General features: G+C 52.6%; 53 protein-coding genes and 1 pseudogene (1 of these 54 cut by a window edge). 4 read left to right on the top strand and 50 right to left on the bottom strand.

Annotation, left to right across the window (positions count from 1 at the left end):
• The 4 genes from BQ7364_RS16020 to BQ7364_RS16005 all read right to left on the bottom strand — a co-directional run.
• Positions 1–7, bottom strand: the beginning of a protein-coding gene (locus tag BQ7364_RS16020) for an MFS transporter (protein ID WP_072685677.1). 1,223 nt of this gene lie to the left of the window's left edge; the window shows 7 of its 1,230 coding nt (coding positions 1–7); the start codon lies at positions 5–7; its stop codon lies off the left edge, out of view.
• 13 nt (positions 8–20) lie between these two features.
• Positions 21–1,244, bottom strand: coding sequence for an MFS transporter (locus BQ7364_RS16015; RefSeq protein ID WP_229100654.1), 1,224 nt, complete (start codon positions 1,242–1,244; stop codon positions 21–23).
• A 170-nt stretch (positions 1,245–1,414) separates the two neighbouring features.
• Complete coding sequence (nagA, locus tag BQ7364_RS16010; RefSeq protein WP_072685675.1) at positions 1,415–2,524, bottom strand: N-acetylglucosamine-6-phosphate deacetylase; 1,110 nt, start codon at positions 2,522–2,524, stop codon at positions 1,415–1,417.
• Positions 2,525–2,615: 91 nt separating this feature from the next.
• Entirely contained in the window at positions 2,616–3,533 is a 918-nt protein-coding gene (locus tag BQ7364_RS16005) for a transglutaminase domain-containing protein (RefSeq protein ID WP_072685674.1), read from the bottom strand.
• Between the two features lie 106 nt (positions 3,534–3,639).
• Here BQ7364_RS16005 and BQ7364_RS16000 point away from each other — a divergent pair, with 106 nt between their 5' ends.
• Positions 3,640–4,086 carry a hypothetical protein gene (locus BQ7364_RS16000; RefSeq protein WP_072685673.1) on the top strand — a complete coding sequence of 149 codons (447 nt, stop codon included), beginning with the start codon at positions 3,640–3,642 and terminating at the stop codon, positions 4,084–4,086.
• Between the two features lie 126 nt (positions 4,087–4,212).
• Here the strand turns inward: BQ7364_RS16000 and secA are convergent, their stop codons facing one another.
• The 14 genes from secA to BQ7364_RS15935 form a co-directional block, all read right to left on the bottom strand.
• On the bottom strand, positions 4,213–6,561 hold the full coding sequence (gene secA, locus BQ7364_RS15995; RefSeq protein WP_139248664.1) for a preprotein translocase subunit SecA: 2,349 nt from the start codon (positions 6,559–6,561) through the stop codon (positions 4,213–4,215).
• 26 nt (positions 6,562–6,587) lie between these two features.
• Complete coding sequence (locus tag BQ7364_RS15990; protein WP_072685672.1) at positions 6,588–6,941, bottom strand: hypothetical protein; 354 nt, start codon at positions 6,939–6,941, stop codon at positions 6,588–6,590.
• A gap of 138 nt (positions 6,942–7,079) precedes the next feature.
• Positions 7,080–7,823 (bottom strand): PHP domain-containing protein, encoded by a 744-nt coding sequence (locus BQ7364_RS15985; protein ID WP_072685671.1) that lies wholly within the window; start codon positions 7,821–7,823, stop codon positions 7,080–7,082.
• A gap of 146 nt (positions 7,824–7,969) precedes the next feature.
• A complete protein-coding gene (gene pulA, locus BQ7364_RS15980) occupies positions 7,970–10,099 on the bottom strand; it encodes a type I pullulanase (RefSeq protein WP_072685670.1) in 2,130 nt (709 codons plus the stop codon).
• Between the two features lie 159 nt (positions 10,100–10,258).
• Positions 10,259–12,667 carry a glycogen/starch/alpha-glucan phosphorylase gene (locus BQ7364_RS15975; protein ID WP_072685669.1) on the bottom strand — a complete coding sequence of 803 codons (2,409 nt, stop codon included), beginning with the start codon at positions 12,665–12,667 and terminating at the stop codon, positions 10,259–10,261.
• Positions 12,657–12,860, bottom strand: coding sequence for a hypothetical protein (locus BQ7364_RS15970; protein ID WP_072685668.1), 204 nt, complete (start codon positions 12,858–12,860; stop codon positions 12,657–12,659). Before BQ7364_RS15970 ends, BQ7364_RS15975 begins: the two co-directional genes overlap by 11 nt.
• 121 nt (positions 12,861–12,981) lie before the next feature.
• Positions 12,982–14,955, bottom strand: a complete 1,974-nt coding sequence (gene glgB / locus BQ7364_RS15965) for a 1,4-alpha-glucan branching protein GlgB (protein WP_072685667.1) — start codon at positions 14,953–14,955, stop codon at positions 12,982–12,984.
• On the bottom strand, positions 14,952–15,107 hold the full coding sequence (locus BQ7364_RS18080; RefSeq protein WP_159432830.1) for a hypothetical protein: 156 nt from the start codon (positions 15,105–15,107) through the stop codon (positions 14,952–14,954). The genes glgB and BQ7364_RS18080 overlap by 4 nt, the downstream gene beginning before the upstream one ends.
• Positions 15,108–15,290: 183 nt before the next feature.
• On the bottom strand, positions 15,291–15,794 hold the full coding sequence (locus BQ7364_RS15960) for a nucleotidyltransferase domain-containing protein (protein ID WP_072685666.1): 504 nt from the start codon (positions 15,792–15,794) through the stop codon (positions 15,291–15,293).
• Between the two features lie 14 nt (positions 15,795–15,808).
• Positions 15,809–16,351, bottom strand: a complete 543-nt coding sequence (locus tag BQ7364_RS15955; protein ID WP_072685665.1) for a GNAT family N-acetyltransferase — start codon at positions 16,349–16,351, stop codon at positions 15,809–15,811.
• A 99-nt stretch (positions 16,352–16,450) separates the two neighbouring features.
• A complete protein-coding gene (locus BQ7364_RS15950; RefSeq protein WP_006057580.1) occupies positions 16,451–16,660 on the bottom strand; it encodes a cold-shock protein in 210 nt (69 codons plus the stop codon).
• Positions 16,661–17,211: 551 nt separating this feature from the next.
• Positions 17,212–18,828, bottom strand: a complete 1,617-nt coding sequence (locus BQ7364_RS15945) for a CTP synthase (protein WP_072685664.1) — start codon at positions 18,826–18,828, stop codon at positions 17,212–17,214.
• A 13-nt stretch (positions 18,829–18,841) separates the two neighbouring features.
• The gene (locus tag BQ7364_RS15940) at positions 18,842–19,384 is read right to left on the bottom strand and encodes an ANTAR domain-containing protein (protein WP_083538665.1); all 543 of its coding nucleotides are present in this window, start codon (positions 19,382–19,384) and stop codon (positions 18,842–18,844) included.
• On the bottom strand, positions 19,359–19,553 hold the full coding sequence (locus BQ7364_RS15935; RefSeq protein WP_139248663.1) for a hypothetical protein: 195 nt from the start codon (positions 19,551–19,553) through the stop codon (positions 19,359–19,361). The genes BQ7364_RS15940 and BQ7364_RS15935 overlap by 26 nt, the downstream gene beginning before the upstream one ends.
• A 299-nt stretch (positions 19,554–19,852) precedes the next feature.
• Here BQ7364_RS15935 and BQ7364_RS15930 point away from each other — a divergent pair, with 299 nt between their 5' ends.
• The gene (locus BQ7364_RS15930; protein WP_072685661.1) at positions 19,853–20,554 is read left to right on the top strand and encodes a hypothetical protein; all 702 of its coding nucleotides are present in this window, start codon (positions 19,853–19,855) and stop codon (positions 20,552–20,554) included.
• A 31-nt stretch (positions 20,555–20,585) separates the two neighbouring features.
• Here the strand turns inward: BQ7364_RS15930 and BQ7364_RS15925 are convergent, their stop codons facing one another.
• The 13 genes from BQ7364_RS15925 to rpsF all read right to left on the bottom strand — a co-directional run bounded on the left by BQ7364_RS15925 (position 20,586) and on the right by rpsF (position 32,371).
• Positions 20,586–22,280 carry a phospho-sugar mutase gene (locus BQ7364_RS15925; protein WP_072685660.1) on the bottom strand — a complete coding sequence of 565 codons (1,695 nt, stop codon included), beginning with the start codon at positions 22,278–22,280 and terminating at the stop codon, positions 20,586–20,588.
• A gap of 98 nt (positions 22,281–22,378) precedes the next feature.
• Entirely contained in the window at positions 22,379–22,645 is a 267-nt protein-coding gene (locus BQ7364_RS15920; protein ID WP_006057571.1) for an HPr family phosphocarrier protein, read from the bottom strand.
• Between the two features lie 101 nt (positions 22,646–22,746).
• Positions 22,747–23,223: a 23S rRNA (pseudouridine(1915)-N(3))-methyltransferase RlmH gene (gene rlmH, locus BQ7364_RS15915; protein WP_072685659.1), complete on the bottom strand. Its 477-nt coding sequence runs from the start codon at positions 23,221–23,223 to the stop codon at positions 22,747–22,749.
• Positions 23,220–24,311: a S1C family serine protease gene (locus BQ7364_RS15910; RefSeq protein WP_072685658.1), complete on the bottom strand. Its 1,092-nt coding sequence runs from the start codon at positions 24,309–24,311 to the stop codon at positions 23,220–23,222. The genes rlmH and BQ7364_RS15910 overlap by 4 nt, the downstream gene beginning before the upstream one ends.
• The gene (locus tag BQ7364_RS15905; RefSeq protein WP_072685657.1) at positions 24,247–25,065 is read right to left on the bottom strand and encodes an MBL fold metallo-hydrolase; all 819 of its coding nucleotides are present in this window, start codon (positions 25,063–25,065) and stop codon (positions 24,247–24,249) included. The genes BQ7364_RS15910 and BQ7364_RS15905 overlap by 65 nt, the downstream gene beginning before the upstream one ends.
• Positions 25,059–26,567 carry a M23 family metallopeptidase gene (locus BQ7364_RS15900; protein ID WP_072685656.1) on the bottom strand — a complete coding sequence of 503 codons (1,509 nt, stop codon included), beginning with the start codon at positions 26,565–26,567 and terminating at the stop codon, positions 25,059–25,061. The genes BQ7364_RS15905 and BQ7364_RS15900 overlap by 7 nt, the downstream gene beginning before the upstream one ends.
• 22 nt (positions 26,568–26,589) lie before the next feature.
• The gene (gene dnaB, locus BQ7364_RS15895) at positions 26,590–27,921 is read right to left on the bottom strand and encodes a replicative DNA helicase (RefSeq protein WP_072685655.1); all 1,332 of its coding nucleotides are present in this window, start codon (positions 27,919–27,921) and stop codon (positions 26,590–26,592) included.
• Positions 27,922–27,927: 6 nt separating this feature from the next.
• On the bottom strand, positions 27,928–28,377 hold the full coding sequence (gene rplI, locus BQ7364_RS15890; RefSeq protein ID WP_072685654.1) for a 50S ribosomal protein L9: 450 nt from the start codon (positions 28,375–28,377) through the stop codon (positions 27,928–27,930).
• Positions 28,378–28,380: 3 nt separating this feature from the next.
• Positions 28,381–30,333 carry a GGDEF domain-containing protein gene (locus BQ7364_RS15885; protein WP_072685653.1) on the bottom strand — a complete coding sequence of 651 codons (1,953 nt, stop codon included), beginning with the start codon at positions 30,331–30,333 and terminating at the stop codon, positions 28,381–28,383.
• Positions 30,334–30,338: 5 nt separating this feature from the next.
• Positions 30,339–31,262 (bottom strand): DUF2232 domain-containing protein, encoded by a 924-nt coding sequence (locus tag BQ7364_RS15880; RefSeq protein ID WP_072685652.1) that lies wholly within the window; start codon positions 31,260–31,262, stop codon positions 30,339–30,341.
• Between the two features lie 62 nt (positions 31,263–31,324).
• Positions 31,325–31,555, bottom strand: coding sequence for a 30S ribosomal protein S18 (rpsR, locus tag BQ7364_RS15875; RefSeq protein ID WP_006057562.1), 231 nt, complete (start codon positions 31,553–31,555; stop codon positions 31,325–31,327).
• A gap of 17 nt (positions 31,556–31,572) precedes the next feature.
• Positions 31,573–32,052, bottom strand: coding sequence for a single-stranded DNA-binding protein (gene ssb / locus BQ7364_RS15870; RefSeq protein WP_072685651.1), 480 nt, complete (start codon positions 32,050–32,052; stop codon positions 31,573–31,575).
• Between the two features lie 28 nt (positions 32,053–32,080).
• Positions 32,081–32,371: a 30S ribosomal protein S6 gene (gene rpsF, locus BQ7364_RS15865; RefSeq protein WP_006057560.1), complete on the bottom strand. Its 291-nt coding sequence runs from the start codon at positions 32,369–32,371 to the stop codon at positions 32,081–32,083.
• Positions 32,372–32,627: 256 nt separating this feature from the next.
• Here rpsF and BQ7364_RS15860 point away from each other — a divergent pair, with 256 nt between their 5' ends.
• Positions 32,628–33,479: a hypothetical protein gene (locus BQ7364_RS15860; RefSeq protein WP_072685650.1), complete on the top strand. Its 852-nt coding sequence runs from the start codon at positions 32,628–32,630 to the stop codon at positions 33,477–33,479.
• 115 nt (positions 33,480–33,594) lie between these two features.
• Here the strand turns inward: BQ7364_RS15860 and BQ7364_RS15855 are convergent, their stop codons facing one another.
• The 10 genes from BQ7364_RS15855 to BQ7364_RS15810 all read right to left on the bottom strand — a co-directional run bounded on the left by BQ7364_RS15855 (position 33,595) and on the right by BQ7364_RS15810 (position 46,829).
• The gene (locus BQ7364_RS15855; protein WP_072685649.1) at positions 33,595–34,758 is read right to left on the bottom strand and encodes an aminotransferase class I/II-fold pyridoxal phosphate-dependent enzyme; all 1,164 of its coding nucleotides are present in this window, start codon (positions 34,756–34,758) and stop codon (positions 33,595–33,597) included.
• Positions 34,755–35,243, bottom strand: a complete 489-nt coding sequence (locus tag BQ7364_RS15850; RefSeq protein WP_072685648.1) for an Lrp/AsnC family transcriptional regulator — start codon at positions 35,241–35,243, stop codon at positions 34,755–34,757. Before BQ7364_RS15850 ends, BQ7364_RS15855 begins: the two co-directional genes overlap by 4 nt.
• Before the next feature lie 385 nt (positions 35,244–35,628).
• Positions 35,629–36,306, bottom strand: coding sequence for an ABC transporter ATP-binding protein (locus BQ7364_RS15845; protein WP_072685647.1), 678 nt, complete (start codon positions 36,304–36,306; stop codon positions 35,629–35,631).
• A gap of 14 nt (positions 36,307–36,320) precedes the next feature.
• Positions 36,321–37,892 carry an ABC transporter permease gene (locus BQ7364_RS15840; RefSeq protein WP_072685646.1) on the bottom strand — a complete coding sequence of 524 codons (1,572 nt, stop codon included), beginning with the start codon at positions 37,890–37,892 and terminating at the stop codon, positions 36,321–36,323.
• A gap of 137 nt (positions 37,893–38,029) precedes the next feature.
• Positions 38,030–38,707, bottom strand: a complete 678-nt coding sequence (locus BQ7364_RS15835; RefSeq protein WP_072685645.1) for an ABC transporter ATP-binding protein — start codon at positions 38,705–38,707, stop codon at positions 38,030–38,032.
• A 14-nt stretch (positions 38,708–38,721) separates the two neighbouring features.
• Positions 38,722–40,284 carry an ABC transporter permease gene (locus BQ7364_RS15830; RefSeq protein ID WP_234973200.1) on the bottom strand — a complete coding sequence of 521 codons (1,563 nt, stop codon included), beginning with the start codon at positions 40,282–40,284 and terminating at the stop codon, positions 38,722–38,724.
• A 131-nt stretch (positions 40,285–40,415) separates the two neighbouring features.
• Positions 40,416–41,996, bottom strand: a complete 1,581-nt coding sequence (locus BQ7364_RS15825) for a PASTA domain-containing protein (protein ID WP_072685643.1) — start codon at positions 41,994–41,996, stop codon at positions 40,416–40,418.
• Between the two features lie 228 nt (positions 41,997–42,224).
• Positions 42,225–43,100, bottom strand: coding sequence for an NAD(P)H-dependent oxidoreductase (locus tag BQ7364_RS15820; protein WP_072685642.1), 876 nt, complete (start codon positions 43,098–43,100; stop codon positions 42,225–42,227).
• A 242-nt stretch (positions 43,101–43,342) separates the two neighbouring features.
• On the bottom strand, positions 43,343–45,322 hold the full coding sequence (gene uvrB / locus BQ7364_RS15815) for an excinuclease ABC subunit UvrB (protein ID WP_072685641.1): 1,980 nt from the start codon (positions 45,320–45,322) through the stop codon (positions 43,343–43,345).
• Positions 45,312–46,829, bottom strand: a complete 1,518-nt coding sequence (locus BQ7364_RS15810) for a S41 family peptidase (protein WP_072685640.1) — start codon at positions 46,827–46,829, stop codon at positions 45,312–45,314. The genes uvrB and BQ7364_RS15810 overlap by 11 nt, the downstream gene beginning before the upstream one ends.
• Positions 46,830–47,094: 265 nt before the next feature.
• On the opposite strand from BQ7364_RS15810, the gene BQ7364_RS15805 reads away from it, so the two are divergent.
• Positions 47,095–47,994 (top strand): D-isomer specific 2-hydroxyacid dehydrogenase family protein, encoded by a 900-nt coding sequence (locus BQ7364_RS15805; RefSeq protein WP_072685639.1) that lies wholly within the window; start codon positions 47,095–47,097, stop codon positions 47,992–47,994.
• Between the two features lie 125 nt (positions 47,995–48,119).
• Here the strand turns inward: BQ7364_RS15805 and BQ7364_RS15800 are convergent, their stop codons facing one another.
• From BQ7364_RS15800 to BQ7364_RS15765, 9 genes and pseudogenes are all read right to left on the bottom strand, one after another.
• Positions 48,120–49,085 (bottom strand): ankyrin repeat domain-containing protein, encoded by a 966-nt coding sequence (locus BQ7364_RS15800; RefSeq protein WP_072685638.1) that lies wholly within the window; start codon positions 49,083–49,085, stop codon positions 48,120–48,122.
• Positions 49,078–50,574, bottom strand: coding sequence for an ankyrin repeat domain-containing protein (locus tag BQ7364_RS15795; RefSeq protein WP_072685637.1), 1,497 nt, complete (start codon positions 50,572–50,574; stop codon positions 49,078–49,080). The genes BQ7364_RS15800 and BQ7364_RS15795 overlap by 8 nt, the downstream gene beginning before the upstream one ends.
• A 3-nt stretch (positions 50,575–50,577) precedes the next feature.
• Positions 50,578–51,684, bottom strand: coding sequence for a DUF1266 domain-containing protein (locus tag BQ7364_RS15790; protein WP_072685636.1), 1,107 nt, complete (start codon positions 51,682–51,684; stop codon positions 50,578–50,580).
• Between the two features lie 891 nt (positions 51,685–52,575).
• Positions 52,576–53,937 carry a murein hydrolase activator EnvC family protein gene (locus BQ7364_RS15785; protein ID WP_072685635.1) on the bottom strand — a complete coding sequence of 454 codons (1,362 nt, stop codon included), beginning with the start codon at positions 53,935–53,937 and terminating at the stop codon, positions 52,576–52,578.
• The gene (locus tag BQ7364_RS18630) at positions 53,934–54,353 is read right to left on the bottom strand and encodes an FtsX-like permease family protein (protein WP_369802559.1); all 420 of its coding nucleotides are present in this window, start codon (positions 54,351–54,353) and stop codon (positions 53,934–53,936) included. Before BQ7364_RS18630 ends, BQ7364_RS15785 begins: the two co-directional genes overlap by 4 nt.
• 85 nt (positions 54,354–54,438) lie before the next feature.
• A pseudogene (locus tag BQ7364_RS18625) lies at positions 54,439–54,615 on the bottom strand (permease-like cell division protein FtsX); the annotation flags it as partial.
• Between the two features lie 217 nt (positions 54,616–54,832).
• Complete coding sequence (ftsE, locus tag BQ7364_RS15775) at positions 54,833–55,522, bottom strand: cell division ATP-binding protein FtsE (RefSeq protein ID WP_072685634.1); 690 nt, start codon at positions 55,520–55,522, stop codon at positions 54,833–54,835.
• A gap of 353 nt (positions 55,523–55,875) precedes the next feature.
• Positions 55,876–57,222, bottom strand: a complete 1,347-nt coding sequence (locus BQ7364_RS15770; RefSeq protein ID WP_072685633.1) for a murein hydrolase activator EnvC family protein — start codon at positions 57,220–57,222, stop codon at positions 55,876–55,878.
• Positions 57,219–57,671: FtsX-like permease family protein (locus BQ7364_RS15765; protein ID WP_139248684.1), on the bottom strand; the 453-nt coding region annotated here is incomplete at its 5' end. The genes BQ7364_RS15770 and BQ7364_RS15765, both read right to left, overlap by 4 nt.

The raw sequence follows: 57,671 nt of genomic DNA, 5'->3' as shown, positions 1-57,671 counted from the left end.
TACGCATGCTTTACCAACCCCTACTTTACAAGACCCAGCTGCTTCTGCCGGTCGCGTTCACGATGATAAACCGTCGCATAGAGCGTCAGAATGACCGGGAACAGCGAACACATCACAACCGCTGTCGGCAGATACAGCGTTTCCGGCAACAGGAGGGAACACAGCACGATCAGCACCATCCCCAGGCAGCGGCCGATCGACAGATAGGCTTCCTTGGCGATCACGCGGCCGACGATATTTTCCTGCGCAGCGTAGTCCTGGATCGCATTCATCATGATGATCGTATACGGATTGGCATACATCGGCGTGGCGATCGCGTTGACGACCCCGTAATAGATGGCTCCCGCCAGCGACGGCCAGAGCACCAGCACAATCGTGCTGGATGCGATTAACAGCGAACCGATCTGATAATAGCGCATCCGGTTGCTGCGGCGCATCGTCCGCGATACCCAGGCGTAGGCCAGAATTGTCAGCACTGCGAAGACCGCCAGCAGCTTGCCATAAGCGCTGCCGCTGCCGTTGGTCGCGTTATACACTAACAAACCGGCCAGCGTTAAGATCAGCGAATCACGCATCCCATAAAGAAACGTTGAGATCATGCAGTAACGCCACTGCGGATCGTCCAGCCGCATGCGCCGGAGCACGGAGAAGCTGTGGCTGGCGCTGCGGGCGCTGACGCGTGTGGAAAGCAGCGCGATCAGACCGTAGATCACTAAGACAATCTTGAAGATTTCGACATACCCCGCCGTATCTGTACCGGCCAGTTCAATAATAAAAGTCGAGATCAACGGCGCGATGATCGCCGACAGGTTGTTGAAAATGCCAATGTCGGAGATAAACAGCGAGCGGGTTTTCGCCGTTGAAACAATCTGGTTCAGGCTGTTGATGCTCAGCCAGTACAGTCCTTCGCCCATGCCGACTAACGCCGCCACGACGTACACCAGCTGCGGAATGCGTTCAAACGCATCGCTGGCGCCCAGCACAAACAACAGGCTGAACATGATGAGGATCAATCCGGCCGTCAGCGTCTGCGAGAAGCGGTGCTTCTGCGCCCACTTGCCGCCAATGGTAAAGAAGAACGGATACAGGCCGATGCGCACGATCGTGTAGATCGACATCACCACCAGCGATCCGGTATAAGCATACAGATAAACATTCATGAAGACCGCCGACATCGCGTTGGCGAGGTTGAAAAAACAGTTGATCAGGATTAACAGACGTTCGTTGGAGCTCAGCGCTTTCATAAAACAATCCCCCTGGAAAATGATTTCCTTTTTGGTCTTGAGTATCATAGCACAACCATTCACGTTGTCAATCCGGAAAATGAATAAAAAAACCGGAAATGAATCCTTTTAGGCAAGGCCGTCTTTTCCGGTTCTCTTTGAATTATCTTAGGCAGTGGGAAAACTGCTTATCAAGCCTGACGAACCCCCTTGCAGTACACTGCTTTTAGCTGAATGTTTTCATCGCAGACGACCAGATCCGCATCCTTTCCCGTCTCCAGTGAGCCTTTGCGCTCAGCGACCCCCAAATAGCGCGCAGGGTTGATCGTCGCCGCATGAATCGCCGTTACCAACGGCAGCCGGGCTTTGCGATGCAGGTTATCCACGCCCTGATTCACATATAAAGCAGAGCCGAATAAAGTCCCGTCCGGCAGCCGGAACGCGCCTTCCCGGCTGTACTGCTCCGCCGCCGGATCATCCTTGCATTCAGCGGAATCCGTGACCAGGATCAGTTTATCCGCGCCTTTCATCGTTCCGATCAGATGTGCCGTTTCAAAATGCACATGAATTCCGTCGCCGATCACCTCAGCGTAGAGTTCGTCCAGATTCAAGGCTGCGCCGAAAATTCCGGGATTGCGGTGATGGAAGGGGCGCATGCCGTTGCCGCAGTGTGTAATGCCGGTAGCTCCGGCGGCGACGGCGTCCTTGACCTGATCAAAGCTGGCGCCGCTGTGGCCGCAGGAAACGCGGATATGATGCGCTGCGGCCGTTTTAACAAACGCATAATCCTCGTCAAACTCAACAGCGCAGGTCACCGTCATGATATGTCCGCCGGCTAAATCCTGATAGTGAAGCAGAACCTCCGGATCGGGTTTAACGATCGTGCAAAGATCCTGCGCACCATGAAACTGATGCGAAATGAAATTGCCTTCCATATTGATGCCCAGGATTTCCGCCCCTTCCCCCGGGGCTTCGATCGCTTCTCTAAGAACCGGCAGGGCTTGTTCGTTCTGGCGCTGGCTCTGCGTCGCGGTGGTTGCGAGAAACGCGGTTACGCCTTCTTCCGGCATGTGCTTCTGCCAGCGGCGCATCGCTTCCAGCGTCGGTTTGCCCGCCTCGCAGCGGTTCCAGCCGTGCGTGTGAATATCAATGAATCCCGGAAGAATCCACAGATCCTGATAATCGTGATCCGGCTGTTTTTCCCCATAGGGCAAAACCGCTTGAATGAGTCCGTCGGCGATTTCCAGCTGAGCGGGCTGAAGACAATCATGAATCCAGACGTGAGTGCTTTGAATGATCATTTTGTACCTCCACTTTTTCTTTAGCTTCAGTATATCACCTCTTTCAGGCTTGTCCACTAAACCAAAAAAAGACACGGCGCAACCGTGCTTTTCACCGCAGACAATAATTGAAAAAGGCTTCGTATTCCGTCTGGGAAATCGTCGTCGGCGTGGCCGGGTCGAATTCGTATTTCCCCCGTTGTTTCAGCGTATCCGGCTCGATCAGAAAAAAGTCGTACATCACCCGGCCGGGCTGATCCGGCACCGGATCGTCAAACGTCGCGTCGAGGTAACGCATTTCCCCATCCAGACTGACCAGATTCCAGGCGTGATCCATCGTGTTGCTGAAAACACGGATGGAGCCGATCCCGGCAGCCTCCAGAAGCAGATCCATCGCTTCCATATAACCTGAACAGGTCGCCTTCCCCCGCTCAAAGACGCCGGAGGCGCGGAAAGCAAGACTCTGACGGCGTTCTTCTTCATTCAAGGCGACGGCTTCCTCGTCGTATTGGGTATGCAGCACCAGCCAGTCGTGGAGCACGCGGATCGTTTCCGTCTGATCCATTTCCGCACTCACGTTTTCTTCCACGATGCGGCGGGCCTGAACGCGGTTTCGCTGCAGCTGCTGTTCATCCTCCATCGTGACTGTGAAGATCGTGCGGCGCGTGCCATTCATCATCCGCCGCTGCGTGTACTGGGCTTCAAAGGTCGAAGGCGACAGCGCTAAGGCATAGATGAAAATTTTATCCAGATCCAGATCCTCATTCGCGACGATCGCGGCTTCCCGCTGGCCGCTGCGGACAAGATTGCCGATCAGCAGTCCTGCTTCCATCTCGCTGTCCACGGCATAACATCCTTCACGGACGTCGCAGCTGATCTTTTCAAATTCCTGATCAGGGCGATAAAGCGAATCGCTGAACGTCACTGTTTCCCGCTTGCCGCCCAGAACATCAGGCAGCGCAAGCGACTTTCCGGAACAGGCTGTCAACATAAAACACAAACCCAAAAGCCATTTCCATTTCTTTTTCATACCGCCTGTCCCCTTTCTCGTTTTCAGTATACCACGTCCCGCGGATTTCTTTCTTTCGTTTCCCTTTCAATTTTTGTATAATAAGAACGCAAAGGAGGCGCAACTCATGCTTCAAAGAACCATGTCCTTAAAAGAAATGATGGATTACCGCCCGGCCGCGGCGGATTTCGCCCAATGTCCCGAAGCGGTGACGGGTTTGATGCGGCTGTGCGTCGTCGCGCCGGATAAGGAAAAGGCGTATGATTTCCTGCGCCACATGATGAATCCGCCGTATCGGCAATTAGCGCTGCGCAGCTTCGACGATTGCCTAAACACTGTGCATTATGACTTCGATGGATCGCAGGCATCCAAGCCGACGTTTATCTTAATGGCGGAATACCGGGTGATCACGGACAAATCGTCGCTGCAGGCACTCATGGAAACGGTGATCGAAACCCGGACCGATGCGGAAACCGATGTGATCGCCGACTGCTTTATGAAAAGCGACGAGGGCGGCAGCTGCCTGCGGATTTATTCCCACGAAGGCCAGGTTCACGCGGCGATGCTGGGATGACCGCCTGGGTTAAAGCCGCAAAGTGATCGTCAGCTTAAGTCAAGACAACGTAAAAGAGAACGGATCGGAATTTCCAGATGGGAAACCGGCCGTTCTCTTTTTTATTTTTTGAAATGATTTCGAGAGTTAAGCTTCCGGATTGACCGGCGGCTGCGGCTCGCGCTTCTGAATGTGCAGCAGCGTCAGCACCACCTGATCGGTAATGTTGGCCATCATGTTTGTAAAGCGCTCAAAGCCTTCCTGACGGTAGGCGTCCTCGGGTTTGATCTGCGCGTAGGAACGCAGATAGATGCCCTCGCGCAGACGGTTCATCGAATCAACGTGGTCGTTCCACTGATGGTCGATCACGGAAAGCAGGATCATCTTTTCAAGCTGGGCGATCTGTTCGGGCGCTTCATCCTTTTTCAGCTGATGCTGACGATGGAATTCCTGCTTCAGGATGGCCTGAAGGGTCTTCTCGTCCTTCGCCTGATCGAGCTCCTTATCGATTTCGCTGAGCAGCCAGGTCTTGCTTGCTTCCTGCAGCACGGTTTCCCATTGCGCAGGATTGGCGCGTTTGGCGTTCACCAGGGACGCGGCCAGACTGGCGGCCGCCTGATCCATCAGGGAACCGACCAGTTCGCTTAAGTCGTCCTGCATGAGAATCTGATCGCGCTGGCCGAAGATAATCCGGCGTTGTTCCATCAGAACATCGTCATATTCCAGCACACGCTTCCGGGAATCGTAATGCAGATCCTCGGCGCGCTTCTGTATCAGATCGATTGTTTTGCGCAGCTTTTCCGCCGGCAGTTTATCCTCGCAGAACTTCGCAATGCTTTCCTTCTGCAAATCGGAAGCGTACTGAATGATGAAATCATCCTGCATCGACACATAGAAACGGGAAAAGCCCGGATCGCCCTGACGGCCCGCACGGCCGCGCAGCTGGTTGTCGATCCGCTTGGATTCATGCCGTTCCGTACCTAAGACGGCCAGTCCGCCCAGCTCGACGACGCCTTCGCCCAGCTTGATGTCGGTGCCGCGGCCGGCCATGTTCGTCGCGATCGTGACCGCGCCCTTCTGCCCGGCCCGGGCGATGATCTCGGCTTCCTGCGCATGGTTCTTCGCGTTCAGCACGGGATGCGGGATCTTTTTCTGCGTCAGCCGCCGGGAAAGGATTTCACTGATTTCCACCGAGGGGGTACCGACTAACACCGGCTGGCCCTGGGCATGCAGCTGGACGACTTCTTCCACGATCGCGTCGTATTTTTCGCCTTTGGTCTTATAGACCGCGTCCGGATAATCAATCCGGGCGATCGGCTTGTTTGTCGGCACAACGATTGTGCGCATATTGTAGATGCTTAAGAATTCCTGTTCCTCCGTCTTGGCCGTACCGGTCATCCCGGCCAGCTTGTCATACAGGCGGAAAAAATTCTGGTAGGTAATCGTCGCCAGCGTCTTGGTTTCCTGCTTGATCCCGACGCCTTCCTTGGCCTGGATCGCCTGATGCAGCCCATCCGAGAACTCACGGCCTTCCATTTTACGGCCGGTGAACTGATCGACGATGATCACTTCGCCGTCCTCGACGACATATTCGACATCGCGCATCATGACATAATTGGCTTTCAGCGCCTGCTGGATATAATGCACCAGATCGGCGTGGCTGTGATCGTAGAGATGGGCGACCTTGAAGAACCGCTCGGCGTGCACGATCCCTTTTTCCGTCAGATAAACCTGACGTTCCTGATGATCGACTTCAACCTCATCCTTGCGCAGCGCCTTGACGAACTGATCGGCCATCAGATATTGCTTGTCCAGCATTTCCCCGGCGCCGGAAATAATCAGCGGCGTGCGGGCTTCGTCAACCAGCACGGAGTCGACTTCATCGACCAGCGCAAAATGGAGTCCGCGCAGAACGCGGCTTTCCAGATTCATGACCATGTTGTCGCGCAGATAATCGAAGCCCAGCTCGGAGTTGGTCGTATAGGTGATGTCGCAGGCAAACGCCGCGCGCTTCTGCGCTGAAGTCAGAGTGCGGTCGTTGCAGCCGACGCTCAGCCCCAGAAACTGATAAATTTGTCCCATCCACTGGGCGTCGCGGTGAGCCAGATAGGGGTTGACGGTCACGACGTGCACGCCTTTGCCCTCCAGCGCGTTGAGGTAAACGGGCAGAATTGAGGTCAGCGTCTTCCCTTCGCCGGTTTTCATCTCCGCGATATCGCCCTGATGAAGCAGGACGCCGCCCATCAGCTGGACGGGATAGGGCCGCTCGCCGATCACCCGTTCAGCCGCTTCGCGCGCAGTGGCGAAGGCTTCCGGAAGCAGCTCGTCCAGGCTTTCGCCCTGGCTTAAGCGCTGGCGGAACTGGCTGGTTTTCGCCTGAAGCTCAGCGTCGCTTAAGGCTTTGTATTCCCCGCTCAGCGCTTCAATTTTCTTCGCCAGCTTCTCAGCTTTGGCTAACTGGCGGCCGTCGGGACTTAGTGATTGTAAAAGATTCATGATTTTCCTCCTGTTTGTTTCCTTTTTTAAATGATCCAAACAGGAAAGGGCGGGGCCAGCCGACCGACCGGCACGGCCAGAATCTTCGGTCTTGCCACCTGCGCTGCCCGCTCGATCACCGGCACGGCGTTCCACAAGCTGTCCGGCATCAAAGCCAAGACCGGCTGAACACCGCCGGTCGCTAACGGCGTCGAAGGCCCCGTGGTTTTCTTCTTATTCAGCGTTTCCGCGCTTTGCAGCTGCGCTTCCTTCTCACCGGCCGCCTCCGTCTGAATCGTCAGGGCCGGCTGCGGCAGCCGGGTCTGCGGGACAGCGAACATCCCCCAGGATAAAAGCAGGCAGAAGCTCAGCGACAGCCATCGTAAAAAAGCAGGGATCATCGGCTTCCGCCTCCTTTCGCTTTCCGCTTCAAATTGATATCCGTTTAATCATACACTGTTTCAGCAGCTTTGGCAATCACGCCGCAAAGTCAGTCTCATCCCACGAAACAGCGTTGTTTCACTGGATTCGCTTCCTGTTTAAAACGTCAGTTTGGGTGTCACTGTGATTCCCCAGTCCACTGCCAGCTGTTCCGCCTGACGCACCGCGCCGTCGACCAGATCGCGCGGATCATGAGCGTCCGAACTGATGATCGTCGTCAGTTTGTAGCGCTTGCTGAGCTGCCAGATCTTGGCGTTGGGATAGCCAACCGAGCGACGCAGGCCATTCGCGTTGATTTCTACCGCCACGTTCCGTTTTTCACATTCCGCAAAGATCCGATCCATGCACTCCAGCAGAAGCGGCGTCGGCTGCTCGTAATTCACCATAATCACATCGGGATGGGCAAGCAGCTGAAAAAATCCGGTGTTCAGTGCGGCGATCACATCTTCGGTATATTGCATCGTTTCCCGATCCCGGTCCTGCATCGCAAAATAATCATAGCGATGATCGGCGCTTTCATGCTGCCCCAGAATCCACAGCTTCACATTCTGATGATCGCGCAGCTGGGCAAACCGATTCATTTCTTCCGGGAAATATTCGCATTCCAACGCTTTGAAAAGAGAGATCTGATCGCCATAGCGGCCAATAACATCATCGGCTTCCGCCAGAAATGCCGGCATTTCGCCCCAGGTCATCCGCGGACCCATCGGCTCTTCGCTGGCCACATGCTCGCACACCGCCATTTCTTCCAGGCCGCAGCGCAGCCCCTCCTTCACATACTCTTCCAGCGTTCCCCGGCCATGCCGGCACCAGCGGGAATGGGAATGAACATTTGAAATCATCGTTATCCTCCTTACGAAGCCGCCGCTTCGCCTCTCTTTATGAAAATCTCAGCATCTTCGCTCTCCTTGTTTCTGATCCGTCTGGAAAGCAGTTTTGACCGGCTGATTGTCAAAAACGAAAAAGCGCGGCTGCCCGCGCCTTGAGATTATTTGACGACGACCACCATCGTGATCGGATTGACCGCCAGATTGCGGACCATGACCGGCGTCGTCAGCAGGCCGGCTTCATTGAAGATCTGTTGATAGTCTTCCTCCAGCTCGACATACTGGACGGCCGGCGAAGGGTTGAAGAACACCTTGATCGTCTGATAGCCGCCATAGGCTTCCACATCATTGAGCTGATACAGCAGCATCTGGCCTTCCGTCACTTCAAAATGAACATGGCTTTCAATTTCTTCGGCGCTGGCAAAGCGGAACGCACGGATCAGCTTGCGCAGCCGCAGACAGTCGCGGGTATATTCCACGACCTCCTCGTGCCGGTTCTTGCGTTCCCAATCGATCTGGTTCACGTTGTCCGGCGCATTGTAGGTATTGTGATAGCCGTATTTCGTCCGGCAGAATTCCTGACCGCTCTGCAAAAACGGCACGCCCTGGGCGACCAGCGTCACGGCGATCATCAGCTTCTGACGCTTGACGCGGATCTCCCGCACCTCATCCTTGCAGCAATCCTTCATCTTATCCCAGCTCGTCGCGTTGTCATGACATTCGACATAGTTGATGCTCTGGGAGGGCTGTTGGTAAATCTTATACATTTCCTTGTTCAGCGTATTGGCGCACAGGGCGGACGGCATATCGTGAGCCTGATATAAATTGCCCGTCGCATAGCCCTTGGCCTGCACGTCGAAATCGGAAGTCTTGCCCTTGACGACGTCGCGGAAATAATCGTTGAAATGCGCGACCTGCGGCATTTTCGCGTTGTTGCGCTGGCACGCCTTGAGATCGTCGTTGAGCGCCGTCGGCAGATCCCAGCCCTCGCCATAGACCATTAACTCCGGCTTCAGCTTGCGGCCGGCCGCCACGACAGCGTTCATCGTGTCGACGTCATGAATGCCCATCAAGTCAAAACGGAAGCCGTCGACGTCGTAAACCTCGATCCAGCGGCACACGATATCGACGATATACTTGCGCATCATCCGCATCAGAGAATCCGTATCGTTGCCGCAGAAGGAACCGTTGGACAGAAAGCCCGACGGCGTAGTGCGGAAATAGTAATAGGGCACGCACTGGCCGAATGCGGAGAACTGGATATCGTAGTGATGATTGAACACGACGTCCAGATTCACGCGCAGTCCGCGCGCATGCAGCGTCGCGACCAGCTGCTTCAGTTCGCGCACCCGGCAGCGCGGATCGTTGGGATCGCTGGCATAGCTGCCTTCCGGACAGCCGTACTGCAGCGGATCGTAGCCCCAGTTGTAAAACAGATCCGGATGTTCCTCGTCGACCGTCGCAAAATCAGCGACCGGCATCAGCTGCACGTGCGTCACGCCTAAGGAAGCCAGATAATCCAGTCCCGTCGGCTTGCCCTGCAGCGTCGTCCCCACCTCGCACAGCGAGCGGTACTGACTGTGGGTGCGGGTGCCGCATTGGGCCTGATGAGTAAAATCGCGCACACTCAATTCATAAATCACGGCGTCGGTATAGCTGGTAAAGGGCGGCAGTGCGGAATTGGGCATCTGCGCCATCCGTTTCCAGTTGACCAAACCGCTGCGAAGGCCGTTGGCAGTCGAAGAGAGGGCGTAGGGATCCGGACTGAGATGAAGCTCGCCGTTCACCTTGACCTGATACAGATAGGTTCCCCCATCCCAATCCCCCTCTACCGTCAAACGCCAGACACCTTTTTCCCCCCGCGTCATCGCGGCCAGCACCTGCTTACCGGCCAAACGCAGATCCAGCTGCACCTCGCAAGCCGTCGGCGCCCACAACGCGAACCGTGTCTGAGTTTCCTCACAGAACGCCCCCAGTTCACCCTCATACGCAAAATCCTGATCAAACCGGGCGGTCTGGACGATCCGGCGGTATTGCAGCACCGCGCGGTGTCCGTGTTCCTCCACAATTTCCAACGATTCGCCAATCTGGACTTCGGCCGGGCCGGTCAGCGTGTACCGCGTATAGCTCTCATGCGATTCCAGCTCCCGGATCTGACACGCCGTCGCTTCCCCCTGCGGCCGCTCCAGATAAAACCGGTCGCTTTTCCCGTTATAAAACCGTTGTGACAAATAGACTACAATTTTCCCATAATCGTCCAGAAAAGCTTCCATGCTTGTATTCTCTTTCATACGTTCCCTCTTTTCTGATGTCGTCTTTTTTACTTTTTCAAATCGCCTGTTCTTCTATTATAATGGACAAGACCGCTGCACAACAAGCATTTCCCTCCGACTTTTTTGCGAAAGCCAAAAGAAAATCCCGCGTTTTTAGAAAAACACGGGAAACTCTCTTTATTTATCGTCGATCCGGACCGGCTTGATGTGCCAGATTTCATCGGCGTACTGCTGGATCGTGCGGTCAGAACTGAAATAGCCTGACTTCGCAATGTTGATCAGGCAGGACTTCGCCCACTGACCACGGTCGCCATAGCGCCGCTGAATCTCTTCATGCGCTCTGACATAGCTGTCAAAATCCGCAAGAAGCAGATATTCGTCGTTCTTATACATCAGCTCGTCGAAGATCAGCTTAAACTCGTCATGATCCGCGGCCCAGGTGCCGTCGACCAGCGAATCAATCGCTTTCTTCAGCCGTTCGTCGCCGTTGTAATAATCCCAGGCGTTGTAGTTCTTCTTCAGTTCCGTCACCTGATCGACAGTTAAGCCGAAGATCACGTCGTTATCGCGGCCGACGCGTTCGTCGATCTCGACGTTGGCCCCGTCCAGCGTGCCCAGCGTGATCGCGCCGTTCATCATGAACTTCATGTTGCCGGTGCCGCTGGCTTCCTTGCCAGCCGTAGAAATCTGTTCGGACACATCCGCCGCGTTCATCAGCACTTCGGCGATGGATACGCTGTAATTCGGAATGAATACGACTTTTAACATCGAATTGACCGCCGGATCGTTGTTGATCACATCGCCCAGACTGTTGATCAGCTTGATGACCTTCTTGGCGAAATAATAGGCCGGAGCCGCCTTGGCCGCGAAGATGAACGTCGTCGGCGTGATCGTAAACGACGGGTCTTCCTTCATCCGCTGATAGAGGTAGATGATGTGCAGGGCATTGAGCAGCTGCCGTTTGTAAGCATGCAGACGCTTGGCCTGAACGTCAAAGATGGAATTCGGGTCGATCTCGACGCCGCAGCGGTCTTTGACCAGCTTCGCCAGGATTTCCTTGCGCTGGCGCTTGATGTCCAGAAACTGATTCTGAATCGCCGGATCGTCGACATACTCCATCAGCTTTTCAATTTCGTTGAGATCATACTCATAGCCCTCGCCGATCAGCTCGTCGAGCATTTTCCGCAGCTGCGGGTTGGAGTACAACAGCCAGCGGCGGTGCGTGATGCCGTTGGTCTTGTTATTGAACTTATCCGGATACAGCCGGACAAAGTCGTGGAACAGGTCGTTGATCAAAATGTCGGTGTGCAGCTGAGCGACGCCGTTGACGCTGTGCGAGCCGACGACCGCCAGGGACGCCATGTGAACCTGATCGTCTTTTAAAATCGCGACGCGATAGGCGATATCGCGTTCATACGGGAATTTCTCCGCGACTTCCTTCAAGAAGCGGCGGTTGATTTCCTCGATGATCATATAAATTCTTGGAAGCAGCCGCTGAACGAAAGCGATCGGCCATTTCTCCAGGGCTTCCGACAAGATCGTATGGTTGGTGTAGGCCATGACGGAGTTTGTGATCGCCCACGCATGATCCCAATCATAGTGATACTCGTCCATCAAAACGCGCATCAGTTCCGGAATCGCCAGTACCGGATGCGTATCGTTGAGCTGGATTGCGATCTTTTCGCCGAGGTTGTCAAGCGTCGGATAGACGCGCAGATGCGAGCGGATGATCGACTTCACACCGGCCGAAACAAAGAAATACTGCTGCTTCAGACGCAGGATCTTGCCATCGTCGGTCGAATCGTCCGGATAGACGTTCAGACAGATTTCCTGCAGCTCCTGTAAGTATAACCGGAAATCCTTATTGGTCGGGATGATGTCGGAGGCCTCCGCTGACCATAAGCGCAGCGTGTTGGTTTCCTTGGTGCCATGACCGACCACCGGCATATCATACGGCACGGCGCGGATGTGTTCCGCGTCGACATGATCGAAAATCAGTTCGCCGTTTTCATCCTTGCGCATTTCGACATGACCCCAGAACTTCACGTCGACCGCGCTCTTCGGTTTGCGGACTTCCCAGACGTTGCCCAGTTTCAGCCACTGATCCGGAACCTCCACCTGATAGCCGTTTTCAATCTTCTGGCGGAATAATCCGTATTGATAGCGGATGCAGTTGCCGTTGCCCGGCAGCTGCAGCGACGCCAGCGAGTCCAGAAAGCAGGCAGCCAGGCGGCCCAGACCGCCGTTGCCAAGACCCGCGTCGGATTCCAGGTCTTCCAGCTCGTTGATGTCGATGTCCAGATCCTGCAAGCCGTCGCGGACAAGTTCATAAATGCCTAAGTTCATTAAATTATTGGTTAAAAGCCGGCCGATCAAGAACTCCATCGAGAAGTAATACATCTGCTTAGCCTGATCCGCAGCGATCTTCTCTTTGGTTTCTTTCCAATGGATGCCCGCAAAATCACGAACCATCCCGCCCAGCACCATAAATCGTTCTGTCGGATGGGACTGTTCGACAGATCGTCCGTAATTTTCCTCGATCCGTTTGGTGAATTCTTCTACGAATTCCTGTTTGTTATTGAACATAAAATTCCTCCCGCGTGTATTTTACCAGTTTTTCCCTAAAACGCAATCGCTTCCTGTTAATAAAAGCGGTTACTTCCTCATTTTTACCTGAATCAGCGTTACTATTCGTTTTTTTCCTTAATCCTGATTCTGGTTTATTCAAATCTTTTCTCAAATTTATATGGCTGCTCCCCGGCTTTAACCCTGTCTTCATGCCGCTGACGATTCCCTCTTTCCGGCAAAGGGAAGCAAAAATAAATGACCATTTTTCAACAAAATCGCCCCTGCAGCGAATTCCCCAATACGTGTGTGCTGCAGGGGCGATGCGTCGTTCCCTATTCGGCTTTCTTTCGGACGGTTGTTTTCTTCTTTTTCGGCGCCGTTTTACCAGCGTCCGCCGGCGTCGATTTTTCCATCTCCGTTTCCGGCTTTGCCGCTTCGCTCCTCTCCGCTTTCTTCGCGGCTTTTTTCTTCGCGCTTTTCTTACAGATTAACAGGATGCCCGCAAACGGCGCGACGCGGATATCCAGCGATTGTTCAAAGTGATGCGCCGGTACGGTTTCCGTCGCCACCGGCTTGAAGTTGCACATATTGCAGCCTTCGTAGATATCCTTTTCGGTATTGATCAGCTCGCTGTAAGTGCCGGCCTGCGGTACGCCGATTCGGAAATGCTCATAGGAAGCCGGCGTCATGTTGAGGACGACGACCATGATATTCTGTTCATCTTCCCGATAATAGCTGTATACGCTCTGATCGCCGTTATCCGCGTCGATCCAGCGGAAATACTGGTAATCATAATCATAGCGGCTCAGCGCCCGGTGATGGGAATAGATCCGGCTGATATCCTGGAAATACCGCGCAAACGCCGCATGGCGGGAATACCCCAGCAGAAACCAATCCATCTCGCGGGCTTCGTCCCATTCGCGGAACATGCCGATCTCATTGCCCATGAAGTTCAGCTTCTTGCCCGGATGAGTGAACTGATAGAGATAGAGGTTTTTGGCCTGCGCGAATTTCTGATCGTAGCTGCCCCACATCTTGTCGACGATCGTATGCTTGCCATGGACGACCTCGTCGTGGCTTAACGGCAGGATAAACCGTTCGGAATAGAAGTAGGCCATTGAGAAGGTCAGCTCGTTGTGATGGTATTTACGGTAGATCGGATCGCGGCCGTAATATTTGAGGGTATCGTTCATCCAGCCCAGATCCCACTTATAATCAAAACCCAGCCCCAGCTCGAGCGTCGATTTGGTAACCTTCGGATAATCCGAGGAATCCTCCGCGATCAACATGACCTCCGGATATTTCTTCGACAAATAATAGTTCTGCCGGCGGATAAACGCAAGCGCGCCTTCGTTGGTGCCGCGGTTCTTGTTTCCGCCCCAGTAAATGATGTTGCTGACGGCGTCGATGCGGATGCCGTCGATGTGATACAGATCGCACCAGAACGACGCGGACGACATCAAGAAACTGCGGACTTCCTCTTTCCACAGGTCGAAATTCATCGTTCCCCATTCGCTGTGCGCATCGTTGACATTCGGATATTCATACAGCGCTTCGCCGTCGAAGTAACGCAGTCCATGACTGTCCTTGACAAAATGCACCGGAACCATGTCGAGGATGACGCCGATGTGCTGGCGGTGGCATTCGTTGATGAATTCCATTAAATCCTTACATTGCCCATAGCGGGAAGTACAGCTGAAATAACCGCTGGCCTGATAGCCCCAGCTGCCGTCAAACGGATGTTCATTCAGCGGCATCAGCTCGATGTGCGTAAAACCATGCTCCTTGACGTAGGGAATCAGCTCCTTCGTCAGTTCGCGGTAGCTTAACCAGTACGGACCGTTCTTTTTCCAGCTGCCGGCGTGGACCTCATAGATGTTTAATGGTTCCGAGAAATTCTTGGAACGTTCGCCCAACCAGATCTGATCTTTCCATTGGAAGCCTTTCAGATTGACGATGACCGAAGCGCTGTTCGGACGCATCTCGCTGTAGAAAGCATACGGATCGGACTTGTCGAAAACGTTGCCGGCTGAATCCTCGATCCGGTATTTATACAACTGCCCTTCTTTTAAATCCGGGATGAACAGGCTCCAGATCCCCTGATCTTCCGGCAGCCGCTCCATGTTTGCGTTCTCGCCGTTCCAGTCGTTAAAATCACCGACGACCTGGATGCTGCGCGCATGCGGCGCATAGACCGTAAACCGCACGCCGTTAACTCGTTCATACGTGAAATGAGCACCGAAAAGCTCGTAAGCGTCAATGCAGTGCCCTTGATGAAAGCTTTCAATGAGTGTTGTCTGATTCATGGATTTCCTCCTGTTTCTCTCTCTTTTCTTTTATGCCGAAAACCGCTGAACATGTCTATTCCTTCCAGCGTTTTTTCAGCATCATGATCTTCGTTCCTCCAGATCTCAATTAAAAAGAGAGCGGCTTTCGCCTGTGTTTTACCTACTATCATATTACAACATTGAGCCGGACAGTTCAATCTTTTCTTGTCGTCTTTTGAAAGCCCTTTCTTATTTCAAAGCCCCGCTTTTCTTTGACTTCGCGGTGTTTACCGCTTATGGAAAATTCCGGTAAATGATTACCTTCTCATTGAAAACAGGCTGATCGCCCACTTCGCAGTTTCTTTTTTTGTCTGTCAGGATTTTTTTATGGCCTTCCCCAATTCTTCCGCTTCCCGCGCCCGGCGCAGCATCGCCGCTTTTTCCGTCCGGCCCATGAGCGCATAACAACGTTCCCATTGCCGCAAAGAGTGCAGCGGTATCCGCTGGCCGCCCAGGATGATTTGTCCCTCAATTTCCTCGCTTTGCAGCGGAAATGAAACGATCTGGCCTTCATGTTCGATTCCCAGATTACCGATCACATCAATCTCCACGCCGCTGATCGTAAATTCCATGAAGCACTGCGTATGAAACTGCGGCGACGGCAGCTGAGGATGCCGGATTCCAAGCGGGCTGAACAACCGCGCAACCTGTTCGCACGCATGTTCGTCGATCATCAGATCAAGATCGTGAAAGTCGCAAACCAAACCATTGAAGTACAGCAGCAGCGATCCGCCGACGGCCCACAGGATCTGATTCTCGTTCAATAACGTCGCCAGCTGAATCAGAACCTGAAGTTTTTCTTCCATTTTTTTCTCCATTGTCCATTTCTCCTTTATTCCATGCGCAGGTAGAGTTTGCGGAAAAATGCCGGATAAATCCGCCGATAGAGATCTGTAATCCGTCGGCGCACCTGTGTATCATCCAGCACGGCCGCCAGATCCAGCGTCAGCACAGCGTAATCAACATGGTAGAGATGCAGCTGAATTCCACTTATTCGCGCCCCGGCGCGCTGGTAAAACGCAATCCGTTTCCGCGCTTGTTCCGTGACTGCGGCTTCCGCTTCAATAACGATCATTTCCCGATCGGCAAACATCGTTTTCAACTCGTTGAGAAAGCAGGTTCCCACGCCCTGTCCGCGGTTGTGGTCAAATATCGCGAAATAGTCCAGCAGCAGACAGCGCTGCCGCTCGTCCTGTTGCAGCACGGCATAACCGATCAGCTGATCTTGTTTGAAATAACCGAGGCACAGCGCGATATGTTTCCGCTTCTGCGCTAAAATCCGAGTTAACGGCTTTAATTCGTTCGGCGGGAAATCCCGCTTCATCCTTTGGCGATACACCTCGGTCATTTCAGCTTCACTTAAGGATTTGATCATAGACCCTCCTTCAATATACTTACTTCGGATTTCCGTCTTCTTTCCATGAATCCGGATAAAATAAAAGAGGCCCGCAGGCCTCAAAGCAGATGGTTTTGATTAAAGAACGGTAACGTTGACTGCGCGTGTCTTGCCGCTTCTTTCGTCGTTTTCAACGTCGTAAGAAACCTTCTGTCCTTCTTCCAGGGACTTGTAGCCGCTGCCGTTGATGCCAGAGAAATGAACGAAGATATCACCCTGTCCGTTGTCGTCAGAGATAAATCCGTAGCCCTTCTCAGCGTTAAACCATTTTACTTTTCCAGTATTCATTATGAAATACCCTCCTTATTGAATTTAGAACTTAATGGGTCAATAAGCTAAAACGCGCTCGAAATCACCTCTTGAAGCATGATCTCACAGCGCGTTATCATATCATCCAACGGTCTAAATCTGTTAATATTATATGCTCAAACAAAAAAGTTGTCAACTACTTCCAGAACTCGTTTACACTAAAGTTGTTACTATCCATCGGAAAGGGGACAAAAAGAAAACCGGATCAGTTTAAAACTGCCGGCTGGCTCTGAGGTCATTCTGAATTCAGGATGGTCTCGAGGGTTTTCAAGGTATTCTGTTTTTGTTTTATTGCGGTATGAGGACGGCTGAGCATCGCTTCCAGACTTCTCCTTTTCCCGCATGGACATTGTGCTCTGAGGACATTGAAATATCTGTCCTGCCTGTCATTTGAGCTTTGCTCAAAAGGAATTGCAACTTCATTCCATCAAATATTCCGCGGATCAGCTGGGCCGTTTCGATTAAGCAGGATTGGATTTTTCTTTTCTATTCCTCCTGGATAAATGCTGAGCGAAAACCCGCTTTGGGTTTCAGTCCTGTCCGTTCTTTGGGTTGCGACGTTTCAGCGCCGCTGCGATCAGACCGGAGAATAACGGATGTGCCTTGTTGGGACGGCTCTTGAATTCCGGATGATACTGCACCGCAACGAAATACGGATGATCTGCCAGTTCGATTGCTTCAACGAGATGGCCGTCCGGCGAGGTTCCGCTGATCCGCATTCCGTGTGCTTCAAATTCCTCGCGGTACGCGTTGTTGAACTCATAACGGTGGCGGTGACGTTCCTGGATCTGGGCGCAGCCATAGAGTGAAGCTAAGCGCGAGTGCGGCTGAATAAGGCAGGGATAGGCGCCTAAACGCATTGTGCCGCCCTTCTCAAGTTCATCCGATTGATCAGCCATGAAAGCGATGATTTTATGCGGACTGGCCGGATCAAATTCCTGGGAGTGCGCGCCGGCATAGCCCAGCGCATACCGGGCAAATTCTATCGCCGCCGTCTGCATGCCCAGACAGATCCCCAGGTAAGGAATCTGATGCTTCCGGGCGTAATGCGCCGCCATGATCTTGCCTTCGACGCCGCGGTCGCCAAAGCCGCCGGGAACCAGAATTCCATCGCAGTCCCCCAGGATCGCTTCCGCACTTTCCTCCGTGACGGTTTCCGCTTCAATCCAGCGAATTTCCACCTGGGCTCCGTTGGCATAACCGCCGTGGCGCAGCGCTTCGGCCACTGACAGATAAGCATCGCGCAGCTTCACGTATTTCCCGACTAAACCGATCGTCACCTGATTGCGGCTCTGACGGATCCGATCGAGCATTTGATTCCATTCGCGCAGATCGCAATCCGGACAATCCAGATGAAGCAGCTCGCACACCTTATCGGATAAATGCTGCTTTTGAAGCATGAGCGGCGCTTCGTAGAGCACCGGAACAGTGCGGTTTTCAATCACGCAGTCCGGCTGGACATTGCAGAACAGACTGATCTTTTCTTTCAGCACGGAGGGCAGCGGCTGGTCGCAGCGGCAGACGATGATGTCAGGCGTGATGCCGTTGGCGCGCAGCTCGCGGACGGAATGCTGGGTCGGCTTGGATTTCAGTTCGCCGCTGCCTTCAATGTAGGGAATCAAGGTCACATGAATGAACAGACAGTTTTCCTTTTTCACCTCTAATGAAATCTGACGGATCGCCTCGATAAACGGCTGGCTTTCGATATCGCCGATTGTGCCGCCGATCTCCGTGATGACGACGTCCGCGTTGGAGGATTCGCCGACAGAATAAATAAATTTTTTGATCTCATTGGTGATGTGCGGAATCACCTGCACGGTTTCCCCCAGATATTCACCCCGGCGTTCCTTATTTAAAACGTTCCAATAGACCTTGCCGGTCGTCAGGTTGGAAAACCGGTTCAGGTCTTCGTCGATAAATCGTTCGTAATGCCCCAGATCCAGATCGGTTTCCGCCCCGTCTTCAGTGACGAACACTTCGCCATGCTGGTAAGGACTCATCGTGCCCGGATCGACATTGATATAGGGATCCAGTTTCTGGGATGCAACTTTTAATCCCCGGGATTTTAACAGACGTCCTAACGAGGCGGCGGTAATACCTTTTCCTAAACCCGATACGACGCCGCCGGTTACAAAAATATATTTCATTGCTTTGATCTCCTCACTTTTGTTCGTTCTCAGTTAAGATCTGCCGGGCCGCTTCACCACGGCTGATCCGTAAATTCATCGCCATCTTTTCCAACGCGTGATGGGCTTCGTCTTCGTTCATGCCCGTTTCCATCAGCACCTGCTTCGCCCGCCGGATCTGTCCGCTTTGCGCTGCCAGCGCCTTCAATGCCGAACTTCGCTGAAGCAGACCCGGAGCTTCACTCACAATTTGATTCAGCACGGGATCCAGCCGCACCGGCCGTTGGCAGAACAACACGTTATCTATTGGGGAAACAGGCTGCATTCCCGCTGCAATCCAAAATAAAAACAAGGTGTCCGGATAACTTGCCGCCTGCTGAAGCAAACGGGACAGCGACGCCGCTTCCTGGGTTGGCAAATCGATCAGGACCAGCGAAATCGGCTGCTGCTTCAAAAGCGGAAACATTGCCGTCAAAGTGCTGACCTGCCCCATGATTTGTCCGCCGAAGCGGCGGATTAAACTCGTTAAGCGCGTCTGTGCGCTCAGCGCATTATTCACCAACAATACAGTTAACATTGAGTTTCGCCTGTCTTTCCTCTGTTAGTGTGGACAGCGGACAGCGGATATATCCCCGTCTCATCGCCGGTCCCGACATTTCTTCAGGCAATCCGCCAAAGATCAGCCGGTTAAACCGGACCTCGTGTTCCTGAACTGGATGGAAGGAAATTTGCTTATTTTTCAGCATCGGCTTCACCTCAATTTCAACAAGAAAAGGGGACATGAAAAGCTGACTTTTCATGAACCCCTTCGTTCAACGGAAGTATTATACAGGAAGGCTTTTTTCAGTTCAAGAATTTTTTTCGGAATTTATACTCCAATCCCGGGAAAGCAGATGGGAGGATTCAGATAATCTGTTTTCATCATCACCTGTAACTGTAAGAATCAACGCTTCAGGTAGGAAATCATTTTCAGGCGCTTGCTTCAAAAACCTTTTTGAGTTATAATAAACTCAAATGAATTAATAATAAAAGGAGCGATTGGCAGATGACTGAAGAGGAATTGGACTTTTTGCAGGATACGGACTCGCTGCTTTGCCGGATCCGGGATTATTTTAATGACATTGACGAGTGGTTAGTGCTTGGCGGCAATAAAGAAGAAGCATGGGATAACGGTTGGAAAGCGGGCAAAGCGGAAGGGTTGATCGAAGGCCGGCGGGCTTTATTCACAGACCTTGTCCAACAGCGGATGGCGTTAACGGAAAGTGAGATACGTCTGATCTTTCTGCTTGAAGAAGACGACATTGCCGCCTTAGTGCAAATTTTGGACAGCCTTGAAGATGGCAAAGATCTGCGAAAACAAATCGAAGCGCTCGTCAGTCGGCGGCGCTTGAATCCGCAGCCTGAGAAATCCGATCAGGAAAAGAAAGAAAGCCGGGCCGATTATTTGAGTAACACCCGGATGGCAATCGCCTGCATGCGCGCGCAGTTTGATAAAGTCGACGAGCAGCGCCGCTTGGAAAGGGCAAGCGAAGAAAGTTTCCACAAGGGTTGGGAAGCGGGTCAGCGAGCGTTGATCAAGGTTGTCCTGAGTCAGCGGATGGACCTGAGCGAACGAGATGAACATGCCGTCGATATGCTCGGTATGGATGAATTCACCTCTTTGATCGGAGTCCTCACTCGGGTTGAAGACAAAAACGAACAGCGAAAACAAGTCAAAGAACTGCTGAAAAAGAAAATCAGATCCTGACTATCGGGATCTGATTTCTTTTATTCTTCACTTATGCGACTAAATCGGCAATCGCTTTCTGCATGACTTCCGTCTTGGCTTCGGCATCCTGCGCGCTGGTTCCCTTGATGCAGTAATAGAACTTGCATTTCGGTTCAGTGCCGCTTGGACGGATCGCTATCCAGGAACCGTCGGCCAGATAGTATTTCAGCACGTTGCTTCTGGAGAAGCCCTCCAGAGCAGCGATCACGCCGTTTTCCTCGCGGGTTGCTTCCTGATAGTCTTCAATCGCGGCAACCGCAGTACCGCCGATCTGCGCCGGCTTGTCCTTGCGCAGCGTGTCCAGAATCTCTTTGATCCGCAGCGCACCCTTCTGACCCTTCAACGTCAGCGAGGTCTGGCTCTCCTTGTAATAGCCCAGTTCGGCGTACAGACCGTTCAGCACGTCGACCAGCGTCTTGCCCTGAGCCTTATAGAAGCAAGCTGCTTCCGCCAGCATCAGACAAGCCTGCGGCGCGTCTTTATCGCGGACAAACGGTTTGATCAGAGAACCGTAGCTTTCCTCATACCCGAACACATAGTTCTTGGCCTGCGTCTTTTCATACTTGGCGACTTTTTCGCCGATGAATTTGAAGCCGGTCAGCGTCTTTTCCGTTTCCACACCGTATTTGGAAGCAATTTTTTCACCCAGATCGCTGGTAACGATCGTATTGAACATCACCGGATTCTGCGGCATCTTGCCTTTCGCCTGCAGCTGAGAAAGGATGTATTCGATCAAAACGGAACCACTCTGGTTGCCGCTGAGCAGCACATACTCGCCCTCATGCAGCACGCCGACGCCCATCCGGTCGGCATCCGGGTCGCAGACCAGAATGATATCGGCCTTCTTTTCTTCAGCCAGCTTTAACGCCAGCTCGTAAGCCCCCTTTTCTTCCGGGTTCGGAGTCTTGGTGCAGGAGAAATCCGGATCCGGCGTGCACTGTTCCTCAACCGGCGTGAAATGATAACCGGCGCGGGTAAAGACTTCGCGGACCGGAATGTTGGCGGTGCCATGTTCCGGTGAGAAGACGATTTCCACCAGATCGCGATTGACGTCCGGATTTAACTGAATCGAAAGCACGTTTTCATAATAAGCTTCATCGACGTCTTTGCCGATCATGTGGATCAGCTCCTGCTGCGCGGATGTGAGCTGCGGATCGATCGCCAGTTCATCCTCGACGGCGTTGACCTGATCGATGACCTGCTGGGCTAAATCCGGCACTAACTGACAGCCGGTTTCATCATACAGCTTATAACCGTTGTATTCCCGCGGATTGTGCGAAGCGGTGATCATGATGCCGCCAAAACAGTTCAGATTCCGAACAGCGAAGGACAGCTCCGGCGTTGGCCGCAGTGTTTCAAAAACATAGCTGGTAATCCCATGGCTCGCTAAGACCGCCGCGGATTCCCGTGCGAACTCGCTGGACATGTGGCGGTTATCGTAACCAATCGCCACGCCCCGGCGCATCGCTTCCTCGCCGCAGCCGACGATGTAGCGGGCAAAGCCCTCGTTCGCCTTGCGGATCGTGTGGATGTTGATGCGGTTGGTGCCCGCGCCTAACAGACCGCGCATGCCCGCCGTACCAAATTCAATATTCGTATAGAACGCATCCTGCTTTTCTTTCTCACTCATGCCCGCCAGCTCTTTTTTCAGCTGCGGGTCGATGTGCGGATGATTCAGCCACCGCTGATACAATTCTTCGATCATAGTTTTTCCTCCCTTGATGATCAATTTCGACAATGTTTGCGCTTACATAGCCCTTGGAAAAAAAAGAAGATGCCGCGCATCTTCTTATTCAATCCAACTTATGCAATTACTTTCTGTGCACGCAGAACTTCTTCGATTGTTGTGATTGCGACTTCTTCGTCTTCGCCTTCACAGGTTACCGTCACTTCGGACTGTGTCGGAATGCCCAGGGACATAACACCCATGATGGATTTCATGTTGACAGAACGTCCTTTATAAGCAACCTTCACTTCGCTCTTAAACTTGCTGGCAGCGTTGACTGCAACCGTTGCCGGACGTGCATGTAAGCCAACTGGATCAATAACCAATACAGAAATCTGTTTCATTTTGTTTTTTACCTCCTGCTCTACCTGAATTCATTTTAACTCATTTTTGAACGTGTTACAAGAAGAAAGTGAAGAAACGATAGGGCTTTCAGTCACCGCTTTCATTTGTGATAAGGTTCGTGATTTAAAATCCTGAAACTTCGATAAATTTGTTCAAGAACCAACAAACGGCACAGCTGATGGGGAAATGTCAGATCCGAAAGCTTCCAGCGCAGATCGGCCCGGGCGATCACTTCCGGACTGACGCCCAGCGAGCCGCCGATGACGAAAGCGATCTGACTGCCCTGGTAGCTGAAAATCTGCTGGATCTGCTCTGCCAGCTGCTCGGAAGTATAGGACTTGCCTTTTAAATCGAGCAGAACCACGGTTTCTTCTTTTTTCAGCTTCGCCAGAATCCGTTCGCCTTCCCTCTGCTTCACCTGCTCGTTCTGCGCTGGGGAATTGGATTGCGGCGCGGCGATGTCGTCGACTTCAACAATCTCCGTCTTACAATACGGCTGCAGCCGTTTCAGGTATTCCTGGATGCACTGCTGCATCGGTTTTTCCTTAATGCGCCCGACGGCGATCACCCGGATCATTCAATCGTCACGCTCAGCTTGACTTCCTGATTGTTGCGCAGAACGACCAGCTCAGCCGGATCGCCGATCGTTTTGCCATACAGCAGCTTGCGGAAGGTTTTATAGCTGTCCACCGGCGATCCGTCGAAACGGATCAGGATGTCGTTGACATGCACGCCGGCTTTTTCAGCCGGGCATTCCTCAGCAATCTTGGTGACCAAAAGACCTTCGGTCTGATCCAGACTGATGCCCATATAGCTTTTCTGATAGCTGGTCAGAGCGCTGACGTCCTTGCCGCTGATGCCGACAAACGGCCGGTTGACCTTGCCGCTGGCCTTCAGCTGTTCCACAATCGTCGTGACTTCGTTGATCGGAATCGCGAAGCTGATGCCCTCGGTAGAATTCCCCTGCAGCTTCATCGTCGTAATGCCGATCAGCTCGCCGTTCATATTGATCAACGGGCCGCCGCTGTTGCCGGCATTGATGGCCGCGTCGGTCTGCAGCACAAGCATGTCCCAATCGTCCGTTCCGTCTTTATCCACATCCATTGAAATCGTGCGGTCTTTGGAGGAAATCACGCCGACCGTCACGCTGCCGTCGGCTTCCGCCCCCATCGAATGTCCGATCGCCATGACCCACTCGCCTTTTTTGCACAGCGACGAATCGCCCTGATCGAAGGCTTCGGCCCGGAAATCGGGAATCACCTTCAGCAAGGCCAGATCGGTATAGGGATCGGCTCCGACTAACTCCGCCGGCAGCTGTTCGCCATTGGCAAACGATACGTGGATCGGGCCGCCGGAAGTGATGACATGCTGATTGGTTATGATATACACGGCCTCGCTGGTCGTACTGTAAATCGTGCCGCTGCCGCTGGCGATCAGATCTTCGCCAGTCTCATCCAGAACCGACACGCCGGTCACCTTCGCTTCGCTGCGCTCCACGATCTTGGTGATATCCGAGGTAACGACCGAAACCGGGCGCGTCGACTGCTGCGGATCCTGCGTCGGCGGTTCCTGTGACTTCTCTTTTTTTACCTGCCACAGCTCAACGGTCAGAACCAAGTTCCAGCACGCCAGCAGGGCGGTAAGCAGAATCAAGCCTTTCTTCATATCGGCATCCTCCCATGAGTATTTCATACTGTCCCGCGGCTTTCAGCACCAGATCCTTTCGGCAGGCGCATTGTTTCAAAGCGTCGGCGCTGACCTGCCGGGCCAGCTGCGGCTGGTTCGCTTCTTCGCTGAGATGCGCCAAGAAGATCGAACGAGTCCGCGGCGTGACTAAGCGCGTCAGCAGATGGGCACAGTCCTCGTTGCACAGATGTCCACTGTCGGAAAGAATGCGCATTTTGATCGGATAGGGACGGCGGGTCTGCATCAGCATTCCCACATCGTGATTGCTTTCCATCACGTAATAGTCCGCATCGGCGATCAACGGCACGCATTCCTCCCGGACATATCCGGTATCGGTAATGTACACCAGCTTTTCCTGCGCCGTTTCCAAAACGAAGCCAACGGTATTTTCAGCATCGTGGGACAGCGGCAGCGGCGTCACTCTGAGATCGCCCACCTGAAATGGCGTATAGGGCTTGATCCAGTGCTGATCCGCACGGTTTTCCAGACTGAAAGCCGCATAGGCTTCAACACCGGAAAACATCTTGAGCTGGCTTGTATGGTCGCGGTGACCATGGGTGACCAACAGTGCTTCTGTGTTCAGATAGTCTACACCGATCATGTGAAAACTGCGTGTTAAATAAGTCCTGGTCGTGCCGCAGTCGATCACGATCTGCGTGGCGGCGGTTTTTAACACAAAACAGTTACCCTTGGAACCGCTCGCCAACAGGTAAAATTCCATCGAGCCTAACATGGCAGCCACCCGTTGCACGGATTCTGACGCACGCCGTTTTTCATGATGAAGAAATGAACGTGCGGCCCGGTCGCCCGGCCGGTCATGCCGATCTGGCCGATAATCTCGCCTTTTTCGACGTTCTGTCCGACTTTGAAGAAGGCAGGTTGATTCATGTGGCCGTAATAGGTCTTATAGCCGTTATTGTGGTCAATGATCTGATAGTAGCCGTTAATCGGGCTGTAGCTGGCTTCTACGATCGTGCCGCGGTCAGCCGCATACAGATTACCATAGCGGTTATAGGAGTTCTTGATGTCGATCGCCTGATGCCCTCTGTAACAGCCCCAGCGGCAGGTAATCGACGGATTGTCAACCGGCCAGCGGAATGTACCGGTGCCATAGCCCGGGATGACCTTCGTGCCGACGCGCGTTTCTTCGCGGACCGGCTGGCGGGTGATAATCGAGGACACCAGCGTACCGCCGGTATTCTCGCCATTAATCCAGACTTCCTCATAGAACGCGTTGCGTGAACCATTTTGAGCATGCACGTCAATGACGGAGGAGCCTTCCTTCATATTCGGATCTTCCTTGTAAATCGGATCCTCCGGATAAACTTCTTCTTTGGCGACGCGCTCCTTGGTAACCTTGATCGTAATCGGAGATTGGAAATTGGTGACGTTGAGCACCATGCCCGGCTGGATCAGCTGATCGACATTGTCCAGCTGATCGCTGTTGATCGACACGACCTGCTGGGCGGACAGCCCGTTCTTCGTGCCGACGCCGTCGATCATATCGCCTTCGACAACCGTGTAGTATTTCATTTCCAGATTCGGGTCGGCCCCATAGCTTAAATAGTGCAGGATTTCCTGCTTGTCTTTCAGAATATTGGAAGATGAAGCCCGGCCATTGGTAACGGTCATTTTCTCAAGCACGTCGATGCTGACCTCGCGGGTGCCGTAGGTCTTCAGCTCCGGTGTGGATTGTCCCATCCGCACTGTATCCAGCGTCTCTTTGGACACGAAATTCAACAGGTATTGATCCCGGGCGTCATAAAAATCCTGGAGATTCTTAACGTAGATCGTCGCGTACACGTCGTTTTCATCCGAAAAGTCAATCCGGTTGGTTTCGACGGAAAACAGATCGTTTTCCTTCAAGTACGCGCAAATCGCCGCGTCGATATTCTCGTACCGGGTGTAGCTCAGCTCGTCGGTCACGATCAGATCTTCCCCCAGCTCCAGACGGGTATTGGGAAAATCATCCTCATAAACGCTGTGGTAGACTTCATCCAACAGTGCTTCGACTTTCGCGTAATCGTTGACGACGCCGACCAGTTTTCCGGCGTTATAGATTTTTTTTACCGTCTGCGGCTGAGCGGAAAGACTTACAACCTGCTGGGGAAGCAAACTTTCTTCCACCTTTCCCTGTGCCGCGACAACCTGATTCGCCCGGGAGAGGGATGGCCACAGCCCGGCGATCAGCGCGCTTAAAACCAGCGCGGCGGCAATCGGTATCCATTTTTTCATTCAATCCTCCCTTTCGGGGTCGTTACCCATTCTGATTCTCATAGTTGTAAAAGGCGTTGATGTTGCGTTCAAACGCCAGCTCGATCTGACGGGTCGGACCGTTACGATGCTTGGCGATGTTAATTTCTGTTTTTTCCGTGCCTTCCTCGCTCTTTTCCCGCTGATAGTATTCATCGCGGTATAAGAACATAACGATGTCGGCATCCTGTTCCAGGGCTCCGGATTCACGCAGGTCGGACAGCATCGGCCGCTTGTCCTCACGTTTTTCAACAGATCGGGACAGCTGCGACAAAGCGATGACCGGCACCTGCAGCTCACGCGCCAGCCCTTTGAGACCGCGGGAAATCTCCGAAACTTCCTGCTGGCGGTTATCGGGATTGCGGCCGCTGCCGGTGATCAGCTGAATGTAGTCGATCAGGATGACGGCCAGACCGTGCTCCGCCTGAAGCTTGCGGCATTTGGAATGAATCTCGGAAACCCGCACGTTCGGAGAATCGTCAATGAAGATCTTCGTCGCCTTCAAATCGGCAGCGGCTTCGTTAAGCTGGTTCCATTCGTTGTTGTTGAGAAAGCCGGTGCGCAGCTGGCCGCCCGGAACCCGGCTTTTGGCGGAAAGCATACGGGAGATCAGCTGCTCGGCAGGCATTTCCAGAGAAAAGATCGCCGCGGCCTGATGGTTGAGCTGCGCGATCTGCATTGCGACGTTTAACGCGAAGGCAGTCTTGCCCATCGAAGGTCGGGCCGCCAGGATGATCAGGTCGCCGCGCTGGAACCCGTTGGTCGTGTTGTCCAGATCGCGGTACCCCGTCGCCACGCCGGTCACGCCGGATTTCTGCGCGCTCATTTTATGGATATTTTCAATGACCTCGTTTACGACTTCGTTGCTGGATTTAAAATCGGTCGTCTTGCGCCGGCGCGTCACGTCGAGGATCTGCTTTTCCGCCATGTCCATCATCGTTTCCATGTCGCCGGCATTCTGCATCCCTTCCTCTGCGATATTCTGCGCGGTTTCAATTAAATTGCGCAATAACGCTTTGGACTGGATCAGCTCGATATAGTATTTCGTACTGGCGGAGGTTACGGAACTGTCCGCCAGCTGCATGATGTATTCCAGACCGCCGACTGAAGCCAACAGTCCCTGATCGGTCAGAAGACTGGCTACCGATACGGCGTCGACCGGTTTGCCTTCGCCGTTGAGTGTTTCCACGGCGGCGTAGATTTTGCGATGTGCTTCTAAAAAGAATTCTTCACTGCGCAGTCCTTCTTCAGACGCGATGCGGACGCTGTTGGGATAGATGAAGAGCGAACCCAACAACGACTGTTCGGCGTCAATACTGCTGGGCATCTGCCGCATACGCGATTACTCTTTTCCTGTAACCTGGACGCGGATCGTCCCGATCACGTCCTTATACAGTTCAATCCGGACATTGGTGACGCCGAGGCTCTGGATCGGCGCGGTATCGAGAATCTTGCGTTTGTCGATATGAATGCCGTGTTTGCGCTCTAATTCCTGGGCAATCTGCTTCGTCGATACGGAACCGAAGACGCGGCCTTCCTTGCCGCTCTTAACCGAGAACTGAAGCATGATCTTTTCCAGCTTCGCCGCCGTTTCGCGGGCCTGAGCTTCCATTTCCTTTTCGTTCAGCTTCGCCTGAACCTTCTGTTCGTCCAGAATTTCCAGACTCTTGGCCGTAGCCTGAACAGCCAGACGGTTGCGGATCAGAAAGTTGCGGGCATATCCGTCGGCAACCTCCACGATCGCGCCTTTCTTGCCTACCTTGCTGACATCGCTTAATAAAATGACTTTCATCGTTTATTCCTCCTTCATTACTTCGTCCAGCGTGGCGATCAACTCGGTTCGTAAATCTTCCACGCTCGTATTTTCCCGCTGCAGCGCGGCGGCGCTCAAATGCCCTCCGCCGTGCATCCGTTCCATAATCACCTGCACGTTGACATGGCCGCGGCTGCGCGCACTGATCGCCGTCTGGGAATCGCTGATCCTGGCGATGACAAAAGCGGCTTCCACGCCTTTAATCATCAAAATCGTATCGGCAACCTGCGACAGCATCGCGCGGGAAAGAATCTCATTGTCCGTCACTGCGGAAATGACAATACCATTATCTCTTTTTTCACAGAATTTTAAAACCTTTGTTTTCGTTTCAAATTCAGAATATTCATCCTTTAATAAATTATCGGCTTCCTGCGGATCCGCACCCCAGCGGCGAATCATCGCCGCGGCTTCAAACGTGCGGGTGCCGGTGCGGACTTTAAAGCGGTTGGTGTCGATCATCATCCCTGTCAGCATGATCGTCGCTTCCTCGCTGATAAAGTCGACTTTTCCCGTCTGATACGGCACAAATTCCGAGATCAATTCGCAAGCGCTGGATGCGCTCGGTTCGATGTAGACAAGAATCGGGTTGATATCCAGATCGGTACGGCGGCGGTGATGATCGAAAATCGCGATCTTCTTGGCTTTTTCCAATACCTGCGCGCCGTTGGACTGGCTTGGGTGATGGTGATCGGCCATGATGACCAGCGTTCCGTCCCGCAGCTGGTTCAGCGCTTCGTTTTCCGTGACAAATTTATGACGCGGTTCCAGTTCCTTCTTATACAGATTCATCGCGCCGCTGAGCTTTTCCTCCATCCCGCCGGATTTGGAAATGATGCAGCATGGCTTGTCATATGCCTGAACGATTCGGCTTAAGCACATCAGCGAACCGAGACAGTCAAAATCAGCTTCCTTATGGCCTAATAAAATAACGTTCGTGCTCTTCTTGATCAGATCGCGCAGCGTATGCGCCATGATCCGCACGCGCACGCGGCTGCGCTTTTCCTGCGCTTCGCTGCTGCCGCCGAAATATTTGACGTCCTCGCCCTGACGGCGGATCGCCACCTGGTCGCCGCCCCGGCTCTGCGCCAGTTCCAGCAGCTGGTTGACCATTTCATCCAACTGCGCCACATCGCTGCTTCCGCGGGCAAAGCCCATCGACAGGGTGATCGCCACATCGAGCTGCTGGGATGCCTTGCGGGTCTGGGCCAGAATGCTGAAACGCTCGTCCACGATCTGCTTGAAAATCCGCTCGTTTAAAACGACGAGGAACCGGTCGGACTTTAACCGCCGCAGAAGCATGCCGTGATTCTTCGCCCATTCGACGACCGGCTGGCGGATATTGTTGTTGATCATCGCGATCTCCTGTTCTTCTTCATACTGCGTGGATTCTTCGTAGTTATCGAGATGAATCAGACCGACGACGACCTGTTCTTCCTGATACGCTTTCTCCAGCTGCTGCTGCTCGGTGACATCCTGGAAAAACAAAATCCGGGCGTCTTCCTTGCGCGCGATTTCATAGGTCCGGTCGTCGATCTGGACCTGGACCTTTTCCACATCCCCCTGAATCAGATCATTGACCTCTGGCAGCCACATCGTCAGCTTTTTGGAGATGCGGTTGATGCCGCGATCAGCGAACAATTCGCTCATCCAGGTGATCGTGTAGTTTTCATCATACGTCAGAATTCCAATCTGACCAAACTGGAAAGCATCCTTGGCTTCGCTGCCCAGAATTCGGGAAACGCCGAACATCCGGTTCTGGCTGTCCTCTTGAAAATACTGCACGAGGAAATACACCGTCAGGGTATTGATGATGAAGTATAAAGCGGCGAGCTTGATATCCAGATCGAACAGGAAATACAGGCAGACTAAGCCCAGCACTTCGACAACAATCAGGATCAGCAGCAGCGTTTTGATCTTTCCAATTTTTTCAGACACAAACGTTACCTCCTTAGAATTTTCTCCCGCATATCGGTCGTGACATACAGGAAGCCGACGATCGCCAGCAGCGGCAGCATGATCGGCAGCATCAAGAACGTGATAAGAATGACGAACAGCGCGACGTTTTTATGGTAGCGGACCGCCCCGTAAACCAGGCAGCAGATATACCCGAAAAAGACCAGTACCAGCGCGCCCAACACCCCGCCGATCAGGATCAGCTCCGTCGCCCAGGACGGCAGCGTTGCCAGCTGGCTGGTAAAATTACTGGCGATAAACAGAAGAAAGCAGACGTAGGCCAGCGCCTTCGGGATCATGATCTCGCTTAACGGCTTGGGCGGCGCGACTTTAATCTTCATCCGCTTCAGCATGAAATTCGAAAGCAGATGGACGATGATGCCTTCCATCACGCCGGTCAGCACCGCTGACAAAACGAAGATCATTTTGAGAAATCCCGTGATATCCAGACTCGCCGGCAGCTGCACATTGAAATTTTCCGACATCTGCGTCATCATTTTGCCCATTTCGGAAATTTCCATAGCTATATCATAACCGAAAAAGGACGCAAATAAAACCGTTGTGATTAAATTTGAAAGAATGGTAAAGATCATCGTCGTCAGCATCAGGCGCAGATTATTCCATCCGCTTTTCACTCCCTGACCATACACTACGCCGCAAACGCAGGCTGTAATGACGTAAAACCAGGTTTGCGGACCGGCGATAATAAATGAAAGAAAAATAACGGAAACAAACGGAACCAGCGCGCTTTTCCATCCGTATTTCACCGCGTACATCACCATCGGCAGCGGCACCAGCCACGCGGCGTACAAATCCAAAAGCCCGGCCAGCTGCCGGTTTATAAACAGAAACAGACCGATCAGGGCGACCATCATCGCGCCGTCGGTTATTTTTCTTACACTATTATTCATGTTGTCCCTCCTGTGAATGGCAAAAACCTCCACCAGATCACTGATGGAGGCTTTTTCATAACTTAGTCGTTAACGTAAGGCAGCAAAGCCATCTGGCGTGCGCGTTTAATCGCAGTCGCCAGCATGCGCTGATACTTCGCGCGCGTGCCGGTAACCCGCCGTGGAATGATCTTGCCGTTGGCAGAAACAAACCGCTTCAGCAGTTCAACATCTTTATAGTCGATCGAAGTGATATTGTTCTTTGTGAAATAGCAAACCTTTTTGCGTCCCATACGCTGTTTTTTGAATGCCATAGTCGATCTCCTTTCAATTAAAATGGTAAGTCATCGCTGGAAATATCCAGTGTCGGACCAGCGCTGAAATCATCGAATCCATCGTTCGCCGCAGCGTCCCCAAACGGGTTGGCCTGGGCATAACCGGCGTTCTGCGGCTGATAGCCCATCGAAGCAGAACGATTTTCAGAAGCCGATTTCGATTCCAGCAGCTGTACGCTGTCACAGACCACTTCTGTGACGTACACTTTCTGACCGGAAGCATTGTCATAGTTCCGTGTCTGGATCCGTCCGTCAACGCCGACCAGCGCCCCTTTGTGCGCATACTGGCCGAGGAAATCCGCAGATTGCCGCCAGGCCACGCAGCTGATGAAATCAGTCTGCCGGTCCTGCCCGTTGCCGCCGGAGAACCGACGGTCGCAGGCGACGGTGAAGGTTGCGACAGAAAGTCCGCTCTGGGTCTTTCTCAGCATTGGATCGCGGGTTAAACGCCCGACTAAAATGACACGATTAATCATGACAGCTCCTCCTTCAGTACTTTATCGCTTATTTTTCGTCCTGTTTGATGATCATGTAACGGACAATGTTCGCATTAATGCGGGACAGACGATCAAATTCTTTAACCGTTGCATTGTCAGCTTCAAAAGTTACAACCATGTAGTAACCTTTGGTCATGTCTTCGATACGATACGCAAACTCTTTGACTCCCCAGTCATCTACCTTCAGGATTTTTCCTCCGTTGTCGGTGATGATGGCGTGCAGTCCGTCGATAACCTGCTGACGAGCTGCATCATCCAGGGATGCGTTTACGATGTACATGACTTCATACTTTTTCATGTAGCACACCTCCTTATGGTCTATTGGCTTATCGCTTGGCGGATAAGCAAGGAGTAAATATTTTTTATATCTACCCGTTTATCTAGTATAGCAAACTCCCCAGCGAAAGTAAACATGTTTTTTTTGTTATTTTATTTTTGAAATAAGCCTGTCATTTCAAGCCTATTTTCCTTTGCCAATCCTCGATTTCACGGTATTCAACTGCCTTTTCCCTGACGTTTCCTATATAATAAAGTTAGAAAAAAGGAGCGTCGTTATGAAATCATACCGAAAGGGATGGATCGCCTTTTCGATCCTGCTTTTATTGACCGGCTGCCAACATCAGCCTGCGGAAATCGGTCTGACCACCGTCTCTGCCGATTATCAGAAGCAGCATGCTGAAAATCAGAAAAGTCCGGAATTCGCGGAACAAAACCCGGAAGTCATCGCCGCTTTGGTCAACGATGTGGTCAAACTGCGCTTTCAGCGTGCAGGTGAAGGTTTAGCTTCCCATTTGACCGAAGCCTGCCGCGAACGGTTTATCATTGCCAATCAAGCCGTCAGCGGAACGGATTATGGCCTGACCCGGTTAGGCAAGCTGGAAAGCTGCGAAATCCTGACGATCAATGACAACACGGTTTTGGCTCAGATCAAAGCTTCTTATGGGGACACGCCTGCGGCTTATGCGCTTGTCTTAACGTTGGTCAACGAAGATCAGACCTGGCTAGTGGATCAGAGTCTCTGGATGGCGAACGATCAAACCCGGCGCGGTCCGGTTGAAAGTGCTGATCAGCTTGCCAAAGCGTATCAGGAAGCAGTTCTTTCTCAGGATTACGCCCGGCTCGCCGCGCTTTATAACGCGCCTGCGGATCCCAACGGCCCCCTGTTCTGGAGTACGGTCAAAATTGCCGACTGTGAAATCACGGCGCGGCAAATTCAGCGGGAGCAGGCTTGCTTCCAGCTGCAATTCACGGTTGAGGATCCCGGCATGTCCCAGCTGAAAAAAGGAACCTCGACAGGCTGGCTGTGGTGCCGCCGTCAGCCGCATCATAACGGAGACTCAATTTCCGGCTGGATCATTGAAGGTCTGATGACAAAGCAGCCGCCAACATCCTGGTGGCAGTCCTGACCTTTCATCTGCCGCAGCCTTCGCTGCTTATTTCCCCCAACGTTCTGAACAAGCCTGCAGGAAAAACAAAGCTCTGAACTTCACCGAGGAATTCAGAGCTTTGTAATTCTATAATTTAACATGTTTCAAGGAAATGGGCGATACGTTTTAGCGCACCTTTGATTTCATCAATGCTGTAAGCGTAAGAGATCCGCACGAAGCCTTCGCCGCTGGCGCCGAAGGCGTTGCCCGGTACGACCGCAACCTTTTCTTTTTCCAGCAGCTTCTCGCAGAATTCTTCCGAGGTCATCCCGGTATGCTTGATCGAAGGGAACACATAGAATGCCCCCTGCGGCATTGGGCATTGCAATCCCATCCGGTTTAAGCCGTTGACGATAAAATTGCGGCGGCGTTCAAACGAATCCTTCATCATTTCAACATCCCCATCGCCCTTGGCCATCGCTTCAATGCCGGCATACTGGCTGATTGTCGGTGCACACATGATCGCGTACTGATGAACCTTATTCATTGCGGCGATCAAATCCCGATGAGCGGCGATATAGCCTAACCGCCAGCCGGTCATCGAATAGGCTTTGGAGAAACCGCTGATCAAAATCACCTGATCCTTGATCTCATTAAAGGAAGCAATTGAGCAATGCTTGCCGCTGTAGGTCAACTCAGCGTAAATTTCATCCGTAACCACCGCGATCCCGGATTCCTGAATCAACGGCACAATCTCGCTGAAGTCTTCCTTTGTCATGATGCCGCCGGTAGGATTTCCCGGGAAATTCATTAAAATCGCTTTGGTCTTCGGGGACAGCGCCTGTTTAAGCTGTTCCTTTTTCAGTTTGAATTTATCTTCTTCTTTTAATTCCACGATCACTGGAACACCGCCCGCCAGACGCACGCATGGTTCATAGGCGACATAACCCGGAGACAGCACGATCACTTCATCTCCCGGATTCAATAACGAGCGGAAGGCGATATCAATCGCTTCGCTGCCGCCGACCGTAACCAGAATATCGCTGTTCCACGCATACTCCAGCTGGAATCTCCGTTTCAGATAACGGCAGATCTCCTTGCGCAATTCCGGCAGTCCGGCATTGGCGGAATAAAATGTCCGCCCCTTTTCAATCGCATAGATCGCTTCCTCGCGGATATGCCACGGAGTATCAAAATCCGGTTCGCCGACGCCCAGTGAAATAACGCCTTCCATCGAACTGGCCAGATCAAAAAACTTGCGGATGCCTGACGGCGGGATCGTCCCGATGACGTCGTTTAACAATGACTTGGGGTTCATGGGGTCACCAGCAGTCGTTCCTGATCATCTTCCTGCTGATCAATGATCACACCTTCGACTTTATACTGTTTTAAAACAAAGTAAGTGGCCGTGCCCTTGACCCCCTCAATCGGAGCCAGCTTCTGACCGACAAAATCGGCAACTTCGCGCATCGTCCGGCCCTTGACGATCACGATGAATTCGGACCGGCCGGAAATCAGATACATGTTGCTGACCTCAGGGTAACGGTAAATTTTCTCCGCGACTTTATCATAGCCGCAGTCGCGCTCCGGCGAAGCGTTGACCTCAATCAGCGCCATAACGTGATCCTGATTCGTCTTATCCCAGTTGATGACGGTGTGATATCCGCAGATGACCTTTTCCTCGGCCAGCTTCTTCATTTCGCCGTCTACCTGTTGTGGAGTTGAGTTTAAAATATCGGCAAGATCGGTAACGGATATCCGGGCATCCTGTTCGATCGCTTTTAATAATTGAATCTCCTGCATGAGTATTCCTCGCTTTCTTTTTTCCTATGACCTGATATTACCCGCCGTCAGGCCATCCAGGAAACGAGTCTTGTCATTTTCCACATTCTCATTTCCGAACTTCCCCCACTTTCCACGCTTCTGCTTCATGTCAATCATGCGCTTTGGCTTCCAGCTGTTTCTGATTGCCGGATAGTTCCGGCTCAAACCGGCCGCCGGCACGCTGAATGATTATAGGATATCATAAAAAACAGGCTTGCGGGGCAAGTTTCGCCGTCTGTTTCTGAAAATCATGACAATTTTCTCGGATTTTATTGAAAATTTTCAACAAAACAGGATCAGGTTTCCCTGATCCCTTCTTTTTTATCTTATATCGCCATACCGGTGAAACGGCGCTGACTGATCTTTATTCCCTATCCTTCAGCTGTCCTTCGTTGAGAACTACCCGGTGATCGCTCAGTTCGGATACGACGTTGGAGTGGGTGACGACGATAACCGTCTTCCCGAATTCCTCTGTCAACATCCGGAAGATCTTGATGATCTCCTGTTCCGTCGCCGTGTCCAGGTTGCCTGTCGGTTCGTCCGCAAAGATTAAATCCACGTTGGACGCGATCGCCCGTGCAATCGCCACCCGCTGCTGCTCGCCGCCGGACAGCTTCGTCACCAGACGGTCTGCTTTTGATTTCACGATGCCGAATTTCTCCAGCAGCGCATACGCTACTTCCTTCTGATTCTTCGGAATGGCATTGTCCGTTTCCGTCATCGCCAGCTCGATGTTCTCCAGCCCGGTCAGATAGCTGATCAGGTTGTATTGCTGGAACACGATGCCGATCTTATTGCGGCGGTACTTGTACAGTCCGATCTTGTCCAGATCGTCGCCTTCGTAAAAGATCTTCCCGCTTTCCTGCTTGTCCAGTCCTGCGATGATCGACAACAGCGTCGTTTTGCCGCTGCCGGACGGACCGAGGATCGTGTAGAACTGCCCCTGTTCAAACTCATAGGACAGATCTTTCAGAATCTGACGTTTGTAACCGCCGTCTTCATAGCCATAGTTCAGATTTTCTAACTTTAATATCGTTGTCATATTCTCTGCCCTCCTTAATTCTGATTCATCAAGATCTTCTTCGGATTGAACCGCATGATCATAAACGACGGAATCAGGATTGAAATGAAGACGACGCCGATGCCCAGAACGTAGATTTCTCCAATGATCATCGGATTGATCTGCACTTCATATTCCGATAACAGGTCATCCTGACTGATTTCCGTAAAGTAGTTCGTCTCCCCCCAATAGATTGTGCCGTTGTTCTGATCGTCCAGCGTTCCATATTGGCTTTCTGTATCAACCTGATAATCCATCACCATCTTGCCAACCTGTTTGGCGACTAACGAACCGCTGACGACTGACAGGGTGAAGCCGATCAGTGCGACGATGATCAATTCAACAAAGAACTGCGCCACAATCTTCATCTTGGAAACACCGATCGAAAGCAGCACGCCGATCTCATATTCACGGGTTTTCAGCGTTAAGGCTGTGACTAACGTAATGATGACGATGGCATTGATCGCAACGATCCAGACGATGATGTTGGAGAACAGCGACAGTGTATCCAGCGGCCGCGCCAGTTTCTTAAACGTATCATTATTCGCGTCAATCTTCATGAACTCCTTCAAATCAGACTGATGATCCGCCACGAACTGATCGACATTCAGCGGATCGTCCAACAGGAAGACCGCTTTGTTGACATACGTATAGCTTTCCGGGGTCGGCACTTCCACATCCGTGTAATCTTCCGGATATTGTTCTTTAGAGTATTCATATTGCTTCATGCCGATCTTATAGAAAGCATTGCCGTAAGCCAGCGCCGGGGCCAGAATTGTATTGTCCGGCGAATCATAGCGGCTCATCCATTTGTATTCGTCAGAATTCTCATCCAGTTCCTCGTTATTGTGATAGATCCCGATGATTTCCAGCGTCATGTGGATATCCTCATCTGTAACGCCGCTTTGTTCGTAATACCGCATATCGTTCGCGCTGATCAAATCAATCGTAATCGTATCGCCGACACGCAGATTGTTATGGCTGGCCAGTTTGTCGGTGATCAGGCAGACCATTTTGCCTTCGTCTACTTCTGCCTGGTTATAAAACCGGCCTTCCACAATTTCATACATCTTGTCTTCCAGCTCGATCATATTCGGAAAGAAATTGGTCTGAAATTTCAGATCGGGCTCAATGTATTCCACGGTGGTTCCATCTTCATAGGTCATCGTTCCGCCGCCGTTGCTTTCCCGCTCATTGTTCAGCGGCACTGTTTCAAAATCATTGGAATAAAGCATATTGGTGCTGACAACATTGACCGTTTTGACCCGCTCGTCGCTCATCAGGCTCTTGATGTCCTCCAGCTTTACCGACGGATAATTCTTGTAAGCTTCCTGTTGTTCCTCCCCTTCCAGCGCGTCGGCATAATCATAGAAGGCCATATAATCCGTTTCATACGAAACGACAGCCCGCATCTTCCGCCGGGTTTCAATCTTCGCCTGTTCCGAAGCGTTGTTGATACCCAATCCGATAATGACTAAATTGCCGATCAAAAAGAAGGTGATCGCCAACAGGATTGATTTCGACATGCGCCGCGTCACATTCTTGATCGCGCGTGTAAAAAAATTCATCGTTTATTTTCCCCTTTCCTCCCTGACTTTGCGTCAGGTTTATTCTACAACTTCATAGTATCATAGAACTTCAGACTGAATTCCTTTCAAATTTATTAAGGAAAAGGCCAAGGATTGAACCTCAGCCTTATTTTTGATTATTGAATATCCTTCAGCTGTCCCTCGTTGAGAACTACCCGGTGATCGCTCAGCTCCGATACGACGTTGGAGTGGGTGACGACGATAACCGTCTTCCCGAATTCCTCTGTCAACATCCGGAAGATCTTGATGATCTCCTGTTCCGTCGCCGTGTCCAGGTTGCCTGTCGGTTCGTCCGCGAAGATTAAATCGACGTTGGACGCGATCGCCCGTGCAATCGCCACCCGCTGCTGCTCGCCGCCGGACAGCTTCGTCACCAGACGATCTGCTTTTGATTTCACGATGCCGAATTTCTCCAGCAGCGCATACGCCACTTCCTTCTGATTCTTCGGAATGGCATTGTCCGTTTCCGTCATCGCCAGCTCGATGTTCTCCAGCCCGGTCAGATAGCTGATCAGGTTGTATTGCTGGAATACGATGCCGATCTTGTTGCGGCGGTACTTGTACAGTCCGATCTTATCCAGATCGTCGCCTTCGTAATAGATCTTCCCGCTTTCCTGCTTGTCCAGCCCCGCGATGATCGACAACAGCGTCGTCTTACCGCTGCCGGATGGACCGAGGATCGTGTAAAACTGCCCCTGTTCAAACTCATAGGACAGATCTTTCAGAATCTGACGCTTGTAGCCGCCGTCTTCATAGCCATAGTTCAGATTTTCTAACTTTAATATCGTTGTCATATTCTCTGCCCTCCTTAATTCTGATTCATCAAGATCTTCTTCGGATTGAACCGCATGATCATAAACGACGGAATCAGGATTGAGATGAAGACAACGCCGATGCCCAGAATATAGATTTCTCCAATGATCATCGGATTGATCTGCACGTTGTATTCTTCTAACAGATCATCCTGAGTGATCTCGGTGAAGTAATTGGTCTCGCCATAATAGAAGTTATTGTTGTTGTCATTCTCATCCGCATATTTGTTTTCCGTATCGACCTGATAGTTCAGCACCATCTTGCCCACCTGCTTGGCGACTAACGAACCGCTGACGACTGACAGGGTGAAGCCGATCAGCGCGACGATGATCAGTTCGACGAAGAACTGCGCCACGATCTTCATCTTGGATACGCCGATCGAAAGCAGCACGCCGATTTCATACTCACGCGTTTTCAGCGTTAAGGCTGTGACGAGGGTGATGATGACGACAGCGTTGATCACGACGATCCAGACGATGATGTTGGAGAACAGCGACAGCGTATCCAGCGGGCGCGCCAGTTTCTTAAACGTATCATTATTGGCGTTCAGAATGACATAATTGCCGGTCTGATCCTGATAATCCTCAACAAATTGATCGACCTGCAGCGGATCCTCTAAAAGATAAACGGCTTTGGAAGCCATGCCGTAATCTTCCTTCGCCATGATGTCTTCCTCTTTATAATATTCCGGCGTCGTCGTCATATAATAACGATACGATTTAACGTAGAAATCATAATATTTGTCGGAAGCGGTCGTCGCTGGCATCAACAGCGTGTTCTGCGGCGATTCATAACGGGCCATCCATTTATATTCGTCAGAATTCGGATCCAGCTGTTCGTTGCTTTTATAGATGCCGATGATTTCCAGAGAAAGAAGCAGATCCTCCTCGGTAATTCCCGAGCCTTCCATCTGCTCGATCTGCGAAGAATCAGTGATGTTGACGCTGATCGTGTCGCCGACGTGCAGGTTGTTCAGCTCTGCCAGTTCCTGCGGAACGCAGACGACGGCAGCGGAATTGTCAATCTCTTCCTGGGTGTAGAAACGCCCTTCCAGCATCTCATAGGTACCGTCCTGGAATTCGATCATATCCGGATAGCGATTGGTCTGCACGCGCAGATCCGCCGGCTTCCAACTATAAGACATCACAGAAACAGCGCCGTCGACTTCCGACTCTGTGTTTTCCTGCGGCTTGTAATTACTGTCAAACTCATTATTCAGCGGAACCGATTCGAAATCTTGGGAATACATCTGCTGAGTAGAGATGAAGTTGACCGCCTTGACCCGGCTGTCCGCTTTCAATTTTTCAATCTTATCCATCGTTAACCGCGGCGGATTTTTATAAAATGCTTCACGTTCATCGTCATCAGTGATCTTATCCGCGTCGTTGTAATAGGCCGTATAATCCAATTCCAGCGAAACGACCGCCCGCATTTTCTGGCGGGTCAGAATCTTTGCATTTTCAGCCGCGTTATTGATCCCCAGTCCAATGATGACCAGATTGCCAATCAGGAAAAAGGTTACGGCCAGAAGAACCGATTTGGAAATCTTCCGGGTCACATTCTTAAGCGCTCGATTGAAAAAATTCATAATTCTCATTCTTCCCTTCTGAGGTTAAAATTCAGACTGTCAACAGTTCAGAGACACAGTCCTCCGCTTTATTCAGCGGCCGGGCTGCCCTCATTGCCGTTCTAATTTTCGTCATTCTTGTCCGGATTATTTAATTTATCCGGGTTATAGAATACTTCTATGCTTAAAGCGTCGCCAGCTTTCACAGTTGTATTCGGATCTACCGGCTCTCCGCCTTTTTTCACACTAATCTGTCCGTCTTCTTTGCCTGTACCTGCTGAATCATTTGTTGACACGTAAGTGAAGCTGCAAGCCAATTTATTCTCATCGCAAAACGACTTCATCGCGGCCTCCGAGCCCAGCGGCGTCAGGCCGATCTGAACCTCTTTCGGTTCCTCCGGCTTCGGCGTACAGCCGCCAGTGGATTTCTTATATCCGATCTTCGCATTCAGCGGCAATGGCCGGTCGCAGCCATGCGGCAGATCTGTTCCATCATTAGCCATGCAGTGATAGCTGATGATCTGGCCCGGTGTCGGATATTCATCCGAGCACTCTTCGCCGTCCCATGCGCCTGCCGTGATGCTGGCGCCGCGGTAATTGACATCGTCAACCCACGCGTTCAACGCCAGGTAATCCTTGCCCAGATATTCGCGGCTGTTGGTCTGCAGCTGCGGCATATACAGGGAAATTGTCAGTTCCAGAACCGTACCGGAATCGACCTGGCTGCCCGCCTTAATCGACTGTGAGATGACGCTGCCGGCCGGCGCATCGCTGTAAACTTCTTTCTTCACAATCGAAACCGCGTTTTCCTTGTTCGCGGCCCAGGCTTCCAGCTGATCCTTCGTATAACCGACTAATTGCGGAACCTTGACGGCTTTCCCCTTGGAAACGGTCAAGGTCAGCGTATCGCCCTGCTTCATCGTTTTACCGGATTCGATCGACTGGGAAACGATCAGTCCGGTCGCGATCGTATCATGGTAAACCTCGACGATCTCCAGCTCGACCTTCTTGCTTTTCGCCCAGGCTTCAGCGCTGGACACTTCCTTCTTCACGAAGTCGTCGACGGTAACCTCACCCGCCGGCTGCGGTCCCTTGGATACGCTGATCGTCAGATTGGTGCCGCGCGTGAAGTTGTTTTCATTCACGGATTTCAGATCGAAAGAAATAACCTGATCCTTTTCCACCGTGTCGCTGTAAACGGTATTCACCTTCACCTTCGACAGCTTGTTCTTGCTGATCCAGTCGTTGATCTCGTCAAGCGTCATGTTCTTGATATCCGGGAATTCGATCTTCTCATCGGGATCGGCGCCCTTGGACACCTCGAAAATCAACGTTGAATCCTTCTTGATCTTGCTGCCTTCTTTTTTATTCTGGGAAATGATCTGATCGGCGTCATAATCCATTGAATATACCTGATTCATGACGATATTCTTGGTGTCGATGCCGTTTTCCTTCGCCCAGATTCCAACGTCGTTGGTCGTCTTGCCGACGAAGTTCTCAACCTTGATCTTCGGGGCAAAAAACAGGAAATACACGCCGATGATCGCGATGATCAAAGCCGCGGCCGCGCCGATCATGATCTTCGGATCCATGCTGCGCTTCGGCTTGACGATGCGTTCCACTTTTTCTTCTTTGAAGCTGTCCGGCTTTTTCTCAATCTCGGAGGCCAGGGAGCTTAAATAATCTTTTTTTGGTTCTGCCATTACGGTTCTCCTCTCCTTTTTCTTTCCATAATCCAAACAGTGTCTGATAACCTTATTTATTATAACATAGCGGATTTCGCATTTTCTTAAATCTTTATGACAACCGTAAACGTGGCGGAAAAAGAAAGGTTTTCTTACCAATACCATGTTTGAAAGAGCCTGTCGCAAAAGAGCCAAAAGAAAACGCCGCGGCCGGCATTTCATCGCCAGCGCAGCGTCTTTGTTTATTTAGTTGAAGTAAACCTTGTCCAGGAAAGCGTTCAGATCCGAGCGCAGCTGCTCGATTTCTTCCCCATAGTTTTCCGATTCATTGCCCGGGGTGCGGTCGTTGACAAACCGGCCGTAGTTGGTCGTGCCCCAGAAGGCTGAGGTATCGTCGTCGAAGACCTTGAAGGCGTTCATGTAAGTATCCCATTTTTCATCTTCAATGCCGACGCCGTCGCCGATATAACCGCGTCCGCCGCCGAGGTAGCCGCAGTTCATGATCGTGAAGTAGCTCTTGTCTTTTAACAGACCTTCCAGACCGTTTGCACCGTCCTGATAAGCAAATTTCTTCGCGAAGACTTTTTCTTTATATCCTTTGACGATGGTGATTTCAGAATCATGCCAGTTCGGATAGACGAAGATCAGATGATCGGCCTGGCTGACCAGATCCTGTTCCTTTTTGATATCTGCCGACGGTTCACCCTGACCGTCCTTGGCGTAATAGAAATCCGCCGCGGAAAGAACCGGATTGAAGTTCATCGTATACAGATCGCGCATTTCCACTTCCATGCCCTGTTCTTCCATGTGCTTCATCGCTGTGCGGGCCATATCCCACAGCACGCTGTTGTGACGCGGATCGCCGATGACAAACAGCGCTTTTTCCTTATCGCTGTCCGTGAATCCAGCCGGCGTATAATCCTGAATGTAGGCTTCCTGAACGATGGAAGCGGAAGTGACCGAATCGACAGTCGGACCGGTAAAAGAATCGGTCTTGGCCGTGCTTTCCGGCGTCGTTGTGGTTTCCGGCGTGGTTTCCGGCGTTGGGGTGGCTTGTGGCGTCTGAGTGGCGCAGCCCGCCAGCATCAGAACCGCAGTCAAAATGAGAATCAGTTTTTTCATGCTTTCCTCCTTGCGTTTTCCGAGTTTTGTGAGCAGGATCGACCAAAAGCTCAGTTTCCGAGTTTTGTGAGCAGGAAAAACTAAAAGCTCAGTTTTCGAGTTTAACGAGCAAGAAAGAACTAAAGCTCTGCCGGAGAATTTCCGGCTTCCGGGATCTATTGTAGCACAAATTTCGACGATGTCCAAGCTCTCACAAAGCAATAAACCGGCGAAAACGCCGGTTTATATCCCATTTTAACAGTTTACAGCGCGGCCTTGAGTTCCAGAAGCATGTCGCGCAGCTCGGCAGCACGCTCGAAATCGAGCACCCGGGCGGCGTCTTTCATCTCCTTCTCGAGATTGTCGATCAGCTTCTGTTGTTCCTTTTTGCCCAGCTTGGATTTTTTCTTCATGTAGCGGGCGGCCATTTCCTGTGTTTCCTTGCCATGGATCGCTTCGCCGATGTCCTTGACGATCGTCGTCGGCGTGATGTGATGTTCTTCATTGTAGGCGATCTGAATCGCACGTCGGCGGTTGGTTTCCTCAATCGCTTTCTTCATCGAATCAGTCATCTTATCGCCATACATGACGACGCGGCCATGCGCGTTTCGGGCGGCGCGGCCGATCGTCTGGATCAGCGAGCGTTCTGAACGCAAAAAGCCTTCCTTGTCGGCGTCCAGTATTGCGACCAGCGATACTTCCGGAATATCAATGCCCTCGCGAAGCAGGTTGATGCCGACCAGCACGTCGTATTTGCCCCGGCGCAGGTCGCGGATCGTTTCCGTGCGCTCCAGCGTCAGTGTTTCATGATGCAGATAGGCAACCTTCAGATCATTCTTTTTCAGATAATCCGTCAGGTCTTCCGCCATCTTGACAGTCAAGGTCGTGATCAGCACACGCTCGTTGGCCGCGATGCAGTGATGGATCTCATCCAGCAGATCGTCGATCTGACCGCGTGTCGGCCGCACTGTGATTTCCGGGTCCAGCAGGCCGGTCGGACGGATGATCTGTTCGACGACCTCGCCATGGACTTTTTCCAGCTCGTAATTGCCCGGCGTTGCGGAAACATAAATTGCCTGATTAACGAGTGTTTCAAATTCTTCAAAGCGCATCGGCCGGTTATCCAGCGCGCTGGGCAGACGGAAGCCGTATTCCACCAATGTTTCCTTACGTGCCCGGTCGCCGTTATACATACCGCGGATCTGCGGCAGCGAGACGTGCGATTCGTCGACGACCAGTAAGAAGTCCTTCGGGAAATAGTCGAACAGGTTCCACGGCCGCTGCCCCGCGGGCCGGCCGTCGATATGCGAGGAATAGTTTTCGATCCCCGGGCAGACGCCGAATTCCCGCAGCGCTTCCAGATCATAGCGGCAGCGTTGTTCCAGCCGCTGTTTCTCGACCAGTTTGCCCTGCCGGTCCAATTCGGCTAAGCGCAGCTCCAGTTCTTCCTCAATTTCCTGACAGGCCCGTTCAATCTGATCCTTCGGCCGGGCATAGCCGCTGGCCGGGAAGACGTTGTAAACCGTGTACGCGTTCTGCAGCTTGCCGGTCAGCGGATCGACTTCGCAGATGCGTTCGATCTCGTCGTCAAACATTTCAATCCGAAGCATGAACGCGTCGGTATGGCCCATGTTGACCTCGATCGTATCGCCCCGCACGCGGAACGTCCCGCGCGCCCGGTCCATATCGTTGCGCTTGTACTGACGGTCGACCAGCTTGCGCAGAAGATCGTTGCGGTCGATGTGATCGCCGACGCGGATCGTGAAGAACATGTCGCGGTACTGATTCGGATCGGACGCCGCATAGATGCAGGCGACGGAGGCGACGATGATCGTGTCGCGCCGTTCCAGTACGGAGTTGACGGCCGCCATCCGAAGCATGTCCAGCTCGTCGTTGGTCATCGCGTTCTTTTCAATATACGTATCCGTCTTGGGCATGTACGCTTCCGGCTGGTAGTAATCGAAATTGGAAACGAAGTATTCCACACGGTTGTGAGGAAATAGCTCCTTGAATTCAGAATACAGCTGGCCGGCCAGCGTCTTGTTATGGGCGAACACCAGCGTCGGCCGGTTGACGCGCTCGATCACATTGCCGATCGTAAACGTCTTGCCCGTTCCGGTCGCGCCCAGTAATACCTGTTCTTTCTTACCGGCCTGTAAGCCGGCGACCAGCTTGTCAATCGCACGGGGCTGATCACCGGTCGGCTTGTATTTGGAAACGAGCTGAAAATGTTCATTCGCCATTGAGGATGCTCACCGCCTTCTGCAGCTGATTGTCGATGCTTTTATCCATCGACCAGCGATAGCGGACGCCCGAAACCAATGACTGCAGCGTGGCGGCGTCCAGCACCCCGCTTGCCTCTAAATTATGCTCCGCCTGATACCGGCGCAGCGCCTGCGCCGTCGAAGCGTCGAAATAGCCGTCGCTGCGGCCGACCGGATAGTCCAGGAAAGCAAGCGCCTTCTGCGCCGAAGCGACATGCTCGCTGACCTGATCGAGCGTATAACTTTCGTCCTCTTCCATCATAAAGGAAGCCGTCGTCGTCTGCAGCACCGGCGGCAGCTCGACGATCTGATCCGGCGTGATGCCGACGCCGTTGATCCATTCCTCGTTCGGCGAGAGCCAGCGGGAGTTCGTGTATTTCAGCACTGAACCGTCGGCGAACGGCCGCTGCACCTGCACGCTGCCCTTGCCGTAGCTCTGCGTGCCAACCAGCGTCACGTCATCGCGCTGTTCCTTCAGCGCCAGCGTCAGCACCTCGGAAGCGCTGGCGGTATCGCCGTTGATCAGGATCACAATTCCTTGAATATTTTCAAACTGTCCGGCCGTCGTATGACTTTCCACCCGCCGGCCGTCCTTGTATTCCTGCGTCATGATCAGTGTGTCCTCCGGCAGAAACAGGCTGGATACGCTGACCAGCGCGTCCAGATAGCCGCCGCCGTTGTCGCGCAGATCAATGATCAGCCGCTCCAATCCCTGCTCGCTCATCATGCTTAAATACCGCTCGCATTCCACGCCGGTCGTCGAGCCGAACGAAATGATTTCCAGATAGCCCAGCGATCCGTCGAGCATTTCGCCATAGACCGTGTTGTTGACCTCGCCGCGGGTGATCGTCATCGTCACCGGTTCGTTGTCGCGCAGCACTTCCAGCTCAACCTGCGTCCCAGCCTCGCCGCGCACCAGATCCGCGACGTCGTCGCTCGGCAGATCGGTCAGATCCTGCCCATCGGCCTTCATCAGGATATCGCCGACCTGCACGCCGGCGTGATAGGCCGGGGAATCGGCGAACACGCGGGTCACGATCTTCGGTCCGGACGCGTTGTACTGAATGCCGATGCCGACGAAATTGTTGTCGATCGCGGTGGAAAACGCCAGCGTCTGTTCCGCCGACATGTAGGTGGTATGCGGATCCAGCGCCGAGCTGCTCATGCCGTAAAGCGCGCTGTCGATCAGATCCTGTTCCAGATTCTCGTCATCCTTGCCGAAATACCATTCATTTTTCATGATGCTGTAAATCGAATCCAGCTTGCCCTGGGCAAACTTGTCTTGATTGACCGTGCCGCCGACACCGGCGGAAGAACGAACAGGATGAAGCGTGCCGCCTAACAAAAAGCCGACGATAAAAACGACCGCCAGCGAGGCGATCATCAGCGCCGTGACCTGCTTGCGCCGCTGACGCTCGCGCATCTCATCCGGCCACAGGTGGCGTTCTAATTTAATCTTCACTGTTTTCTTTTCATTTTCACTCATTCGGGTCACCTCAGTTTTTTTATTGTACCACAGTTTGTCGTTTTGGCCTGACCTCTCTGTTATTTTGAACAGATTTTCATCTTCCAACCGGAAATCGGCTTTAACTTTTTTCAAGTTCTAGTATAGCACAGAGATCGCCCTTTGCCTAGCGTTTCACCCGCAGCGTCCAGTCTGCGAAGACAGCCTCTTTCCCCTCGAATCATTCGGATGACCGGCAGATTTCAGTCTGATCGTGATATAATCAAAGGCAGGAGGAACAACGAATATGTTTAAACAATGTGTCATCGTCGAACCCGTCGGGATGAACGAAAGCGCGCAGGCACGGCTGCGTCAGCTGGCGGAGGAAGTCATCGAATATCCAAACTCCCCGACCAGTGAAGGAGAACTGATAAAGCGGATCGGACAGGCGGACTGCGTGCTGGTCAGCTGGCGGACGGAAATTCCCGCTTCGGTGCTGCGCCAGTGTCCGTCGATCGTCTACATCGGAATGTGCTGCAGCCTGTATTCAGAAGCGAGCGCCAACGTCGATATCGCCGCGGCACGGGAATTGGGCATCACGGTAACGGGCATCCGCGACTATGGCGACGAAGGGGTTGTCGAATATGTATTATACGAGCTGATCGGCTTTCTTAACGGTTACCGCCAGCCGTCGTTCAAGCCGGTTCCACTGGAGCTGACAGATCTGAAGGTTGGCATTCTCGGCATGGGAACCACAGGCCAGATCATCGCCCGGGGATTGATGCATTTCGGCTCGCGGATTCAGTATTACAGCCGGACGCGCAAGCCGGAATGTGAAGCGGAAGGAATGGAATATCAGCCGTTGGACGTACTGCTGCGGCAGAACGACGTGATCTGCGAATGTCTGAATAAAAACGCAATTGTGATGGGGCCGGAACAGTTCCGGTTGTTGGGGGATCATAAAATTGTCTTCAACACGTCGATCGGTCCGGGCCACGACGTCGAAGCGCTGAAAGCCTGGCTGGCGCTGCCGGATACACATTTCTTCTGCGACAGCGAACGGGCATTGGGCGATGAAGCGCTGCTCGATCATCCGCGGGTGCGCTGCTTACGGACTTCGGCTGGCAATTCGGTGCAGTGCATCGACCGGCTGGGACAGAAGGTGCTGGCCAACATGGAAAATTTCCTGAATCAGCGAAACGCTTAATCTCCTCCCTGATTTAAACAGGACAAAAACCAGAGTGAACTTCCGTTCAGCTCTGGTTTTTTTATCGTCTCATTTTTTGAATTTAAATTGAAAACTTCGTCGCCAGTGTTTTCATTGCCCCCGTTTTATGCGCCGGCCCCGGCCTCCAACAGCCGCTCGACCATTTCCGTATAGCCTCCCTGAATCGCGTAATCCAGGACGCTTTTCTGATTCTGATCGCATTGATTCACGTCGGCTCCGGCTTCGATCAGTTTGCGCGCGCAGTCCAGATTGCCGTTTTTGGCAGCCAGGATCAGCGGCGACTGTCCCGCCTGATCGACGCCGTTCAATTCCGCGCCGGCTTCGATCAACAACGTCGTTAACGGCGCATTGTTTCGATAAGCCGCCAGATGGAGCGGCGTGCTGCCGCGGTTGGAGCGCAGATTCACGTCCGCCTGAGCCTGAATCAGCAGCTGGGCGATCATTAAATTATTAGTTCCCGCCGCTAAAAGCAACGGCGTTTCATGACGGTCGTTGACCTCGTTGAGCCATTGGGGATGCTTTTGTATTAACGTCCTGACGAGCTCGCCTTGTCCGCTGAGACAGGCGATATGCAAGGGGGTGTTGCCCTCACCATCCTTCTGGCTGTCGCTGGCTTCCCACAGTTCGCTCGCTTTCAAGCCGTTGGCCGCGGCATAATCGGCGGCGCTGTGGCCGGCATTATCCTTCGTTTCCGGGTTCGCGCCCTGACTGATCAGAAACTTGGCGGCTTCCACTTTTTTATAACTGATCGCACTCATCAGCGGCGTAACGCCCTGATCGTCGCTCACCTCCGCCGGACAGCTTTCCAACAACAGGCCCATGATTTCCCGGTTTCCCACGGCGGCCGCCTGATGCAGCGGCGTAACGCTGTGATTATCCGCCAGCGTCGTGTCCGCGCCCCGCTTTAACAAGGCGATCACGACGTCCCGCTGCGCTTGCGCGCAGGCATAAAACAGCGCGGTCCGGCCTTGCCTGTCGCGTTCGTTAACGTCAAGGTCCGGTTTTTTTAAGAGTGCCAGCGCTACGCCCTTCTGGCCGGTGCGGCAGGCTTTAATTAAGAGTTCAGCCACATTCTCCCTCCTTTTTCAGCAATAAATTGACAACCAGCTCAAATTCATTTTCCACGGCGATGTCCAACGCCGTCATCGACTTGTTATTGACGAGTGATAAATTAATGTCCGGCGCTTGCAGCAGCTGGGTGACCAACGCCGCCGCGCCGGAAGGATCGACACGGTTGCGGGCGCGGATCAGCATCGTTTCCACCGGCGTTTCGCCGATCAGCTTCCGGCCGCAGGCGATCATCAGAGCGGTATTGCCTTCATTGTCCTGCGCGTTGACGTCGCAGCGCTCAAGAATCATGGAAATCAAGTTCTCCGCTTCCGCGCATGGGTGTTCCGCCAGATAATGCAGTGGCTGACGGCCGTCGGCGCTTCGCTGACGCCAGACGTCGCGGGGGATCATCATTTCCAGCAGAATCTCCTGAAATTCCCGGTCTTCCACCCACCAGCCGGCGTCGATATGGCCGCACAGCACGTGCACCGGCGTTTCGCCCTTTTCCGTTACCGGCTGATCCAGCATCGTCAGCTGCCGGGTTAAGCCGCGGAACATCTTTTTGATCGAACGGATCGTTACCGAATGCGTGATCCGCGTCCGGGATTTCAGAGCGGTTAGAAACTGGTAAAGCGCGCAGTTTTCCACTTTACCTTCAAACGCCAGCGGTTCAGCGCCCGCTTCCAGCAACAGACTTACCGCTTCTTCGTTGAGAAACCGGCAGGCCAGCGCCAGCGCGGTCATCCCCTGCTCTTCGCCCTCGTCCAGCGCCGCGTCCAGATCAATCGGCTGGCTGATCCAATAGCGCAGGCTGTCCTGATCGTTCTGGCGGGCGGCTTCAAACAGCGTCAAACCACCGCTGGCTTCCGTCTGTCCGCTTAACAAGGCCGCTACCGCTTTGCCGCCAAACTGCACGGCCAGCTGCCGCGGCGTCAGACCGCTGTTATTTTTCTGTTCAGGATCCTGTCCCAGTTCGAGCAGGATTTCCACAATCCGCACGTAGGGTTGTTCCAGCCGGGCATGGGCTTCGCCTTGCGCGGACTCAATCAGATTCAGACTTCGGCATACAAGATGCAGCGTCGTATCGCCGTCGGACAGCACGATCGCCGCAGGATGCAGATGGAAAAGAAGCAGTGCTTCAAAGATCGGGACGTTGACGCGCTGGGCAGCCAGCTGATAAAACGTCAGTCCGGATTCGTCACGTTTTTCTTTCGGACAGCCGGCTTTCAGCAGACGGACGCAGCATTCGGTTACCAACCCGGGGTATTCGGCAAAATCCCGGAACCGGACCAGACTGTGCAGCGCGGTCCAGCCGTAACGATTCACCGCGAACGGATCGCAGCCGCGGATCAACAATTCCTGAATCATTTTCTCATCCGCCTGCTCCGCCGCCAAATGCAGTGCGGTATTGCCAGCGTCGTCGGTTTCATCCGGATCGATCTCGTCGAGAAGCAAGGTCAGCCGCGTCCGGTTATTCTCCGCCAGCGCCGCTTTGAATTGTTCGAGCATGAATTAATCCGTCAGTTCGCCGATCCACGCGCACTGCGCCCAGACGCCCGGCTGACCGTCCTCGTCTTCATCCAGCAGCTCCGTCAAAAGCTCGATGCCTTCCTCAAAGCGCTCGCTGATCCCTTCCTCGCCGTCAAACGCCGCGATCCAGAACAACGAACCAAAGACATACGACAAGCCGAACTCCGTCCAGGAATCAAAGACTTCGATCATTTTCTCAGCGATCTGATCCAGCCAGGCCCAGCTGTCTTCCTCATTGATGTAACCGACCGTATAGCCCCAGCGGACAACCGTCGCCGCCCGGCCGTAATCCCAGCCCAGAATATAATTTTCCGGCAACTTATCCTTGAAATACTGCGCCAGCTTCCAGCATGGCAGCACGGATTCCAGTTCATCCTCATCCTCGGGATCGTCCATCAGTTCCTGCGGATCCGCCGCGGCCTGATACCGTGAATATTTCGCCTGATGCCCGGCTGTCGTCAGCTCGCGCAGCTTCTCCGTCAGTTCCGCCGAATTTGTGATTCCCCAGCTGCTTTGCAGCATATCCTTGATCTGATCAATAAACTCAGGATCCTCTTCCATCGCCAAGCCGTCCATTTCATGAGCATTTTTCAAGCTCATGTAGGCGGTAAGCAAGATTTCAAACGTGCGGAAGGTTTCATGGCTGCGCGAAAGCGTTACGCCCGGTTCTTTTTCCAGAACCCGCAGACTCTGGATCTTCTCATTGATTGATTCCAGATCATATTCCGGATCGCCGTCGCCGCCCAGGAACATCCGCGTGAGCTCCTCCGGATCGCCGCCGAACAAATCCGCAAAATCACCCATGGAATCCGTCAGCCCGGCCAGCGGATTTTCTCCGCCTGCCATGGACGCGCTCAAATTCTGGATCATCGCTTCCGTCTGGGCCTGGATCCGGCTTTCCGTCTGATTCATCATCGCCGCGGCCGCGCCCATCGCTTCCTTCATGACCTGATCCATATCCATGTGCTGCATCATCGCTTCCTGCTGCTGCAGAATTGAAGCGGCGACTTCCTCGCTGGATTTGCCGGAAAACATCGTATCCATCATTTTTTCATATTCTTCCTGAACTTTTTTGTAGTCGTCTGCCATTCTGAACTACCTCCTGTTTTCTAACTTTATTATCCGATCTGTTCCGAAGGAGATCAATGTTTTTCCTGCTTTTTTTGCGAATCGTAAGAAATAGAAAAGGGATGACCTGAAATTCAAAGCCGGGAAGAACGCAATCGGATCATCCTCGCTTCACAGGGACAAGTGTTCAGTGACAATATCAGCCGTATTTTCTGTTGAAAACCGGAACGACCGTTACCGATCATTAAATGTTAATCCTTTCTTTGATGCTTCCTAATTCACAGTATTGAGGTTCACCCTTATGAAATGCTTTGAAGTCAGTCGAAATCTCTCTGATTGAAAATGACTAATCTCTCTGATTGAACTCGTAAAATCGCTCTGATTGAAAACAATTAAACTCTCTGAATGGATTTATAAAATCTATCAGAATGATCGGCGCAGTTTGTATCGAAGGACCAAAAAAGTGTGGAAAAACCTGGACTGCTTCTCATCATTGCCGCAGTGAAATCTACCTTGGCGATTCCGCTGAACCTTTTCATAAACGAAAACTTACCGAACTGATCCTTAACTGGGTTCTTGAGGAAGAAACACTGCGATGAACCGTTAAAGTCATTGGCGCAAAATGAAAGCACAACGCAAAGATCCCTGTTTTCGTGATCCAATCCTATTTTTAACCTTTTTCAGAAGTCCGACAGGCTTTTCTTTGAAGTGCTTGAACGTCATGAACTGTTCAAGCGTTTTTTTATTCCTTTGAACGGCACTTTCCTAACAAAGAAAAACACCTGGGGACAGTGGCTGAATATCGTTTCAGTCATCCCTCCCGGGTGTTTTATTCTTCCTGGAAAGCAGGAAATTTCAATTTTCATGAGTAAGTGAACGAAAGCTTAGTTCTTCCGCATTTCAAATCCGGATTTAATACCCGAAGACCGTTTCCGGTTTAACCCGGCACGGCGCGCCGACGTTCGCGCACAGCCGGTTCAATCCGGCCGCGCCCCAGCCGGCGCCGAAGGCTAAATCGCCGCTCCAGCTGCTGGCATAGCTTTCCAGCGACATCGTACCGAGCTTAAACACCTCGATATGCACATGCGCGCCGGTGACGTTGCCGGACTTGCCGATCGCACCGATCTGATCGCCGGCGTTGACGACCGTTCCGGTTTTTAACGGCGTCCCCGGACTCATATGCAGATACTTCACGGCATAGGTGACGTCGTTAATGCTCGTCAACAGGTACACCTGATTTCCGCCGCCGCGGCTGCCGCCCTGAGCTTCGCCGCAGGAGTTGCCGATATAGCCGTCGTTGGAACAGCCGTCAGCGCTGGCCAACACCACGCCGTTGCCGGCCGCAAAGATCGGCGTGCCAACCCCAGCCGCGATATCCATACCCAGATGAACGCCGCCATTGACGTTCAGGCCATAATGCCAGGTCCCCGCGGACAACCGGCCGCCGCTGGTCGGACGGGTGAAGCCGCTGGAGGTCACGATCGAATCCAACCCCAGCGACTTGATCATCCCTTTTAATTCATTCAGGCTGCCGGAAATCTGATTTCCTTCGGCTTCCAGTTTAGCCGCCTGCTTTTCATATTCTTTCTGCGCCAGCTCGGCCGTCGCCTTTAAGCTGACAACCTGGCGTTTCTTGCTTTCAACGTCCGTCTTCGCGACTTCCAGTTCTTCTTTTTCCACATTCAGCTGTTCCTTATCGGCGTTCAGCTGATCCATCAATGTCTTCAATTCTTCCAGCGACTTCTTATCATAATTCATGATATCGTTAACGCCCTGAATCCGGCGCAGGAGTGAAGCAAAATCCTCCGCCCCCATTAAAAAATCCAGAAACTGATTCGTGTGCATTGTCTGTTGGGAACGGACCAACCGCTGTTCCACCTTTTCCCGCAGCGCGTTAATCTCATTTTCTTTTTGGAGAATCTGTTCTTCCAGCGCCGCGATCGAATTTTCCTTTTCGGTAATCTGCGCGTTCAGCGTGTTGATCTGTCCCTGCAGCGAGGAAATCTGCGAATCATAATCCTTGATTTCCTGACCGACCTTCGCCAGATCGGCTTCAATTTCCTTCCGCTTCTTTTTAATTTCATTCAATTCGTTCTGCAGCTCGCTGTTACGCTTGGCTGCGTAATTCTGACATTCCGTCTTCTGAGCCTCAGTCAGATTGGAACCGGAACACATCGTCAAATAATAAACGTCTTCGTCGTCGTCCGCCATGACCGGCAAAACCATGCCCGTCATTAACAGGACGCTTAATAGAATCAGTCCTGCTTTTTTCATCGTTTCCACCTCAGATATTTCGTTACCGACATGAAGCTGCCGATCAACCCGACAACCATGCCGATCCCTAATAAGATCAGCGACAGCTGCAATACAAACGGATGCGGCGGCGTCATCCTGAACATCTCCGAAAACAACACTCCGCCCAGCTTGTCATAGATTAAGATATAACCAAAGATCGTAAACAGAATCGGAATAATCGCGCCCAGCGCTCCGATGATCATTCCTTCCACCACAAACGGCGCCCGGATAAACCCGTTCGTCGCACCGACGTCCCGCATGATCGCAATCTCGTTGCTTCGCGCGTAAATCGTCAGCTTGATCGTGTTCGCGATCAAGAAAATCGCCAGCGCGCTTAAGCCCGCCACCAGAATCGCCCCGCCAAACCGCACGGAATTCAGCGTTCGGACAAACATCAGCGCACTGTNCCCCGCCGTAGTTCACCGTTTCAATCCCTTCGATCGCCTGAATCTTTTCCGCCGTGTCCTTTAACGCATCCCCGTCGTTTACTTCCACATAGAACGCGTCGTGCAGCGGATTATCCTCCCGATACGTTTCCAGCGCTTCTCTGGCGCTTTCATCCTCATACGTTTTCATCAGCTCGTCGAATTCCTGATCCTTGCTTGAGTATTCCACGCTGACCACATGCTCCAGATTCTTGATCGTCGCCTGAATCATGTCCAGCTGCGATTGTTCCTCATGGTCATAGGCTACAAACGCCGAAATCTTCACCGAGCCTTCGATGTTCTGGGTGACCTCCTGCATGTTGCCCGTCACGATCATAAAGATCGAGATGATCAACAACGTGATCGTCACCGCCGAGGCGCTCGACACCGACATTGCCGCGTGCCGGCCCACACCATAAAAACCCTCGCGGATATGCCGGAAGAATCGTCTAATCATGTTTGATATACCCTCCCTCGTTCATGTCCGCGACGATATGCCCCGCTTCCAGAGCGATCGTGCGTTTGCGGTGCTTGTTCACCAGCGTGATGTCGTGCGTGACCATCAGCACCGTCGTTTTTTCCTCACGGTTGATCTTTTCCAACAACGTCATGATCTCATCCGACTTCTGCGGATCGAGATTACCGGTCGGTTCGTCCGCGATCAGCAGTTTCGGTTTGTTCGCAATCGCGCGAGCGATCGCCACCCGCTGCTGCTGCCCGCCGGAAAGTTCCTGCGGAAACGAATTGCCCTTGTCGTCCAGACCGACTAAATTCATGACCTCGCGCACCCGCCTGCGGATTTTCTCCTTCGGCACATTGATGACCTCCAGCGCAAACGCGATGTTCTCAAACACCGTTTTCCGCTCCAATAAGCGGAAGTCCTGAAACACGACGCCGATATTGCGGCGGTACAGCGGCACTTTGGAATGCTTCAGCTTCCCGACGTTGATTCCGGTGACTTCGACCTTGCCTTTGGTCGGGATTTCCTCGCCGTCCAGCAGCTTGATCAGCGTCGATTTGCCCGAGCCGGTCGGCCCGATGATATACACGAATTCGCCCTGATCAATCTTGAGATTGACGTCGTACAGAGCGTTGACTCCGTTCTTATATGTTTTTGATACATGTTTTAAATCCAGCATCGTTTCACATCCAATCGCTAGTATTATAACATAGAATCAATTTTGGACATGATGAAAATATTGGGTTATTTCTTACAATCTTTGCCGCACATTCGATCGCTGAATTCCCGCTTTTATGCGTTTCCGGTTATTTCATTGCATGAAATATATCACGTCGGGCCACCCGATTTCAAGCAAGTGGCAGTTCGTTTCACGCTCATAATGCGCATGCCTGCGAGCTGAAAGCATTTAAAAAGGTGAACGGCACGGGTTCTCCCGATCGTCATTCACCTTGCTTTATTCTCAGATCCAGCGCAGCTGGAAACGGCTTTTCCTTTTAAGCGCAAGAAGCACCGAAACTAAACCGCTATCCATCAATAGCCGAATGCCGTTTCCGGCTTCACGCGGCACGGTGCGCCGCGCTTATCGCAGGTATTGCTTAACGCGCCAGAACCCCAGCCGGCCCCGAAGGCCAGATCGCCGTTCCAGCTGTTGGCATAGCTTTCAATCGACATCGTGCCGAGCTTGAACACTTCGATATGCGTGTGCGGCGCGCTCGCATTGCCGGACTGCCCAACCGTGCCGATCTGATCACCGGCACTTACCACAGAACCGGTCGCGATCGGAGAACCGGGACTCATGTGCAGATACTTGACCGCGTAGGTCGTCCCGTTGATGTTAGTTAACAAATATACCTGATTCCCGCCGCCCCGGCTTCCGCCGCTGCCGCCGCAGGTATTGCCGAGATAGCCATTATTTCCGCAGCCGTCGGCGCTGTTGAGAATGACGCCGTTGCCGGCCGCGGCGATCGGCGTGCCGATCCCGGCCATGATATCCATTCCCAGATGAACACCGCCGCTGCTGTAATACCAGGTGCCGTTGTTCAAATAGCCGCCGTTAGGTTTGGTAAAGCCGGTTGAGCTGTCGATCCCGCTGAAGTCGATTGACGACAGAAGGCCCTTAAATGCGGACAAATTGGCCGTGATCTGATTGCCCAGCGCTTCCAGATCCGCCGCCTGCTTTTCCGCCGCCTCCTGCGCGATCTTCGCGACGACCCGCAGCTGCGTGACCTCCGCTTTCTTCGCTTCAACTTCCGTCTTGCTTGTTTCAAGTCCCGCTTTTTCCTCGGCCAGCTGCGCTTTATCCGCTTCCAGCGCATCCATCAGCGCTTTTAATTCCTCCAGCGACTTCTTATCATAATTCATGATATCGTTAACGCCCTGAATCCGGCGCAAGAGTGAAGCAAAATCCTCCGCGCCCATTAAGAAATCCAGAAACTGATTCGTGTGCATTGTCTGCTGGGAACGAACTAAGCGCTGTTCCACCTTTTCCCGCAGCGCTGCGATCTCATCTTCCTTCTGCTGGATCTGAATTTCCAGCTGGGCGATCAATGCTTCCTTTTCGCTGATCTGCTTTTCCAGCTCGCTGATCTGCGCTGTCAGCTGGGCGATCTGCGCGTCATAGCCGCGGATCTCCTGACCGATCTTCGCCAGATCCTTCTCAATCTCCTGGCGTTTGGCCTTGATGTCGCTGAGCTGCTGCGCCAGTTCACTGTTGCGCCGGGAAGCATATTCCCTGCATTCGTTTTTCTGTTCTTCGGATAAATCAGAACCGGAACACATCGTCAAATAATAAACGTCTTCGTCGTCGTCCGCCATGACCGGCAAAACCATGCCCGTCATTAACAGGACGCTTAATAGAATCAGTCCTGCTTTTTTCATCGTTTCCACCTCAGATATTTCGTTACCGACATGAAGCTGCCGATCAACCCGACAACCATGCCGATCCCTAATAAGATCAGCGACAGCTGCAATACAAACGGATGCGGCGGCGTCATCCTGAACATCTCCGAAAACAACACCCCGCCCAGCTTGTCATAGATTAAGATATAACCAAAGATCGTAAACAGAATCGGAATGATCGCGCCCAGCGCTCCGATGATCATTCCTTCCACCACAAACGGCGCCCGGATAAACCCATTCGTCGCACCTACGTCCCGCATGATCGCAATTTCGTTGCTTCGCGCGTAAATCGTCAGCTTGATCGTGTTCGCGATCAAGAAAATCGCCAGCGCGCTTAAGCCCGCCACCAGAATCGCCCCGCCAAACCGCACGGAATTCAGCGTTCGGACAAACATCAGCGCACTGTCCCCGCCGTAGTTCACCGTTTC

The organism is Holdemania sp. Marseille-P2844, from assembly GCF_900120005.1.
Classification (GTDB): Bacteria; Bacillota_I; Bacilli_A; order Erysipelotrichales; family Erysipelotrichaceae; genus Holdemania.
This window is presented reverse-complemented; position numbering and strand designations above follow the sequence as displayed.

Excerpts from the sequence above, each read along its gene's own strand:
- BQ7364_RS15880 (WP_072685652.1), bottom strand. The coding sequence starts at position 31,262 with ATGAATAATAGTGTAAGAAAAATAACCGACGGCGCGATGATGGTCGCC.
- BQ7364_RS15990 (WP_072685672.1), bottom strand. The coding sequence starts at position 6,941 with ATGATCCCTGCTTTTTTACGATGGCTGTCGCTGAGCTTCTGCCTGCTT.
- uvrB (WP_072685641.1), bottom strand. The coding sequence starts at position 45,322 with ATGGCGAATGAACATTTTCAGCTCGTTTCCAAATACAAGCCGACCGGT.
- nagA (WP_072685675.1), bottom strand. The coding sequence starts at position 2,524 with ATGATCATTCAAAGCACTCACGTCTGGATTCATGATTGTCTTCAGCCC.
- BQ7364_RS15955 (WP_072685665.1), bottom strand. The coding sequence starts at position 16,351 with ATGATCAAATCCTTAAGTGAAGCTGAAATGACCGAGGTGTATCGCCAA.
- BQ7364_RS15810 (WP_072685640.1), bottom strand. The coding sequence starts at position 46,829 with ATGAGTGAAAATGAAAAGAAAACAGTGAAGATTAAATTAGAACGCCAC.
- pulA (WP_072685670.1), bottom strand. The coding sequence starts at position 10,099 with ATGAAAGAGAATACAAGCATGGAAGCTTTTCTGGACGATTATGGGAAA.
- BQ7364_RS15910 (WP_072685658.1), bottom strand. The coding sequence starts at position 24,311 with ATGAAGAAAGGCTTGATTCTGCTTACCGCCCTGCTGGCGTGCTGGAAC.
- rlmH (WP_072685659.1), bottom strand. The coding sequence starts at position 23,223 with ATGATCCGGGTGATCGCCGTCGGGCGCATTAAGGAAAAACCGATGCAG.
- BQ7364_RS15795 (WP_072685637.1), bottom strand. The coding sequence starts at position 50,574 with ATGCTCGAACAATTCAAAGCGGCGCTGGCGGAGAATAACCGGACGCGG.
- BQ7364_RS15975 (WP_072685669.1), bottom strand. The coding sequence starts at position 12,667 with ATGTTCAATAACAAACAGGAATTCGTAGAAGAATTCACCAAACGGATC.
- BQ7364_RS15860 (WP_072685650.1), top strand. The coding sequence starts at position 32,628 with ATGAAATCATACCGAAAGGGATGGATCGCCTTTTCGATCCTGCTTTTA.
- BQ7364_RS15945 (WP_072685664.1), bottom strand. The coding sequence starts at position 18,828 with ATGAAATATATTTTTGTAACCGGCGGCGTCGTATCGGGTTTAGGAAAA.
- BQ7364_RS15950 (WP_006057580.1), bottom strand. The coding sequence starts at position 16,660 with ATGAATACTGGAAAAGTAAAATGGTTTAACGCTGAGAAGGGCTACGGA.
- BQ7364_RS15940 (WP_083538665.1), bottom strand. The coding sequence starts at position 19,384 with ATGTTAACTGTATTGTTGGTGAATAATGCGCTGAGCGCACAGACGCGC.
- secA (WP_139248664.1), bottom strand. The coding sequence starts at position 6,561 with ATGAATCTTTTACAATCACTAAGTCCCGACGGCCGCCAGTTAGCCAAA.
- BQ7364_RS15835 (WP_072685645.1), bottom strand. The coding sequence starts at position 38,707 with ATGACAACGATATTAAAGTTAGAAAATCTGAACTATGGCTATGAAGAC.
- BQ7364_RS15905 (WP_072685657.1), bottom strand. The coding sequence starts at position 25,065 with ATGTTAGGCTCGATGGAATTTTACCTGTTGGCGAGCGGTTCCAAGGGT.
- BQ7364_RS18080 (WP_159432830.1), bottom strand. The coding sequence starts at position 15,107 with ATGATAGTAGGTAAAACACAGGCGAAAGCCGCTCTCTTTTTAATTGAG.
- BQ7364_RS15785 (WP_072685635.1), bottom strand. The coding sequence starts at position 53,937 with ATGAAAAAAGCAGGACTGATTCTATTAAGCGTCCTGTTAATGACGGGC.
- BQ7364_RS15845 (WP_072685647.1), bottom strand. The coding sequence starts at position 36,306 with ATGACAACGATATTAAAGTTAGAAAATCTGAACTATGGCTATGAAGAC.
- BQ7364_RS15925 (WP_072685660.1), bottom strand. The coding sequence starts at position 22,280 with ATGATCGAAGAATTGTATCAGCGGTGGCTGAATCATCCGCACATCGAC.
- rpsR (WP_006057562.1), bottom strand. The coding sequence starts at position 31,555 with ATGGCATTCAAAAAACAGCGTATGGGACGCAAAAAGGTTTGCTATTTC.
- BQ7364_RS15920 (WP_006057571.1), bottom strand. The coding sequence starts at position 22,645 with ATGAAACAGATTTCTGTATTGGTTATTGATCCAGTTGGCTTACATGCA.
- BQ7364_RS16005 (WP_072685674.1), bottom strand. The coding sequence starts at position 3,533 with ATGAAAAAGAAATGGAAATGGCTTTTGGGTTTGTGTTTTATGTTGACA.
- BQ7364_RS15825 (WP_072685643.1), bottom strand. The coding sequence starts at position 41,996 with ATGGCAGAACCAAAAAAAGATTATTTAAGCTCCCTGGCCTCCGAGATT.
- BQ7364_RS15770 (WP_072685633.1), bottom strand. The coding sequence starts at position 57,222 with ATGAAAAAAGCAGGACTGATTCTATTAAGCGTCCTGTTAATGACGGGC.
- BQ7364_RS16015 (WP_229100654.1), bottom strand. The coding sequence starts at position 1,244 with ATGAAAGCGCTGAGCTCCAACGAACGTCTGTTAATCCTGATCAACTGT.
- rpsF (WP_006057560.1), bottom strand. The coding sequence starts at position 32,371 with ATGAAAAAGTATGAAGTCATGTACATCGTAAACGCATCCCTGGATGAT.
- BQ7364_RS15930 (WP_072685661.1), top strand. The coding sequence starts at position 19,853 with ATGACTGAAGAGGAATTGGACTTTTTGCAGGATACGGACTCGCTGCTT.
- ssb (WP_072685651.1), bottom strand. The coding sequence starts at position 32,052 with ATGATTAATCGTGTCATTTTAGTCGGGCGTTTAACCCGCGATCCAATG.
- BQ7364_RS15855 (WP_072685649.1), bottom strand. The coding sequence starts at position 34,758 with ATGAACCCCAAGTCATTGTTAAACGACGTCATCGGGACGATCCCGCCG.
- BQ7364_RS18630 (WP_369802559.1), bottom strand. The coding sequence starts at position 54,353 with ATGTTTGTCCGAACGCTGAATTCCGTGCGGTTTGGCGGGGCGATTCTG.
- ftsE (WP_072685634.1), bottom strand. The coding sequence starts at position 55,522 with ATGCTGGATTTAAAACATGTATCAAAAACATATAAGAACGGAGTCAAC.
- dnaB (WP_072685655.1), bottom strand. The coding sequence starts at position 27,921 with ATGCGGCAGATGCCCAGCAGTATTGACGCCGAACAGTCGTTGTTGGGT.
- BQ7364_RS15805 (WP_072685639.1), top strand. The coding sequence starts at position 47,095 with ATGTTTAAACAATGTGTCATCGTCGAACCCGTCGGGATGAACGAAAGC.
- BQ7364_RS15985 (WP_072685671.1), bottom strand. The coding sequence starts at position 7,823 with ATGATTTCAAATGTTCATTCCCATTCCCGCTGGTGCCGGCATGGCCGG.
- glgB (WP_072685667.1), bottom strand. The coding sequence starts at position 14,955 with ATGAATCAGACAACACTCATTGAAAGCTTTCATCAAGGGCACTGCATT.
- BQ7364_RS15960 (WP_072685666.1), bottom strand. The coding sequence starts at position 15,794 with ATGGAGAAAAAAATGGAAGAAAAACTTCAGGTTCTGATTCAGCTGGCG.
- BQ7364_RS15820 (WP_072685642.1), bottom strand. The coding sequence starts at position 43,100 with ATGAAAAAACTGATTCTCATTTTGACTGCGGTTCTGATGCTGGCGGGC.
- rplI (WP_072685654.1), bottom strand. The coding sequence starts at position 28,377 with ATGAAAGTCATTTTATTAAGCGATGTCAGCAAGGTAGGCAAGAAAGGC.
- BQ7364_RS15790 (WP_072685636.1), bottom strand. The coding sequence starts at position 51,684 with ATGGCAGACGACTACAAAAAAGTTCAGGAAGAATATGAAAAAATGATG.
- BQ7364_RS15970 (WP_072685668.1), bottom strand. The coding sequence starts at position 12,860 with ATGAAGACAGGGTTAAAGCCGGGGAGCAGCCATATAAATTTGAGAAAA.
- BQ7364_RS15840 (WP_072685646.1), bottom strand. The coding sequence starts at position 37,892 with ATGAATTTTTTTACACGCGCGATCAAGAATGTGACGCGGCGCATGTCG.
- BQ7364_RS15935 (WP_139248663.1), bottom strand. The coding sequence starts at position 19,553 with ATGCTGAAAAATAAGCAAATTTCCTTCCATCCAGTTCAGGAACACGAG.
- BQ7364_RS15900 (WP_072685656.1), bottom strand. The coding sequence starts at position 26,567 with ATGAAAAAATGGATACCGATTGCCGCCGCGCTGGTTTTAAGCGCGCTG.
- BQ7364_RS15850 (WP_072685648.1), bottom strand. The coding sequence starts at position 35,243 with ATGCAGGAGATTCAATTATTAAAAGCGATCGAACAGGATGCCCGGATA.
- BQ7364_RS16000 (WP_072685673.1), top strand. The coding sequence starts at position 3,640 with ATGCTTCAAAGAACCATGTCCTTAAAAGAAATGATGGATTACCGCCCG.